We start from the raw sequence: 50551 nt of genomic DNA, 5'->3' as shown, positions 1-50551 counted from the left end.
AAGCGCGAGGAGCGCATCGGCAATCCGCTCTCGCCGTATGCGGTGACGAAGCTCGTCAACGAACTCTATGCGAGCGTCTATTCGCGCACCTACGGTTTTCATTCGATCGGCCTGCGCTACTTCAACGCGTTCGGCCCGCGTCAGGACCCGGACGGCGCGTATGCCGCGGTGATCCCCAAATGGATCGCGGCGATGCTGGCGGGCGACGACGTGCAGATCAACGGAGACGGCGAAACGAGCCGCGACTTCTGCTACGTGGGCAACGTCGTGCAGGCCAACCTGCGCGCCGCGCTGAAGGAAGACCTCGCCGCGAGCGACGTGTACAACGTCGCGGTGGGCGGCCGCACCACGCTCAACGACCTGTTCTCGATCATCCAGGCCGGGCTCGCCACGCACGGCGTGCACTACGCGAAGCAGCCGGTCTACCAGTCGTTCCGCGCGGGCGACGTGCGCCATTCGCAGGCCGACATCGCGAAGGCGGTACGGGAGCTGGGCTTCTCCGGGCTGTTCGATCTGAGGCGCGGCATGACGGAAGCGCTCTCCTGGTACCTCGCATTCATCGCGGGCGAGCGGTCGCCGGCTTGAGTCGGCTCAAGCCGGTTTGAACCGGCCCGATGCGGCAGGTCGCGTCAATCGATAACACACACTCAGGCATGGGCGTGAAAGCACGCCCCAACACGAGAAAAGGAAACAGTCATGTGCGGCATTGTTGGTGCGGTTGCGCGAGAGAATATTGTTCCGGTGCTGGTCGAAGGTCTCCGGCGCCTCGAATATCGCGGCTACGATTCGTGCGGCGTCGCCGTGAATTCGAAGCGGGGTCTTGAACGGATGCGCAGTATCGAGCGCGTATCGCACCTCGATTCGCGGCTGCGCCGCGCGGGGCTCGAAAGCGCGAGCGGCATTGCTCATACGCGTTGGGCGACACACGGGGCACCGGAAATCCGCAATGCGCATCCGATGCTGTCCCGCGATGCGTTGGCGGTGGTCCACAACGGCATCATCGAAAACTACGAATCGCTGCGCGACGAACTCGCCGGCCGCGGCTACGAGTTCGTGTCGCAGACCGATACGGAAGTCATCGCCCATCTGATCCACAGCGTCTATGACGGCGACCTGTTCGCGGCGGTGCGCGAGGCCGTGCAACGGTTGCACGGTGCCTACGCGATCGCGGTGGTGCACGAGGACCGGCCGGACCTTATCGTCGGCGCGCGCGAGGGCTCGCCGCTGCTGATCGGCGCCGGCGAGGCGGGCAATTTTCTCGCCTCCGACGCGCTCGCGCTGACGGGCCAGGCCGAGCGCTTCATGTTTCTCGACGACGGCGACGTCTGCGAACTGACGCGCGAATCGATCCGCATCGTGGCGCGCGACGGCAAGCCGGTCGTGCGCGAGTCCCAGCAGGTGAGCGTCGCGAACGCGGCGGTGGAGCTCGGAAGCTACCGGCACTACATGCAGAAGGAAATCTTCGAGCAGCCCGCCGTGGTGGCCGCGACCACGCGCGGTGTCGAAGCGTTCAAGGCCGAACTGTTCGGCGAGGCCGCGCCCGCGACGTTCGACGGCATCGACAGCATCCAGATACTCGCCTGCGGCACGAGCTACTACGCGGGTCTCGTCGCGAAGTACTGGCTCGAATCGATCGCCAAGATCAGGACCGATGTCGAGATCGCGAGCGAGTACCGCTATCGCGAACCGGTGGCGAGCCCGCGCGCGCTCGTCGTGACGATCTCGCAGTCGGGCGAGACCGCCGATACGCTGGCCGCGCTCAAGTACGCGCAGTCGCTCGACCAGACCCGCACGCTCACGATCTGCAACGTGCCGTCGAGCGCGATGGTGCAGCTGTGCGGCACGCGCTTTCTGACCCAGGCGGGGCAGGAGGTCGGCGTCGCCTCGACGAAGGCGTTTACCGCGCAACTGGTGGCGCTTTTCATGCTGGCCGTGACGCTCGGACGCCAGCGCGGTCACGTCACGGCGCTGCGCGAGTCGCAGTATCTGCAACAGTTGCATGGGTTGCCGCAGATGCTGACGGCGGCGCTCGCGCTCGAACCGCAGATCGCCGCATGGGCGAAGCAGCTGGCCACCAGCGAGCATGCGCTGTTCCTCGGGCGCGGGCTGCAATATCCGATCGCGCTCGAAGGCGCGCTCAAGCTCAAGGAGATTTCCTATATTCACGCCGAGGCCTATCCGGCCGGCGAACTCAAGCATGGCCCGCTCGCGCTCGTGACGGCGGCCATGCCCGTGATCGCAATCGTGCCGGACGACGAGATGCAGGAGAAGATGAAGTCGAACATTCAGGAGGTGCGGGCGCGCGGCGGCGAGGTCTACGTGCTTGCCGACAAGGACACGCGCATCGCCGGGCTTCATGTCGTTCGCCTGCCGGCGCATTACGGGGTGCTGTCGCCGGTTCTGTACACGGTGCCGTTGCAGTTGCTCGCCTATCACACCGCGTGCGCGCGTGGCGCCGATGTCGACAAGCCGCGGAACCTCGCGAAGTCGGTCACGGTCGAGTAAGTTGGACTCCCCATCAAGGCAAGGTTCATGAGGATCGACTCAAGCATCATAAGAAGGTGGCGGCCGTGGCTGCTCGTTTGCCTTGCACTGGTCGCGACGCCGCGTGCGGCGTTCGCGGATTCCGGCGGCAGTTGCGCGAGCGCAAACGCGGCGTGCCCGTTCGTCGCCGATCTGCTCGCGCAGCGCGAGGGTTACGGGCGCGGGGCGACGGGCGGCGAGGGCGGCGAGGTCGTGACCGTAACGTCGGGGGCGGACGCGGGACCGGGCACGCTGCGCGACGCGCTCGCTCACGCCGGCGGGCGGCGCTGGATCCGCTTCGCGTCGGACATGACCATCGCGTTGCGCTCGCAACTGCGCGTGCCGGGCAACGTCACGATCGACGGCCGCGGCCATCGCGTGACGCTGCTCGACTACGGGCTCGGCATTTACGGCAGCAGCAACGTGATCGTCACGCATCTGACCATCGACGGGCGGTTGCGGACGTTCTCGCAGGCCATCAACGTAGCCAATTATTCGCACGATGTCTGGATCGACCATCTCGATCTTTCGCGCTTCGCCGATCGCCTGCTCAACGTAAAAAACGGCTCGACGGACGTGACGGTGTCGTGGGTCAAGTTTCATGACGACGACAAGGTCATGCTGCTGAACAACATCACGTCGAAGAACCTGTTCGCCAATTACGGGCGCGACAAGGTGGCGCGCGTGACGGTCCATCACTGCTACTTCCTGAATACCGTGCAGCGCAATCCGCGTGCGCAGTTCGGCACGTTTCATCTCTTCAACAACCTGCTCGAGAACTGGGATTTTTACGGCATGAGCTTTAGCCTGCAGGCACGGGCGCTGGTGGAGGGGAACATCTTCAGCAACACGTCGGATCGCCGTTGCGTGGAGCCGGAGTTCTTCCCGACAGTGGAGGGCGTAAAGGCGCGTTATTGCGACTACATCGCCGGGGCGCCGGCGAGAAGCGCATTGCCGAACGGCGGATCGGACCAGAAGCATTTCGAGCAGACGGCCCAGCTTTACGCGAGCGGGAGCGACTATCGCGCGTCTCTGCTGGTCAGGGACAATCTCTATCTGCGCGATGCCAGGGCGGTTTTGCAGAGCTATCAGCCGGAGAAGGTGCCAGCCGTGCCTTACTGCTACAAGTACGACAAACCGACGCTGGGACTCGCGGACGAAATCCGCCAGTTCGCCGGCAATACCGATGGACAGACGCTGCGCGTGCCTTGTCACTGACGATGCGGCGCTCTCCCCCGTCTCCTTTCACTCACCACACTCGCAAACGGTCATCCTCGTGAATATCGTGATTCTCGCGGCCGGCATGGGCAAACGCATGCACTCCGCGCTGCCGAAAGTGCTTCATCCGCTCGCCGGCAAGCCGCTTCTCTCGCACGTTATCGATACGGCCCGCGCGCTCTCGCCGACCCGCCTCGTCGTCGTGACAGGTCATGGCGGCGAGGCCGTGCGCGAAGCGGTCGGCGCGCCCGACGTGCGGTTCGCGCTGCAGGCCCAGCAACTCGGCACGGGCCACGCGCTCGCACAGGCCCTGCCGCTGCTCGATGCGGACGTGCCCACGCTCGTGCTGTACGGCGATGTGCCGCTGACGCGCGCGTTGACGCTCGAACGCCTCGTCGAGGCTGCGGGCCGAAACCGCTACGGCATCCTGACCGTTACGCTCGACGACCCGAGCGGCTACGGGCGCATCGTGCGCGACGCGGCGGGCAAGGTCGCGCGCATCGTCGAACAGAAGGATGCGAGCGAAGCGGAACGCAAGATCGCCGAGATCAACACGGGCATTATCGTGACGCCGACCGCGCCGCTCGCGGGCTGGCTCGCCACGCTGAAGAACGACAACGCCCAGCGCGAGTATTACCTGACCGACGTCGTGGAAGCGGCGATTGCCGCCGGCTATCCGGCCGTGACCGCGCAGCCCGACCACGCATGGGAAACGCTCGGCGTGAACAGCAAGCAGCAGCTCGCCGAACTGGAGCGCGTGCATCAACGCAACGTGGCGGAGGCACTGCTGGTCGCGGGCGTTACGCTGGCCGATCCGGCGCGGATCGACGTACGCGGTTCGCTGACGTGCGGGCGCGATGTGTTTATCGACGTCAACTGCGTGTTCGAGGGCGAGGTGACGCTGGCGGACAACGTCACCGTGGGGCCGAACTGCGTGATCCGTAGCGCGTCGATTGGCGCGGGAACGCGTATCGACGCTTATACGCACATCGACAATGCAGAGGTCGGCGCGCATGCTGTGCTTGGACCGTATGCGCGTTTGCGCCCCGGCGCGCAGCTTGCCGACGAGGTTCACGTGGGCAATTTCGTCGAGGTGAAGAATGCGCGCGTCGGTGCCGGCTCGAAGGCGAACCACCTGAGCTACCTCGGCGACGCCGACGTGGGCGCGGGCGTGAACATCGGCGCGGGCACCATCACCTGCAACTACGACGGTGTGAACAAGCATCGCACGATTATCGAGGACAACGTGTTCGTGGGTTCGGATACGCAGTTCGTCGCGCCGGTGCGCGTGGGACGAGGCGCGACCATTGCGGCGGGGACGACGGTGCGGAAGGATGTGGCTGAGGGGGTGCTTGTGCTCGACAGGAAGATGCAGGTTGAGAGGGGAGGGTATGTTCGGGCGGTGAGGAGGAAGAGTTGAGGGGGCAGCGCTTGACATGCCGCTATCAGAACATCTTGGCTGCATATCGTTCGTTGACCGTTGATTTCGCCGGTTGCTCGGCATTGCCACCAGGTATATCGGTCTGATAGACAACGCCTGCGTACCGCCGAGCGACGTCGATACCGGTGTGGCCGACGAAAGAGGTTACTCGCTCGAAGACAAAGGCGGGTTCCAGTCCATGGGCCCGTCCGTCGTAATTTGAAGTCGTTCACGTAGCTTCGGATTGGAAAATCCTTGCATTAACATGAGCATGCCGCCGAGTTTGCGGGCGTCTTATGGGGGCCCTCAAGAAACGGACTTTTCGTACGCTAATACTGACGTATCCCCAAACCTACCGTGTTCCTCAAGCGCAGCACCCAAACAATATCGGAAACCTCTGGCGAAGCTGTTGTTCGATGACATAGAAAACACACTCGCTCAGCGGATCAGTCATGACAAGTCGCTTTCAATTTCCGCTCCCTGTGCGCCACTTATGCCGCATTCGCATTCAACTCGCCGACCAGCCTCTGCGCATCCTGATACTCGTCACCTGTAACGAACACCCTCGGGTGTCCAGGCAAGGCTTCTCTCTGTGCAAGAAGCGGCTCACATGTGCGCAGAAACCCCTCGAATGCCGACCGCACCAGCGCTTGGGTTTGTGGCGACGTCTCACGAGTTGCTGCAATTGTTGCATCGAAACGTGCTTTCCAGTCGCCGTGGTTTAAGACAAAGGTGGGAAACTGAGCGATCAGCGTTTGCAGGATGGGGTCGCGTTGCGTGTCGTCGATTGCTTCGAGATGTGCCAGTACCTTGTTCAGATTGCCAGCGGCGTACTGCAGCGAGTCGGGGCTTGCCGGTTGCGGCAACTTGAAAATATTGGCGCTAAGGCTCATCAGCGTCGGCGACCGGTTCTCCGGCGGATATGTTCCGACTAACTTCTCAAGTTGGTCGAACGCGGTTTGCTGCAATTTGCTCGGCTGCACGCGCGACAGCAAACTTGCAACTGCCCCTGTCGCAACGCCGCGCATCTCTTCCGGCCGCATGTTGCCTACCGTGACGATGCTGTCGTGCAGATCTTGCGCCTGAAGCTTGCCGGGATCCGCATTCAGCAGCTTCAGCAGGGGTGTGGCGGTCCGATTGAAAACTTCTTCGTGGCGTACCGGGGCTAGCTGGGCGATGCTCGTCTGCTGCATGTTCGACTGGCTGAGCCCGCGCGTGCCCATCAGTTGCAGTAGATTGTCCAGATCCAACGAGCCAGCCTTATTGGCCCACAAGTGAGCGTCGTTCAAAGGCTTTAACGCTTTGAATGGGCGGAGGCGGCTTTGCGCTAGCGCGGCGACATCTTGCAGCGGCAGGTGATCGCTTATCTCCCGATATATGTCGTCGGGAAGCGTCGCGAGCGTTGGCCGATTCGCCTGGCTGTCAGTCCTTCGTTGAAAGGAAGGCAGGTCCAGAAAACGAGCGTCGGGCGACGCGCTAGATGTTTTTATTGGCGCCGGTCTGGACGGCGTTGCCTCTGCATTGCTGTCATGACCGACAGCAGATGGGATGCTGGTGAGTGTCCGGGTAATCGATGAGGTCATTGAGGCTGGTCTCAATTAGCGGTTCAAACCGGCGTTACCCTCAAAACAACGAATCAGCCACTTTACCGGCAGTGGGCCATCGATTTTGCGTGTAACGCCGGAGCAGCATTCAAGTTGAGTTATTAACACTAACACGCCGCGTTTTCCCGTTTGTGGCTGAAGGCGAATTCAAGACCGAGGATGCGAAGTTCTGCGGGTGTGGCCACCGTCTCAACTTGATCGAGCCATTGTGACAGGCTGAGGTATACCAACCTGATGTCAGGCAAGCCTGTCAGAATCGTCAAGATAGGGTCATCCTGGCAATGAGTTGACGCGAACGCTCCGAGATCTCGGTCACCGGAACAGAGGGTCCAATGTTCCGCCGTCGGTCTCGTGGACCTCGATCGAGTCACACTCAATCGCGAGTTCGGCGCCCAGAGTGGCGTAGACGAAAGCAAGCAAGGCGGCTTTCCTGTCCGTAAGCCGCTCACCTGCTTCGAGCACTGCACTGGCCCGCGCGTGCTTCTCGTCGTCGGGGGCAACGATGTGAATGCCGTAGACGATATTCAGTAAGCCAAGGTGCTCAACTGAAACACACGTTACACCATTGAACGTGACCGCCGCGCGCCTGTTGGCGAGGTACAGACCAAGCGTCAGCGTGCGGGGCTCGGTATTCGAGCCAATGACTACGCTGTCCAGATACCAATCGTGAAAATAGTTCCGCGTCTTCAATATTTCATCTGTCATATTGATTTACCAATGGGGCATGGAGATGGGCACGCCTTCGTCGTCATCGTTAAATCCCGCGGCGCTCCGTGCGCGATGACGGATGAGGCACTCGAAGAAGCTGGATAGACACATCGACAGGTTGCTTAGCGATACTCGTCAATCTCCACCGTGCCGCCCAGCGCTTGCATCGTCGCCCGAATGTCGTCAGGCACATCGGGCACTCGGTTTCCACTCGCATTGTCTCAATAGCAAAAAGCGCATCTGCGCGCTCGTGCGCTTGAGCAACTCAAAGAGGTCAACCCGAGGCAATGCCAGGCGTTCGACCAGATAACGAAGATGAGGTGTCAGCGCGTCACTCTGTACGGTTTTCTTACTGCTGATACTCCAGAGGCCGACGCGCAGCGCACCGGCACTCATGCGCCCTGATGGCGTGATGAAACGTTCGCCCTTTATGCCCGGGGTATTCGGCACGACAGCGAAATAGCTTGTCCAGAATTCACGCGGCTCAACGTCCTGATAGATATTGAACGAAGCGTGGGCGAGTTGGTGCTGTGGTTTCATTTGGTGTCCCGTTCACGACGTGTAGGTGTGAATGTTGTCCAACCATTTGCCATTGGGAGGCTTCGTCATATTGGTCGTTTTCCGATCATGCAGCCGTAACTGCCATAGGCGAAACCGGCTTGATTTCGAACGAGTCGAATTCAACCAGTAGATCGGCACCCAGTGTGGCCGAAAAAGCGGCTATCGGCTTGGGTTGATAGTATGCTTTTCCAAAATAGGATTTCTCTAGCGATTCGAGTGCTTGCTTGTATTCGGTGGAATCATAGTCACGGAGAATCTTCGCATCGTAGACGATGTTCTGAATCAGAAAGTCATTGACGAGGCAACGCGATGCACCTTGAAAGATCACGCGCGCTTGCTGTGCTATGTCGTCGAGCATCAATAGCAGTTCCACGATCCTGGCGTCCATGTCTGCCGAGATACCGATCAAATACCAGTCGTGGAAGAATTCGTATTGCTTGAGTGTGTCCATAGATCAATTAATTCCGATGCGGCACATCTCCAGATCGGTCTGAAGCGAGTACTCGTTCTTTGCTGTCGATCGCATCTTAGGTAAATGATTCTGGCGCAATCCTGCAGCCTTCAATGACAAGGTGCGGCCCGCTCACGCCCGGCGCAAAAAAACGCCAGTCCTCATCGTCTTCGCCACCATCTGGTGTAACGATGAGCCGAAAGTCCCGAGACAGGAAAAGTACGATGCTAGCCGCCTCGTCCACGGACACCGCCTCGACGATCACCGGGCCGTGATCAACCAGACTTCCTCGAAGGCAATCAGCGCTGGCGTGCGCCTTTTCGTCCGGCCCACGCAGATCATCTTCCGTCGCGACAACCCGGCCACCTTCTTCCAGTCGCCATGAGCATTGGACGTGCAGCGCAAATGCACCACCTTCCAGGACAGTCCCTCTCGACGTTGTGTACTGCCGCTGCGGCCCAAACTGCATCGTCAACATATCCGCAGCGTGGCTGACCCAGCTAACGTTAAGGCCAACCAACGCCGTCAGGCGTCGCGTGATTTCCTCTTTCGTGTCCATAGAACAATTCCGTTGAGGACTCCGATTGTGGGCGTGCGATTTCGGCCGCTATGCACATACGCGAACGCCTGAGCATTGCCGAGCGGCGTCGATATCGACGTGGCCACAATGTCAGGTGTTACTCGCTCGAAGGTAAGGGCGCGTTCCAGTCCATAGGCTCGTCCGTTGTAATTTGAAGTCGTTCACGTAGTTCCGGATTGGAAAATCCTTGCATTAACATGAGCATGCCGCCGAGTTTTCGGGCATCTTCGTCTGTCAATGGCTTTTCCGAGTGCTCCGGTACATCGGGCGGGATGGTAAGCGCCGTCGACCGGTCAATGGCCGCTTGAACGCGTGAGCGCAATACCGTACACATCTTGAGTTGTTGTGTGTCCTCATCATAAAAAACGATGCTTGCTCGTGGAGGTTTCGTCATATCAGTGTCCTCTGCATTGCTGGTATTTTCCGAATGCCCGCTGCGCGCAAAGCGAGTAAGTACGGGGGTCTCTGTACATCGCGATCGCAACCTGACACTGCTCCATATCCAGCTCGTAGTCAGCGTAGCATTCGGCCTCGTCTGCTTCGCTTACGCCACGCGCGGCTAGATCACGCACGTCACCAAGTGGCGCATTCTCTCTGAACTTAAACGCCTGCGCATCACCACGCGGCGTCGATACCGGCATGGCGATCGTTCCATCCGGCAGCACGTCTCCAGGTCGGGAGAACCAGATCGCGAGGTCATCATCGGATGATAGCCGTGGCAATCTGGGGCGCTCAAGCGAGCGAGCAGTGCGCGCCACGCGTTGCTTGGGCCGGAATAGTTGCGACGGCGAGAAGGTCTCATGGTACGGCCGGGGCGGCTGTTCGATACGCACACTACGTCCACTTGCAATCCGCAGTTCCATTGCAACCGCAATCACATCGCCGCCCTCGACGGCGGTTCGTAGTTTCCGGGCGAGTTGATTCGGCGCGGCGCTGCTCACGTATGCACAGCCCGGCGCATGGCGCATGAACTCGACAAGTCGCGCCAGTTGGCGCGTGTCATGGGTGAGATCCCGTGCGCTTGCCGAAGTAATGAGCTGGCGGCCGGCGCGTGATTTATCGCTAAAGGTATCGCCGTGGTATTCCCGCCGCGTGAAGAGCGTGCAATTCCGATGCCCCCCGACCTTGAAGTCAATCGCCATCTGTCTGCAATCTAAACAACATGTGTCTCCCGATTGATCTGAAATCCGAAGCCCGTATACGTAACACGCGGCAAAGAATGGCGCTATAGAACAGACACAGTCGATAACATTGATTCGCGAATCGACCCGCCACGCGGCACCGCGCACGCACCCGCACCACGCCTCGGCCAGAACGCACCGGCACCAGAGCACCTATCCTTTCGACCGGGACAACAACGCGCCCGTCACTCTCCGTAACGTTTCATGCGATTGCCTTCGTTAAAGCGTCTTTATCTCGAATTGATTGCGTTGACCTGAGGGTTCCTGAATGGTTTGCTAGTGAGCTTTGCAAACCGTTCGGGCGTTTGGGGAACAGATTCACGCGGCCGGCCCCGCGCAGGGATCGCTCGATTTCCCTACCCGTGTGGTTGCGTGTTTCCTCATCACTCTCAGGAGCGCAATGGTGAAAGACACAAGCGGAAAGGACATGATCCGCTCCGGCGAGATAGCCAGACACGGAGCCAAACACGGTGGCTATATCGCCGGAGCGGCAACCGCTCTTGCACGCACGCGGCATTGGATCGCTCATTGCGAAGAGCCTATCTATCCACCGCGACGTGGCCGTTGCGCACGTGGGCGACGCGAGCACGCACGCCGCCATGCATATCGATGCCTGAGGCGCGCATGAAATGGGATGTCCAGACGCGCGACATCGAGTTCACCTGTCCCGCGCTTCCCGAAATGGTCGGACGCGGGCCAGGCGGCAAGGCGTTCAGCGAGCCGATGCTGATCGCGCGCAGTATCAGGGGACGCGAGGCGGTGGGCGAACTGTTCGAATACGTCGTCGTCGCCGAGAGCCAGCTTGGCTTTCTGCAAAATCCGGCCGACGCCGCGCAGATCGATCTGGAGCCGATCATCGGACTCCACGGCACCGTCGCGATTCAGCTTGCCGGCATCGGTACGTCTTTCATGGGCGAGCAAGGCGAGATCGGGCGCGCCAATGTCGGCGCCGATACGCGTTACATCAGCGGCGAGATTGTCTCGGCGCGCATCCGGTGTGTGGAAGATCGCGCGGCCGTCTATGAATTCGTGTTGCGCCCCTTCGTATGGCAAGCGACGCAGAACTGCGATTCGCGCATTTTCAGCGGTTCGGTGACGGACGTGCTGCGGGACGTTCTCGCAAAGTACGTGGGCACGATCGAATGGCGTATCGGCGGTCCGTGGGGCGGCAAGGCTTACTATCCGCCGCGCGACATGGTCCGGCAGGCATGGGAGTCGGACTGGACGTTCGCACTTCGTCTGATGGAGGAGTGGGGTCTGGTGTTCTGGTTCGAGCACCGGAAGGATTTTCACAGCCTCGTAATCTCCGACACGTCGGGCGGATTCGAGCGGCATGGCGTCGCCTATGAAACGTTGCGCTATCACACGGGCAGCCGGATCGACGAGGAGCACATCGGCGAACTGGCCGTGACGTACACCGCGACGGCGGGCAGGGCGACCGTCAACGATCACAACTACATGCGGCCTCGCCTCGGGAAGGGGCGGGTGGCGAGCCGCGAGGCGCACGAGGACACGAGCGGCACGGCTAATGGCGAGATCGAAATCTATGCGCCCGCCGAATTCGCGCAGCCCGAAACGCGTTCCACGACTGAGCAGCACGACATGCACGAGGAGGGCCGGCATCTGGCGCGCGTGAAGTTGCAGGCGGCGCGTTGCAAGGGGCTGCGCGCGAAGGGCAAGGGGCATCTGCGCGGGCTCGAGCCGGGCCGCACCTTCACGCTGGCGAACTATCCGCAGGCAGCCGCGAATCGCGAATATGTCGTGCTGGCCTGCGAACTGGATATGACCGAAGTCGGCACGTCGACTGTCGGTACGTCAGCGGATGCACGACGCACCTATGCGGTCAATGCGGAATTCGAACTGCATCCCGTCGGCGAGCCATATCGATTGCCGCAGATAACGCCGAAACCGCGCGTCGAGGGTTATGAATATGCAGTTATCGTGGCTCCGCAGGACCACGAAATGTGGACCGACTATCGCAACCGTTTGTTGATCCAGTTCGACTGGGACCGCGAGGCCAGGTTCGATGGCGCCCGGTCGATCTGGGTACGTGTCGTGACGCAAGCGCAGGGGCGCGAGATGGGCGTGGTCACGCCGGGGCGTGCCGGCCAGATGGTGGTCGTCTCGCATGTTCACGGCGATCCCGACCGGCCTGTCGTCGCGGGATTCGTAGTGGACAGCGACAATCTTCCGCCTTGGCAACTGCCCGCGAACGCGGCCTTGAGTGGCATGCGCAGCAGGCGTCTCGAACACGGTGCGGAGTCGAATCATCTGGCGCTGGACGATACACCCGGCAAACAGCAGGCGCAGCTTGCGAGCGATCATGCGAAGTCGAGCCTGAGTCTGGGCTTCATCACGCGGATCGACGGCAACAAGGGGCGGCAGGATGCGCGTGGCGAAGGCTTCGAATTGCGTACTGATCGTTGGGGCGTGCTGCGAGCAGCACGAGGACTTCTCGCGACGACGTTCTCGCGGCCCAACGCGGCTGGCCAGGCAAAGGACGTGTCGGAGACGCATGCGCGCCTGACCGAGGCGCGCGGCATTCACGAGGACATGGCGCAACTCGCCCAGCGCCACGGCGCGCAGAGCGCGGCGGATAACCAGGGCGACGTATCGAAGGCGCTCAAGGATGCCAACGCGGCGCTACGAGGCCAAGCCGCAGCGAATTCCGACGACTTCCCCGAACTTGCAAATCCCGATATCGCGATTTCGAGCGCGGCCAACGTTCACTTGAGCGCAACGGCCAGCATGCACATTGCGAGCCGCGAACACACGGCGTTGACCTCCGGCGGGAGTGTCGCGATTGCGGCGCTGAAGTCGCTTTACGCGTCGATCGGTGGGCGGATAGCGCTGTTTGCGTCGAAGGCGATCACGATCCTGACGCCGGGGCGCGTGCGTGTCGAATCGCAGACCGATGAGATCGAGCTGATTGCGCGGAAGGTCATCAATATCCTGAGTCAGGAGAAGGAAATCCGGCTGACGGCGCAGCGTATCTTGATGAGGGCCGGCGACACGCTATTCGAGCTTGGACCCAACGGAATTTTTGGGCACACCAAGGGCGCGTTGCTCTTTCGTGCCGCATCTCGCGCAATGCACGGCCCGCTGAATGTGCCGGTAAGGGCTCCCATGACGGATCTCGCCCTCGCGAAGGTCGCCGAACATTTCGTGCTGGTCGACAACCGCTCGGGGTTGCGGATAGCGGAGCAGCCTTACAGGGTGACGCTGACCGATGGCCAGGTCATCACGGGAACCACGAGCGCGATTGGCGAGACTGCGCTGGTACTCGCCCAAACCATGCAGATGACAACCGTCGAGATTTTGCATAACGACGGTAGCGGCAATGCCGCGGCGATCTTGCAGCCGATGATGACGCAGTCGGCGGAGCGTGTTGGTCACTCAGAGGGCAGTCCCGAGATGGCTTTTGAAAAGCGTGCGGTTCAGAGCCATCGAATCGGTTCGAGTACTTTGCAAGCCAATGGCGATCAGCCGTCGACCTCGGGATTCGATATTCACTATGCGCTGTGCAGTCCGTATAACTGGGGGATGCGTTATTCGAAGGCGAATGAGAATCGGCCAGGGCAGCTGGAATTTCCGGAGGCGAGGAAATTCGCGGTGGCTATTCGGGAGGTGTTGCTCGATGAGGTGTTGTGGGGGGATAACTATTATGGAGGGCAGGGGAAGAGGCCGTCGCTTCAATTGACGTTGCCGCTAGAGACCGATTCATGCAAAAAACTCGCCGGGCTCCTGCTCTCCGTTATCAAATCGGCGCTTACCGATCCTTCATCGGGTTCTTTCGCCATTCCGGAGACGTGCGCACCTAATGTGATAGTAAGTGCTAAACCATTGCCGAACAATGACGCAGGCACATTTGATCCTGCGTCATGGACATTGAGCGTGAGTGGTCCCGCGATGCTACTGCTCTTTGAAACTCGGTCAAAAGAAACTCTCGAAGCCGGGGTGACGGATGCTGTAGCGAAGCTCACAGATTTCGTTAACACAATCTATCACGAGACACGTCATTGCCAGCAATGGTTCTGGATGTTCGCAATGATGCAGCAACAAGCGGCAAACTTCAGTGGTACGCCTGATATAGCTCGGTTGCCTGCGGAAGTAGCAAAAAATGGAACAGCGCCGGATGTTGTCAACATAGCCTCAAGCCAGAAAATTCCAGACGACAACTTGGCGTTGACCGGTATCAAGCGCATGACTGCAGGAGCTTATCTATTCGTGCTTTACAAGTATTACCGCGAGAATATCCGTCCGAGCTACATATCAGACAGCATTTCTTTTAGCAGTGAATATACGAGTGCGCGCCAGCAAGCAAAGGAGCTATTGAGCGATGCAGGAGCCGGAGGGACGCCAATCGACGTGGACAGGATGCTTGCAGATGGCATTGGACAAGGCTATCTGAGTAGGCCGTGGGAGGACGATGCCTTTTTCTGTGGAGAACTAGCTGGAATTTATTGGACGGGAAATGAACCTCAAAACATTGCTGATAATCAGTGCAGCCGCAAGTATGCACTCGCCTATAACGCAAGCCGCCTCGCCTCAATTGCTGGGCAGCAGTCAACCCCTCACGATGAGAAAAAGTGAGATGCCAATGATGCCACCCGAACAAGACATGACGAGTGAACAACAGGCACAAATGCTTCAGGCTATGAAAACAGGTCTGCGGTGGGTTGCTGGAGAAATTACTTTCGAAGACGTGCAGTGGATTCTCGGGAAATATCAGGACGGTCCCTACGATACCGGTTCCGGTCTTTCCTATGTCTACTACCCAGGCAACAGGATGTCGATTGAATTTGCATTCGATAAGACGAGGCAGACTGACCGCAAGCCCACTGTCAAATATTTTCAGCTGCAGGTGAGCGATCATCTCAGACCCCACCTCGCAAAGGAAAATTACGAAACCTACCTCGGACTCCATCGGCTTGTATACGGCGAGCTGATTGACGGCGTACGAAAAGAACAGGGCCGTTTCTTTAATCCCGGAATGGGCGACTTTCTCGGCGACCGCAACCATGTCGGACTTTCATATCGTTTGCCTTTGCCAGCCGACTCACCGTTCGACGTCTACGCGGACTTCTATTTTGAAGGCCGGAACGACCCGTCTGACTACGCCAGCCTGAAAACAGCCGACAATCTGCGTTCGGTGACGATCACCCGCATCTACCTGACACCGGAAGAACTGGACCAGCACCACACCGCAAAGAGTCAAAACCCGAAATAACCGACCTTACAAATACAAAAACACCCCACAGAAAACCGAACGCACATTTCGCAATATTTCATACGACGGCCACCCACAAATCAGCAAGCACTCCCTTAACTGCGCCCAATTCTAATTAAAAAACGTTTGCGTGCCCTTAAATCCGCGGCAACCTTCCACCCACGCCGCACCCCCGCAAAACATCCAATCACCTTACATCCACCTTCCTGACAATTTAGCCATTTTGGTGTCATGCAGGTGTTGGTCCTACCGATCTAGCATAAGCGGGATTTCGCTCTCCCTTCCACCTGCATTCTCTCTGGCCCGTTTCAATGTGGATCGTCAACGTAGCACTTAAGCGGCCATACACGTTCATCGTGATGGCGATTCTGATCGTGCTGGCGACGCCCTTCGTGCTGTTCACCACGCCCGTCGACGTGCTGCCGGAAATCAACATTCCGGTGGTCAGCATCATCTGGACGTACACCGGTCTGTCGGCCGAAGACATGGCCAACCGGATGACGTCGGTCAACGAGCGCAGTCTGACCACCACCGTCAACGACATCGAGCACATCGAATCGCAGTCGCTGCAAGGCATCTCGATCATCAAGGTGTTTCTCCAGCCGAACGCGAACATCCAGACCGCGATCGCGCAGACCGTGGCCGTCGAGCAGTCGCAGTTGAAGCAGATGCCGCCCGGCGCGACGCCGCCGGTCGTCATCAGTTACTCGGCGTCGGCCATTCCGGTGATCCAGCTCGGCCTGTCGAGCCCGAAGCTCTCCGAGCAGGCGCTCAACGACACCGCGCTGAACTTCCTGCGCCCGCAGCTCGTGACGATTCCGGGCGCGGCCGTGCCGTATCCGTACGGCGGCAAGTCGCGGTTGATCTCGGTCGACCTCAACACGCGGGCGCTGCTCGCCAAGGGGCTGACGCCGATCGACGTGGTCAACGCGTTCAACGCGCAGAACCTGATCCTGCCGACCGGCACGGCCAAGATCGGGCCGAAGGAATACACGGTCAACATGAACGGCTCGCCGCCGACGCTGGAAGGGCTCAACGACATTCCGGTGCGCACGGTCAACGGCGCGACCACCTATCTGCGTGAAGTCGCGCACGTGCGCGACGGTTATTCGCCGCAGACCAACATCGTGCGGCAGAACGGCAGTCGCGGCGTGCTGATGTCGGTGCTGAAGAACGGCGACGCCTCGACGCTGACGATCGTCAACCGGCTGAAAGCGCTGTTGCCGGGGGCGCGTGCGGTGCTGCCGTCCGATCTGCAGATCACCGCGCTGTTCGATCAGTCGGTGTTCGTGAAGGCGGCCGTGCAGGGCGTGGTGCGCGAGGCGCTGGTGGCCGCCGCGCTGACCGCCGCGATGATCCTGCTGTTTCTCGGCAACTGGCGCAGCACCTGCATCATCGCGATCTCGATTCCGCTGTCGATCCTCTCGTCGCTGATCGTGCTGCACGCGCTCGGGCAGACCATCAACATCATGACGCTCGGCGGGCTCGCGCTGGCGGTCGGGATTCTGGTCGACGACGCGACCGTGACGATCGAGAACATCGAGCGGCATCTGCACATGGGCTCCAATTTGCACGATGCGATTCTCGACGGCGCGGGCGAAATCGCGATTCCGGCGCTCGTCTCGACGCTGTGTATCTGTATCGTGTTCGTGCCGATGTTCTTCCTCGCCGGCGTCGCGCGCTATCTGTTCGTGCCGCTCGCGGAAGCGGTCGTGTTCGCGATGCTCGCCTCGTACATCCTCTCGCGCACGCTCGTGCCGACGCTCGCGATGCTGCTGATGGGGCACGCGCACAAGCCGAAGGCCGGCGCGAAGCCGAACCTGTTCATGCGCGTCTATCATCGTTTCGACGCGGGCTTCGAGCGCATGCGCGCGGCCTACATCGTGATCCTGAGCAGCCTGCTCGTGCGCCGCAAGATGTTCGGCACGCTGTTCCTCGGGTTCTGCGTGCTGTCGATGGGGCTCTTCTTCGTGCTCGGCGAAGACTTCTTCCCGAGCGTCGACGCGGGCGACATCCGTCTGCACCTGCGCGCGCCGACCGGCACGCGCATCGAGGAAACCGCGCGGCTCGCCGACGAGGTGGAGAAAGTGATTCGCGAAGTCGTGCCGCCGAAGGAGCTCGGCACGATTCTCGACAACCTCGGCCTGCCGTATAGCGGCATCAACATGTCGTACAGCAACTCGGGCACGATCGGCACGCTCGACGGCGAAATCCAGATCGCGCTCAACGAAGGCCACAAGCCGTCGCAGATGTATATGGACAAGCTGCGCACGATCCTGCCGCAGCGTTTCCCGGGCGTCGAGTTCTTCTTCCAGCCGGCCGACATCGTCACGCAGATCCTGAACTTCGGGCTGCCCGCCGCGGTGGACGTGCAGATTTCCGGGGCGAACCAGAAGGGCAACTTCGACATCGCGAGCAAGCTGCTCAAGCAGGTGCGGCTGATTCCCGGCACGGTCGACACGCATATCCAGCAGAAGCTCGACGAGCCGGTGATCGATCTGCACATGGACCGCACGCGTCTGCAACAGTTGAACCTGAGCGCGAACGACGTGGCGCAGAACGTGCTCATTTCGCTCTCGGGCAGCTCGCAGACTTCGCCGGGCTTCTGGATCAACAACCGGAACGGCGTCGAATACAAGGTCGCGGTGCAAACGCCGCAGTACCAGGTATCGTCGATCGACGAACTGCTCCGCACGCCGGTGTCGACCTCGGCCTTCGGCCCGACGCAGCTGCTCGGCAACCTCGTGAAGGTGTCGCCGCAGCAGCAGTTCGCGGAAATCACGCACTACAACATCCGCCCGGTGATCGACCTGTACGTGAGCGTCGAGAAGCGCGATCTCGGTAGCGTCGCGAATCAGGTCGACAAGCTCGTCGACCAGGTGCGCGCGTCGCTGCCGCGCGGCAGTACCATCACGGTGCGCGGCCAGGTGCAGACGATGCGCAGCTCGTTCCTCGGGCTCGGGCTCGGCGTGGCGATGGCGATCGTGCTCGTGTATCTGCTGATCGTCGTGAACTTCCAGTCGTGGGTCGATCCGCTCATCATCGTCAGCGCGTTGCCGGCGGCGCTCGCGGGCATCGTATGGATGCTGTTCCTCACGGGCACGCATCTGAGCGTGCCCGCGCTGACCGGCGCGATCATGACGATGGGCGTTGCGACCGCCAACAGTATTCTGATGGTCGCGTTCGCGCGCCAGCGGCTCGCGGCCGGCGCGCCGCCGCTCACGGCCGCGCTCGAGGCCGGCGCGAGCCGGATCCGCCCGGTGCTGATGACCGCGTTCGCGATGATTATCGGCATGATCCCGATGGCGCTCGGTCTCGGCGAAGGCGCCGAGCAGAACGCGCCGCTCGGCCGTGCGGTGATCGGCGGCCTGCTGTTCGCGACGGTATCCACGCTGTTCTTCGTGCCGCTCGTGTTCGCGGGCATTCATGGCCGTCTCGCGCGCCGCAAGAAAGAGGGCGGCGACCACGACGGCGGCAATGACGGCAATGACGACAGCAATGGCAACGGCGGCGGCAGCCCGGCGCCCGAGCATAGCGGCGCGGCGACGCCCGCGTAAAAGTTAAACGATGGTTGACTGAGATGACCGAAAAAAACCATGCATCGCTAGCGATTCCCCCGCGGGAAACCGAAGAAGGGGAGCACATGCTGCCACCGCGTCACCGCGAATGGAAACGCGCGAAGATCGCGGTCTGCATCGTGCTCGTGCTGCTCGCGCTCGGCGCGCTGCGCACCGTGATCGCCAACGTGCTGCAAAGCCGCGAGGTCGAGGCGACCACGCAGCAGAACGCCGTGCAGTACGTGAACGTCGTCATGCCGAAAGAGACCGACAGCGGCGGCAGCACGCTGCTGCCGGGCACGTTGCGCGGCTACGTTGAATCGCCGATCTACGCGCGCTCGACCGGTTATCTGCTGCACTGGTACGCCGATATCGGCGCGCACGTGAAGCAGGGCCAGCTGCTCGCCGAACTCGACACGCCGGAAATCGACCAGGAACTCGCGCAGGCGCTGGCGCAGCGTCAGCAGACCAGTTCGAGCCTCGGCCTCGCGAAAAGCTCGCTCGAACGCTGGCAGCAATTGCGGCAACGCGATGCGGTCTCGCAGCAGGAACTCGACGAACGGCAAAGCACGTATACGCAGGACGTCGCCAATCTCGCCGCCGCGGATGCCAACGTCAAGCGTCTGCAGCAGCTCGAATCGTTCAAGCGGATCGTCGCGCCGTTCACGGGCGTGGTCACGCAGCGCAACGTCGACGTCGGCGATCTGATCGACGCGGGCAGCGGCACGAGCCGCGCGCTGTTCGCGCTCGCGCAGTCGGACCCGCTGCGCGTCTACGTGCAGTTGCCGCAGGCCTACGCGCAGAACGTCGCGGTCGGGCAGAAGGTGGTGGTCACGCAGGCCGAATTGCCGGGGCAGCAGTTCGACGGCAAGATCACGCACATGTCGGGCGCGATCGACGTGCCTACGCGCTCGCTGCAAATCGAAGTGACGCTGCCGAATCCCGACGACAAGCTGCGGCCCGGCGCCTACGTGCAGGTCGCGGTGCCCGCGGCCGCCCAGGCGCGGCTCACGGTGCCGAGCAATGCGCTGCTGTTTCGCGCCGAAGGTCCGCGCGTCGCGGTCGTCGATGCGAAGGGCAACGTGAGCCTGCGCAAAGTCGTGATCGCGCAGGACCTCGGGCAGACGCTCGAAATCGACAGCGGCGTCGCGCTGACCGATCACATCATCATCAACCCGAGCGATTCGATTGCCGACGGCGATCACGTGCAGATCGAGCCGACCGGGAAAAACGGCAAGGAGGCGTCGTGATGTTCGCGGCCTCATGCCGGGAGCGGGCGCGGGAACCTGCGCGCAAGCGGGCACGCGGCGGCGCGCTCACCGTGCTGAGCGCGCTCGCCGGCGCGGCGCTGCTCGCCGCCTGCACGGTCGGCCCGGACTATCAGCGCCCGCAGGCCGAGGTGCCGCCGGACTGGCACACCGATTCGTTCTGGCGCGTCGCCGCGCCCTCGCATGCGCCGATCGCGCCCGACTGGTGGACGAGCTTCGCCGATCCGACGCTCACCTCGCTCGAAACCGAGGCGCTCGCGCAGAACCAGACGCTCGTCGCGGCGAGCGCGCACTACGAGCAGGCGCGCGCGACGCTTGCGAACCTGAGCGCGCAGCGCGTGCCCGAAATCGATCTCGGCGCAAGCGGTTCGCGCTTCCGGATCTCGCACGACCGGCCGCTCACGAACTACGCGACGCCGACGCAATCGACGGTGCAGAACAACATCCAGCTCGGGCCGACGATCAGCTACGACACCGATCTGTTCGGGCGCATCCGCCGCGAGGTCGAGGGCGCGAAGGCGTCGGCGGAACAGTCTGCCGACGATCTCGCGAATGCGCGCCTCGTGCTGACGACCGATCTGGCCAGCGACTATTTCTCGCTGCGCGAGCTCGACGCCGAGATCGACGTGCTGAACCAGTCGGTCAAGCTGCAACAGAAAGCGCTCGACTACGTGAGCTCCGAACACGATCTCGGCGCGGTGTCGGGGCTCGACGTGCTGCAGCAGAAATCGCAGCTCGATGCGACGCGCGTGCAGGCGCAACTGCTGCTCAACCAGCGCGCGCAGTACGAGCATGCGATCGCCGCGCTGGTCGGCGTGCCGGCTCCGCAGTTCGCGATCGAGCCGAAGGTGGTCGACATCAAGGCGCCGGCCATTCCGCTCGGCGTGCCAAGCGACGTGCTGCAACGGCGGCCCGACGTGGCTTCGGCCGAACGCGCGATGGCCGCGGCCAACGCGCAGATCGGCGTGGCCAAGGCCGCGTTTTTCCCGAGTCTGACGCTCACGCCCGGCATCGGCTGGGAAAGCACCGAGTTCGCCAATCTGCTCACCGCGCCGACGCTGATGTGGACGCTCGGCGCGACGGTTGGCCAGGTGCTGTTCGACGGCGGACGGCGCGCGGCCAACGTCAAATACGCGAGCGCGGGCTACAAGGCCACCGAGGCGAACTATCGGCAGACGGTGCTGAGCGCGTTCCAGCAGGTGCAGGACGGCATTACCGGACTGTCCGTGCTCGACGGCGCGGCGAAGCAGTCGAGCGAGGCGGTCGAGGATGCGCAGCGGCTGCTGTCGCTCGCGAACGACCGCTATTCGGGCGGCCTCGTCGCGTATCTGAACGTGATCGATGCGCAACAGTCGCTGCTCACGAGCGAGCGCCAGGACGTGCAGATTCATGGCCAGCAGTTGACGGTGTCGGTCGCGCTCGTGAAGGCGCTCGGCGGCGGCTGGGATGCAGGCGGTACAGGTGCCGCAGGCGGGACGGATGGCGCCGGCAGCAGCGGCGCGAATGGCAACGGTAACGGCGGCAGTCATGATGGCCGTAGCGGCGGCGCACAGGCCGCGAATGCGACGAACGCAGCGAACGTCACGAACGTAGCCAACCTGCCGGCTAGCGCGCAACCGCAGCGGACACCGGCGCCCGCGCGCTGACCTGCTATCTCGCGAAGCCTGCCGCTCGGGATGCGGGGCCGGGCCGAGGCAGAGCCAAGCACCGCCTAAATCAAGGCCGAGGTCTGCGCCCAAGCCTGCATTCAGGCCGGCGCCGCTGGCAGCAAGAATCAAGGGTCGTTTCGTATAATGCAAGGTCGGGCAGCGACGTTGCAAGGGACCGTAGCCGATGCTGAAGCACTGGCCACGGCCGACAGGGGACACGCATGAAATTGCTGATTGTTGAAGACGAGCACAAGGTCGTGGACTACTTGCGCTCCGGTTTGACAGAGCAGGGCTGGGTCGTCGACGTCGCGCTCGACGGCGAGGAAGGCATGCATCTGGCAACCGAATTCGATTACGACGTGATCGTCCTCGACGTGATGCTGCCCAAGCGCGACGGCTTCAGCGTGCTGAAGGCGCTACGCATGCGCAAGTCGACGCCGGTCATCATGCTGACCGCGCGCGATCACGTGAACGACCGCGTGCGCGGTCTGCGCGAAGGCGCCGACGACTATCTGACCAAACCGTTTTCGTTTCTCGAACTCGTCGAGCGTCTGCATGCGCTCGCGCGCCGCACGCGTTCGCAGGAATCCACGCTGATTTCGGTCGGCGATCTGTTCGTCGATCTGATCGGCCGCCGTGCGACGCGCGACGGCGTGCGGCTCGATCTGACCGCGAAAGAGTTCCAGCTGTTGAGCGTGCTCGCGCGCCGCCAGGGCGATATTCTCTCGAAGACTGCGATTACCGAACTCGTGTGGGACGTCAATTTCGACAGCCACACCAACGTCGTCGAAACCGCGATCAAGCGGCTGCGCGCGAAGCTCGACGGCCCGTTCCCCTCGAAGCTGCTGCACACCGTGCGCGGCATGGGCTACGTGCTCGAAGTGCGCGAAGAGGCCGAGCCGTCATGAACCGCTCGATCGCCCGGCGTCTCGCGCTGATGTTCGCGTTCGTCGCGCTGTTCGTGTTCACGCTCGTGGGCACCGGGCTCTTTCTCGTGCTGCGCACGCAGCTCGAACACCATCTGCGCGAATCGCTCGACGATCGCACGCAGATCGCGCGCATCATCGTCTATCACGCGAGCACGGCCGACAAATGGCGCATCGCCCGCGAAAAACTCACCGACATGACGCCGCACGACAGCAGCACCGTGTACGCGGTGTCGAGCGAGGACCCGAATTTCCGCTTCGGCACGCCGGTGCAGGGCACGGTCATGAAAAGCTGGCCCGATGGCTACGCGCGCATCACGCCGGCGGACGGCGGTCCCGACATGCTGACGTTCACGATGACGCTGGCGGCCAATGCCTCGCGGCCACCCGTGCAGTTGCAGGTCGCGTCGAGCTATTCGCCGAATCTGCGCACGATGCGCGTGTTCGGCTCGACGCTTGCCGCGCTTTCCGCGCTCGGCAGTCTCGCCGTGCTGCTGCTCAGCTATTCGGTCACGCGCATCGGGCTCGCGCCGCTCACGCGTCTCACGCGCGACGCCTCGGCGGTGAGTCCGAACAATCGCTCGCAACGGCTCAACACGGCGTCGCTGCCGCTCGAACTCAACGACCTCGCGAACTCGTTCAACGGCGCGCTCGAACGGCTCGACGGCGCCTATGGCCGCCTCGAATCGTTCAACGCGGACGTCGCGCACGAACTGCGCACGCCGGTGACGATCCTGATCGGCCAGACCGAAGTCGCGCTCACGCGCAACCGCTCGGTCGACGATCTGCGCCATACGCTGCAATCGAACCTCGAGGAATTCGAGCGCATGCGCGCGATCATCAACGACATGCTGTTTCTCGCGCGCGCCGATCAGGGCGAACGCGCGACCGGGCTCGTCGAGGTATCGCTCGCGGCGGAAGTCGCGCATACGCTGGAGTTTCTCGAGATTCCGCTCGAAGAGGCGCGCGTGCATGCGCAACTGCATGGCGATGCGCTCGCGCGCGTGAACCGCTCGCTGTTCGGCCGCGCCTGCACGAATCTGCTGATGAACGCGATCCAGCATTGCGAGCCGGGCGCGTCGATCAGCGTGACGATCGCGCGCGGGGAAGGCCGCATGAGCGGCCAGTGGTGCGTGGCCGTCGCGAATCCGGGCGCGCCGATCGCGCCGGACGTGTTCGAGCATCTGTTCGACCGCTTCTATCGCGCCGAAGCCTCGCGCACCAACAGCCGCGAAAACCACGGGCTCGGGCTCGCGATCGTAAAGGCGATCGCGGAGATGCATCGCGGCACCGTGTCCGCGCAGAGCGCGAACGGCGTCAACACGTTTGCGTTTTCGGTGGCGGCGACAGCGGTGCCGGGCGAGATGCCGCCCGAGGCGCCCGCACGCCCGGTTGCGAATGCGGTGGGTGTGCCGACCGATACGGCCGATACGACCTATGGGTCGCTCGCGAAGGGCAAGTCGGCCTGAACCGGCAAACGCGGCTTGAGCGCCGCTTCGCTCGCCGGCATCAACGCGCTGATGCGCACGCCCAGCAAGCGCAGCTTGCGGTTCAACTCCACCCGCCGTAGACATTCGGTGGCCGCGCGGCGAATCTCGGCGGCGTCGGCGGTCGGGTCGTCGAGCGTCAGATCGCGCGTGACCGTGCGGAAATCGTCGTAACGCAGCTTGATGCCGACCGTGCGGCCCACGTAGCCCTTGCGCGCGAGATCGTCGGCGACGCGCACGCACAGCCCCGTAAACGCGCTCGATAGCGCCGGGCGGTCATGACGCGGATGCAGATCGCGCTCGAAGGTGGTCTCGCGGCTGATCGATTTCGGCTCCGATTCGACCACCACCGGACGCTCGTCGTGGCCCTGCGCGACCTGCATGAGCCAGGCCGAATAGCTGCGCCCGAAATGGTCCTGCAACAGCCCCGCGTCGGCGGCGGCGAGATCGCCGACCGTCGCGATGCCGAGCGCGGTCAGTTTCTGCGCGGCCTTCGGGCCGATGCCGTTGACCTTGCGCACCGGCAGCGGCCACACGCGCAGCGGGATGTCGGCCGGCGCGAGGAGCGTGAGGCCGTCGGGCTTGTCGAGTTCGGAGCCGATTTTCGCGAGCAGCTTGTTCGGCGCGACGCAGATCGAGCACGTGAGGCCGGTCGCCTGTCTGACGGCCTGCTTGATGCGCATGCCGAGGTCGCGCGGCTCGCCGGGCAGCTCGGTGAGGTCGATATAGATTTCGTCGATGCCGCGATCCTCGATGCGGTCCGTGAACGTCCTGACCGCGGCCTTGAACAGGCGCGAGTAGTGGCGGTACGAGTCGAAGTCGGTCGGCAGCAGGATCGCGTCGGGCGCGAGCGCGGCGGCCTTCATCATCCCCATTGCCGAAAACACGCCGAGCGCGCGTGCTTCGTAGGTGGACGTGGTAACGACGCCGCGGCCCGCGTAATCGCGCAGTTTCGCGAAGCGCTTGCTGCCGTCTTCGAGCACCTGCGGTGCGCTGTTGCGGCCGCCGCCGATCACGACCGCGCGCCCGCGCAGCTCGGGATAGCGCAGCAGCTCGACGGACGCGTAGAACGCGTCCATGTCGAGATGCGCGATGCGGCGGGGCGGAGAATTCATGAAGCGGTGGACGCGCGGGTAATGACGGTTGGACGATCGGACGATCGATGCCGGCGCCGCGCTGTGTCTGTCGCGGTCTGCCAAACCGTCATGGTACCTTGCCGGCGCTCATTGTCCGAGCGCCGCCGCGGCCCACCGAAAACGACATCGCGGGCGCCCGACGGCGCGCCCGCGATGGGTCTGCTACATACCTGCTACATGCCCGTTACGTCGGGCCTGCCTTACTGCTTGATACCTTCAGCCTGGATATGCAGCGTCGTCTTCATGTTGAAGCCGTACGCCTTGCCGAAGTCGACCCCGAAGTCGTCGCGGTTGAACGTCGCGGTCGATTCCGTGCCGCACACTTCGCGCTTGAGCATCGGGTGCTGAATGCACTTGAACGATTCGATCTTCAGATTGACCGGCTTCGTGACGCCATGCATCGTCAGCGTGCCGATCACTTCGACGGGCTTGTCGCCGTCGAAGCGGATCTGCGTGCCCTTGTAGGTCGCGGTCGGGAACTTCGCGGTGTCGAAGAACTTCTCGCCGACGAGTTCCTCGTTGAGCTTGTCGTTGCCGATGTCGACCGAGGTCATGTCGATCGTCACATCGACGGTGCCGGTTTTCGCCGCGCGATCGAGCACCACGGTGCCGCTGCTCTTCTTGAACTTGCCGCGCCAGATCGAGACGCCGCCCATGTGATCGGCCTCGAAGCTCGGGGACGTGTGGGTCGGATCGAGCACGTAGGTGTCGGCGGCCATCGCGTTGAACGACAGCGCAGCGGCGAGCGCGCCCGCGGCGAGCAGGAAGGATTTTTTCAAGGTGGACTCCAGATTTCAGAAAGTGTCGTGGTACGGCGGTCGTGTGACATGCCGTCGTGCTTCGGTGCTGCGTATCCGGTACTGCGTATTGCGATGCTGCGTTCCGCGTTATTTCTTCGTGGAAACGAGGTGGAATTTGATGACGACTTCATCGGCGACGACCGAGGTGTCCTTCCACTCGCCGGTGCCGACGTCGAACTGCGTGCGCTTGATCGGCAGCGAGCCGTCGAAGGTTTGCGTCGCGCCCTGGCTCGCGATCACGACCGGCACCACGACGGTTTGCGACTTGCCCTTGATCGTGAGCTTGCCGGTCACCTTGTACTGGTTGCCGCCGGCCGGCGCGATCGCGCTCGATACGAAGGTCGCGTTCGGGAAGGCCGCGCTGTCGAACCATTCCTTGCCTTGCGCCTGCTTGTTGTAGTCGTCGGCGCCGAGGTCGTAGCTCGCGGTGTCGATCGACACGTTGGCGCTGCCCGCCGTCGGTTTGGCCGGATCGAAGTTCAGTTGCGCCGAGAACTTTTTGAACTTGCCGTCGACGGGCACGTTCATCTGTTTCGTCGTGGCAACGACGCTGCTTTTGGCGAGATCGACGTCGGCGTGCGCGAGGCCCGCGCCGAACAGGGAAAACGCGGCGAGGCCGGCGAGCGCGGCGCGCTGGGCGGCGTGATGGAAGTGGTGAAGGGTCGCTTTCATGGTGGTACGCATCCTATCCGAGTCGCGCGCGTTCATTGCATACCGCGCGGAATTAGATTGCCAACGGGTCGTAGTCAATCGGGTGCCGGCGGGCTGGCCGAAGCCTGCGCGTCGCTGCTTCGTGTCGCTTCGTGCGGTCATGCGCGCGTCTTCAGAAACGGCACCATGCGGGCGAGCAGGCCGTCTCGATCGATGAACTGATGCTTGAGCGCGGCGAGCACGTGCATGGCGACGAGCGCGAGCAGCGTGTAATTGAGCAGCACGTGGACCGTGCGCAGCGTCGCCTTCAGCGCCTGGTCGGGGCCGATGAAGGTCGGCAGCGGCACGAGGCCGAGATACACGACCGGAATGCCGGCCGCCGAGGTATAGAAGTAGCCGGACAGCGGAATCGCCAGCATCAGCAGATACAGCACGCCGTGCACGAGATGCGCGGCGGCCTTCTGCCAGCCGGGCGTCGCGTCGTCGAGCGCGGGCGCGCGGTGCGTAGCGCGCCAGAGCACGCGGAGCACCGCGAGCGCGAAGACGGTCACGCCGATCCACTTGTGCCACGAGAAGTACTTGAGCTTCGTGGGCGTAAAGCCGGGGATATCGGTCATGATCCAGCCGATATAGAAACCGCAGATGATCAGCGCCGCGATCAGCCAGTGCAGCGCGATGGCCGCGCCGTTGTAGCGGACGGCATCGGAAGGTCGAGTGGGCATCGTGTCGTGTCGGTTGCGCGCGAGGGATCGCGCATCAGTGCGGATAGTAGGGACACCCATGGAAACTGAATAGACGGGTGAGCGAAAACAGATTGTTGTCGCCGTGACGCTAATGGCTTTGAAAGACAGCTTTGAAAGCCTGGCGCGCCGGGCGAGGCGCTGTGGTAATTTGTGACCCCAACAAGCGGGTTGTATCAGGCAAAGCACAATCCGCGCAACCCTTCAGCCGGGCCGACTTCGTGAATTCCGTGTTTCTTTCGTGGGGTATTGCTGCGCTTGCCACCGCCGGTGTCATCGCGCGGCCGTTCAAATGGCCCGAGGCCGTGTGGGCCGTCGCCGGTGCGCTGCTGCTCGTGTCGCTCGGCCTGTTGCCCGTGTCGCTCGCCGTCGAGGCGATCGGCAAGGGCAGCGACGTCTATCTGTTCCTGTTCGGCATGATGCTGCTTTCGGAAGTCGGCCGCCGCGAGGGGCTGTTCGACTGGGTCGCGGTGCTCGCGGTCAACCATGCGCGCGGCTCGCCGCGCAAGCTGTTCGTGCTCGTGTACCTGGTCGGCGTCGTGATTACCGCGTTTCTTTCCAACGATGCGACCGCGGTCGTGCTCACGCCGGCCGTGTTCGCGGCCGCGAAGAAAGCGAAAACGCCGCCGTTGCCGCTGCTGTTCGTCTGCGCGTTCGTCGCCAATGCGGCGAGCTTCGTGCTGCCGATCTCGAATCCGGCCAATATCGTGCTCTACGGCAATCACACGCCGCCGCTCGGGCCGTGGATGCTGCGCTTCACGCTGCCGTCGCTGCTGTCGATCGGCGCGACCTTCGTGATGCTGCGCTGGACCCAGCGCGAGGCGCTGACCGGCGTCTGCGAGGCGAATCTCGAGGCGGTGATGCTGTCGGCGAGCGGGCGCGTCGCGCTCGCGGGCATCGCGGTAACGGCGGCCGCGTTGCTGACGGTCTCCGCGTACGACATCCCGCTCGGCATGCCGACCGCGATCCTCGGCACGCTGACCGCGCTCGTCGTGCTTATCAAGGAGCGCAAATCGCCGCTGCCGATGATCCGCGAAATCTCGTGGAGCGTGCTGCCGCTCGTCGCCGCACTGTTCGTGCTCGTCGAGATGCTCGATCACACGGGCGTGATTGCGACGCTCGCGGCCGCGTTGCGGCGCGCGACCGAACACAACGAAATGGCCGCGGCGGGCTGGGCCGGCGCAATCGTCGCGTTCGGCAGCAACCTGATGAACAACCTGCCCGCCGGCCTGATCGCGAGTTCGACGGTGTTGCAGGCGCACAGCCCCGAGCGCGTGATCGATGCGCTGCTGATCGGCGTCGACCTCGGGCCGAACCTGTCGATTACCGGTTCGCTCGCCACGATCCTCTGGCTCAACGCGATTCGCCGCGAAGGCGAAGACGTGAGCTTCGCGAAGTTCCTCAAGGCCGGCGTGTTCGTGATGGTGCCGGCACTCGTGCTGGCGCTCGGCGCGCGGATTCTAACGGCTTAAGCGTCGGGGACGAGCGTGTTTGGAGGTTCATAGCCGAGGCCGCGAGGCCGCCGCGTTTTGGCGCCGGCCAGGTTCCGTGTCGCGCCGACCGAGCGCAGCGTCGCTTCGAGTTGCGCGAGACGTTGGCGTTGCGTCGGCAGCATCGTCGACGAACGGGTCAGCGCATGCAGCCGTTGATGCCAGTACGACAGCGGAAAACGGTCGCGCGTGGAAATCAGGCTGAAGACGATTTCGAGGTGAGCGATTTCTTTATCGATATCCTGGTAACTCATCTGAGGGTTCCGGAAGAAATGGGTGGTTAGCCCCGCGCGAACCGGCGTTACGTAGCAAACTTCGTTCCTGCCCGCGCGCAGGGCTTCCCGCCCATTGCGGCAACGGCAAGCGCGCCCGGCAGCAGGTGTCGGCGCGGCAGGCGTGACGGTAGAAAGTGCAAAGCGCTGCAAGCTTTACGTGTAGCGCTGAATACATCGTGCGAACCGTCCTGCTGGCGCTGTCTTCCCTGCGTTCGGACAGCGGGAATTCACGAGGCGTGGGCGCCTGACGCATGTCCTATGCTGGTTCAACGGCGCCGGTTGCGGCCGGGGCGGGGTCGCCGAGGTCGCAGCGGTCGCGCAGGGCGCGAGCCGGCGCCCGCTACGAGGAGCTTGCGCATGGAACGCCCCGCCAGAATCATCGTGCTCGACGACGAAGCCGAACTGCGCAACATGCTGCTGCGCTTTCTGCGCGGCCACGGCTTCGACGTGCGCGCCGCCGAAGACAGCAAGCGGCTGTACCGCTATCTCGAACGCGAGCCGTTCGATCTGCTCGTACTCGATCTGATGATCGGCGAAGAGGACGGCCTCGAAATCTGCGCGAAGCTGCGCGCGCAAGGCGAGACGCTGCCGATCCTGATGCTGACCGCGAAGGGCGATCCGCTCGACCGCGTGACCGGCCTCGAAACCGGCGCCGACGATTACCTCGCGAAACCGTTCTTGCCGCGCGAACTGGTCGCGCGCATCAACGCGCTGCTGCGGCGCCAGAAGATGGCCGCGGGCGATGTTACCGTGACCTCGCAGCGTGTGCGTTTCGGCGACTTCACGCTCGACGTCGGCAAGCAGGAACTGCGGCGCGCGGGCGAACCGCTCGAGATTCATTCGGCGCAGATGCTGCTGCTCGTCGCGCTCGCGTCGTCGCCGAATCGTGCCGTGAGCCGCGACAATCTGCTCGCGCGCGCCCGCGGGCGCGACCATGACGCGCTCGATCGCAGCATCGACGTGCAGGTGCTGCGGCTGCGGCAGATCGTCGAGGACGATCCGGCCAAGCCGCGTTTCATCCGCACCGTGTGGGGCGTCGGCTACATGCTCGCCGCCGACGTCGAACCATGACGCGCGCGCTCTGGCAGCGGGCGCTGCCGAGGACGCTGCTCGCGCGCAACATCGCCTTGCTGATCGCACTCGTGATGCTGAGCCAGGTTTGCTCGATCGGCGTGCTGCTGCATTACGTGCAGCGGCCGCGCGTCGAGCGCGCGGCGGCCGTGTTCGCCACCTACGTGACGACGCTCGACAGCCTGCTCGCGGCCACGCCGCCGGCCGCGCGCGCCGTGCTGAGCGCGCGCCTCGACGCGCGCGAGCAGTTGCCGCCCGAGGCCGACGCCGCGCCGCGGCCGAGTCTCATGCGCGCGTATCGCAACTATCAGCGCGGCGTGTTTCTCGACAGTCTGCGCAAGCATCTGCCCGCCGACATGCCTGCGCGCTGGCAGACCGAGGGCGCGCAGCGCTTGTGGATTCGCATGCATGCACCGGTGGGCGGGGCGGGCGGTTCTTCTTTGGCCGATGCTGCGGGCCATGTTTCGGGCCATACCTCGGGTGATGCTTCGAGCCATGCATCGGACCATGTTTCCGGCAGGATGCCGGCCGCCCCGTACTGGATCGCGTTGCCGATTCCCGAGGACGCGCAGGGCAGCGGGCTCGAAGCGGCGATCCTGCTGTCGCTCGGCCTCGGCGTGCTGGCGGCGCTGGCCGGCTATGCGATCCAGCTGCATCTGAACGAGCCGTTGCGCGAACTGACGCGGGCCGCGCGCCGCGTCAGCGCCGGTGAAACGCCCGCGCCGTTGCCGACCGACGGCCCCAGCGAAATCGCCGCAGTGGGCAGCGCTTTCAATCAGATGACGCGGGCGTTACAGGAAGCCGAGGCGACCCGCGCGCTGATGCTCGCGGGCATCTCGCACGACATTCGCACGCCGCTCACGAAGCTGCGTCTTTCGATGGCCATGGCGATGCCGCAAGGCGGCGACAGCAGCTTCGTGATCGCGGCCGAGTCGTATCTGGACCAGATCGAGACGATCCTGCAGCAGTTCATGGACTACGCGGGCAGCGGCGAGCGCGAGGAAGCGCAAGCCGGCGATCTGAACGCGCTGATCGAGCGGCTCGCCGGCGATTTCGCCGGGCTCGGGCACGCGTTCGAGTTGTCGCTCGGGACGCTGCCGCCCATCGTCTATCGTCCGATCGGCATGATGCGGCTCCTGATGAACCTGATGCAGAACGCCATCGTCTACGGCGGCTCGGGGCTCGCGGTGCGCACGTGGGCGACCCGGGATGCGCTGACGGTCGCGGTCGGCGATCGGGGCAAGGGTTTGTCGGCGGCGGAACTGGAGAAGCTCAAGGCGCCGTTCCAGCGCGGCCGCAATGCGCGTGCGCACAGCGGCGGTACGGGGCTGGGGCTGTCGATTGTCGAGCGGATCGCGCGGCTGCATGGCGGCAGTCTGCAGTTTCATGCGCGCGAAGGCGGCGGGCTCGAAGTATGGGTCGTGTTGCCGGTGGCGCGTGCGTGACGCAGCGGCCGTGCCGTCACGTCACGCTGCTACGCCGCGCCGAGAGGGGCGATGATTGTCGCGCGGCTGGCCGGAGCCGCGCGGCTCACTTGCGGTCGAGCCACGCGTCGATGCCGACGCGAAACGCGACACCGGCGATGACCGGCACGGTCAGCATCAGGATGATGCCGAAGTTCGGAATCTCGTCGCCGTACATGATCGGGTTGTAGAGCACGACACCCGACACGATCGCGAACGTTACCAGGCCGATGGCGACCATCAGGAGATTGCGCGCGGTCAGGGACAGCGGCTTGTGCTTCGCCTCGTTCGGCGGGGTGCTCGAGCCGGAAGCTTTGTCGTGTTGGGCAGACATGATGGTTCTCGCGACGAAAAATGCGGCTTAAGGAGCGGTCACGGCGGTCACGGCGATCACGACGCTGGCGCGTCGCCGCTGCGTGGCGTCCTGGGCCGGAGCGGGACGCGTTCGGCATCATACCCGCGCGCGCGTTGCCGATACAGATCGCGCCGTACCGGCAGGGCAAAGCGCGAGTGCTCCTGACATCAATATAAGCCGCATTGCCGCCGGCGGTACGAGGAAAAGCGCGTGAACGCGGTGCGCCGCGCAGCAAGGCTGCGTGCGGATCGATCAGCCGCGATCAGCCGCGCTGCGTTTCGCTTCGTTTTGCAGCCGCGCAGACTTTATGCGTCGGCTGCCGACGCTTCCGGTGCTTCCGACAGGGCGACCTGCCCGGTCAATTCGAGCTCGTCGAGAAGCCGCGCGATGAGGCCCGAGCGCCGCCATTGCAGCCATTTGAGGTAGCAGGTCTGCGACGGCGGAAACGTCGCCGGCAAACGGTGCCATTTTTCGTTGCGCGTCATGATCCACAGGATCGCGTTCACGATTTCGCGCGGCGGGCGCGACGGTCGTCCGGAACGCTTCTTCGGCTCCTGCTGGAACAGGTGGCTGATACGCGCCCACGCGTCATCGGAAAGAGGAAGATCTAGCATGCCGTCCAACGTTCAACTGACAGGTCGTCTCGATCTTACGGTTTGGCGCGGTGCGTCCAGTGCCGGATTTGGCTGCGGTTTTACCCGTTGAACGGCGAATTGCTTTGCCGCCGATGATGGTAGCGTTGCCGCATGCGGGTCATGGCCCTTTGCATGGGGTGATTCATGGCGCTTCAATTGCATCGCTTCAAGGGTGTGTTTGACCGCGCACTTAACCGCGCGTCAATCGCACGTCAATTGCACGAATGCATGCCGCTAACCCAGATGCATTGATGCCGGGACCAGTGGCTTTCGTCGCTGAGACCGGCTGCGGAGGGCATGCCGAGTCCCTGCTGGACGGGCCTGAAATGCAGGACCATTCTGCCGACCCGATGATCGGCCGGCGCGGGATGCAGCGCCGGCGTCGCCCCGATCGAGCGATCGACTGCGTGGTCCCATGCGGCGTTGCCGCTGCTGCCGAGCCGCTGGATCGCGCTGATCTCGCCGTTCGGGGCCACCCGCACTTCGACGAGCGCTTCGGGGTTGTCGCGCACCTGATCGCTCGGGGCATGCAGATTGGCGCCGATGGCGCAGCCGACATAGCGCGACCACTGCGACTCGTTGAGACTGTCCGGCGCGGGGGGCGGCATGCCGGCCGGCGCGAGTATCGCGAGACAATGATCGAGCACCTGCTGCGCGGGGCGGACGGGGAGGTTGTCCGCCGCGCTCGGCGGGTCGTTCGCGCAGCCCGCGAGCAGCGCGCACGCCAGGAAGCAAGCGATCAATCGTTCGTTGTTTTTCATGGTCGAATCCCCGGCGCCAGAACGCCACGATTCTAGCGGGTCCGGGAATTCGCGCAATGCGTGCCGGATGCCCGGGGCGCGCCCCGGGTTGCAACCCGGGCCATGACTCAGGACGTGACCCAGGTCGTGATCCAGGTCGCAAACCCGGCCGGCGCCTGCCGCGGGTCGACGCGTCGTTCGCTCTTCGTGCGTTCTTCGCCCGCTCCTGGCCTATACCCGCAGCCCCCGGGTCTTCAACCGGTAGACGAGCTGCGGACGCGTAATCCCGAGCGTGCGCGCGGCCGCCGACAGATTGCCCTGCGCGCGCTGCACCGCGCTTTTCAGCAGCGCGGTTTCGATATCGTCGAGCGAAGTCGGCTCGATCTCGCCGCTCGCGCCCATCAGCAGGTCATTCACTTTTCTGACGACGCGTTCGACCTCGCCATCGGCGGCCGCTTTCTGATCGAGCAACGAGTCCGAGGGCATCAACGAGCCGTTGATGCCGAGGCCGAACATCTGCGCGTCGATCGTTTCGCCGCTCGTGAACAGATGGCCGATATCGATCGCGCCGCCGTCGGGCGCAAGAATCACGCCGCGCTCGACGAGGTTCTCCATCTCGCGGATATTGCCGGGCCAGCCATAGCTCAGCAGCGCGTCGAGCGCGCGGCCCGTGAAGCCGGTCACGTCGCGCGCATGACGTTCGCGATACTTGTGCAGCATGTGATTGAGCAGCACCGGCAGATCCTCGCGCCGCTCGCGCAGCGACGGCACGCGAATCGGAAACACGTTGAGGCGGAAATACAGGTCTTCCCGGAAGCGGCCCGCGCGAATCTCGTCCTTCAGATCGAGGTTCGTGGCCGCGATCACGCGCACGTTGACGCGGCGCGTCTGCGTATCGCCAACCCGTTCGATCTCGCCTTCCTGCAGCGCGCGCAGCAGCTTGCCCTGCGCGGTCAGGCTCAGAATGCCGATCTCGTCGAGAAACAGCGTGCCGCCGTCGGCGCGCTCGAAGCGGCCGGGCCGGCTTTGCGTCGCATCGGTGAAGCCGCCGCGCTCGACGCCGAACAGTTCCGACTCGACCAGCGCTTCCGGAATCGCCGCGCAGTTGACCGCGACGAACGGGCCGTTGCCGCAGCCGCTGATCCGATGCAGCGTGCGCGCGCACACTTCCTTGCCGACGCCGCTCTCGCCGAGAAACAGCACGGTCGCGCGCGTGTTCGCGACGCGCCGGATCATATGGCAGACCGCGTTGAAGCCGGGCGATGCGCCGACCATGTTGTCGTCGTCGAACGCGGTGGGCGTGGGTGGGCGCGTGTCGCCGAACATGGCGAGGTTCGCATTGCCCTTCGCTTCGCGCCGCGCGTCATGTTGCGTGTCGTGCGGCATGTCGCGTTGTATGTCACGTTTCGCCGCGCCCGCCGACAGCCCCTGCGTGAACGACTGCGCCTGCATGAAACGCAGATCGTCCGCGGCTTCGTCGCCCCATTCCTCGACCGGCTTGCCGACGATCCGGCATTGCGGTTGTCCGAGCGCGCGGCACTCGACCTCGCGATAGACGATCGGACGCCCCATGAATACGCTCGTATAGCCGGACGCATAACCGATCTGCGTCCAGCAGACCGGCTCCGCACCGATGCCGTAGGTGCGGATATGCTCCTCGTCTTCCGCGCAGTTCTTCCAGACGAATTCGCCGTAGTACTGACCTTTTTCGACATCGAGTTCGAGCCGCACCGGCTCGACCACGGTCACGCCTTCGAGCATATGCAGTTGCGGGCCGACCGCGAACATCTCGGTGATCGAGCTGTCGGGGCGCGCCTTGCGCGCGAGTTCCGCGTCGCGCGCGCCCGAGTTGTAGCCCATGCGCGTGAGCAGGCCGCGCGCCGCGTCGAGGCCGAGACTGTCGATCAGCTCGCGCCGCATCGCGCCGACCGAGCCCGCATGCACGAGCAGCATGCGCTGATCGCCGAGCCAGATGCGCCCGTCGCCAGGCGAGAAGTGCAGGCGCGACATGAGATCCGCGATGTCGGGATAGCGCAGGCTGTCCACGCAGGCGCCTTTCGGCGAGACCATCGACATGTGCGGATGCTCCGCGGACTTGATTCGGGTGACCATCGCAATTCTTCTCCAACGACTGCATGAGTTTTTCGCCGGCAGGTGCCGGCCGTCAGTATGCAATGCCGCGCGCATGGCTGCATCGAGAATCGCAGGTCGGCACGCCCCGGGTGTTCCCGTATGCCGATTTGATCGGCTTTATCACGCTCGCAACGGGGCGATTTCGATCATTTGATCTAACGCCACGCGGCGCACGGCGCTTGCCGCCTTCGTCCCGGAAATTTTTTTCGCGCGTTTTTCCCTTGATTCATAAGGGATTGTGCGCCTTTCGCCGCGCGCCGGGCGGCTTTCCAGCACGCGTTGGCATGGCCATTGCATGAATAGGCGCGCTGCTATGCATTTTGACGAAAGCGTGCAGTGAAGCACAACGCAGAACCATGAGGAGAGAGCGATGCCCCTGCATCACCCCCCGGCCGAACCCGTGCCGCGAGATTTCGACGTGACGCGGCGCTATGTCCGCGTCCGGGAACGTCGCGACGACGGTTTCGTCGAGTTCGATTTTTCGATCGGCGATCCGGGCCTGAGCGTCGAACTCGTGATGAGCGCACCGGACTACGAGTCCTTTTGCGCGACCCATCGCGTGTTCCATCTGAGCGACGACGAAGCCGAGGCGCTGGACCTCGAACAGCTCAAGTGGCGCTACGGACAGCCGGGTCTTGCCGAATGACGCGCGGGCAAGGGCCCGCGCGTTGCAACAGACAATGAACAAAGGAGATTGCTCCATGCAGATCGACATCAAAACATCCTCGGTCCAGCAGATCCGACAGACCTTCTCGCATGTCGCGAGACGGCTCGGCGCGGACAAGCCGGCTTCGCGCTACCAGGAAGCGACGCTGGAATTGCAGCCCGAAACCAACTTTCACTACCGGCCGCTGTGGGAACCCGGCCTTGCGCTCTACGACAAGGGCCGCACCGCGATCGTGATGAACGACTGGTACGCGTTCAAGGACCCGCGTCAGTACTACTACGGCGCCTATACGATCGCGCGGGCGCGGCAGCAGGACACGATGGAAAAGAACATCGAGTTCGTGACGCGCCGCCGGCTTTTCAGCGATCTGCCCGACGACGCGAAAGCGCGTATCGCCGCCTTGATGGTGCCGCTGCGCCACGTCGAATGGGCCGCCAATACGAATAACTGCTTCGTGACCGGCTACGGCTGGGGCACGGCGATCACGCAGGCGACGATGTTCCATTCGATGGACCGGCTCGGTATCGCGCAGTACCTCTCGCGTATCGGTCTGCTGCTCGACGGCAATGCGGGCACCTCGCTTGTCGAGGGCAAACAGCGGTGGCTCGACGATCCGATGTGGCAAGGCCTGCGCCGCGTGGCCGAGGACACGATGGTCGTGAAGGACTGGTTCGAGACCTATGTCGCGCAGAACGTCGTGCTCGACGGCTTGCTGTATCCGCTCGTGTATCGCCATATCGACGCGCGTCTGTCGCGCGAATACGGCGCGGCGCTCGGCATGCTGAACGAGTTCGCGAGCGCATGGTTCGACGAGACGAGCCGCTGGGTCGATGCGACGGTGAAGACCGCGGCGTCGGAGTCCGCGGAAAACGCCGCGCTGCTCGGCCAGTGGGTCGCGAAGTGGCAAGCGCGTGTGCTCGATGCCTTGCGGCCGCTCGCGCTCGAAGCACTGGGCCGCGAAGCCGCCGATGCCGCCTTGCGCGAGATCGCCGAGGCATTCGATGCGCGCGTGCGCAAGCAGGGCGTGCCGCTCGCGGCGCAACAACCGGCCCAGGAGACCCAGCATGGCTGATTCCGTCTTTATCGCGTTTCAGACCAACGACGATTCGCGTCCGATCATCGAGGCGATCGAAGCGGACAACCCGCATGCGGTGGTCAACGCGTTTCCGGCGATGGTCAAGATCGACGCGGTCGGCCGGCTCGTAATCCGGCGCGAGTCGATCGAGGAGCGCATCGGCCGCGCATTCGATCTGCGCGAGTTGCAACTCAATCTGATCTCGCTCGGCGGCAATATCGACGAGACCGACGACGAATTCATTCTTGAATGGAAGGCCTGAACGGGCACGATGAATCGCATCGGAGTCAGCGCTGAAGCGCTGGCTCCGATCGATATGGGAGATACACGATGAGCACCACGAACGCAGCACCGAAAAAACTGAGCATCAAGGAAAACTACGCGATGCTGACGCGCGGCCTCGGCTGGGAGACCACCTATCAGCCGATGGATGAAATTTTTCCGTACGACCGCTTCGAAGGCATCAAGGTCCACGACTGGGACAAATGGGAAGACCCGTTCCGTCTGACCATGGACGCCTACTGGAAGTATCAGGGCGAAAAGGAACGCAAGCTCTACGCGATCATCGACGCGTTCCAGCAGAACAACGGCCAGTTCAACGTGACCGACCCGCGCTATATCAATGCGCTGAAGCTGTTTCTGACCGGCGTGAGTCCGCTCGAATATGCGGCGCACCGCGGCTTCGCGCTGGCCGGGCGCAATTTCCGCGGCGCCGGCGCGCGGATTGCCTGCCAGATGCAGGCCATTGACGAATTGCGCCACGCGCAGACGCAGGTCCACACGATCAGCCACTACAACAAGTTCTTCAACGGCTTCCACGACTTCAAGCACATGCACGACCGGGTCTGGTATCTGTCGGTGCCGAAGTCGTATTTCGAAGACGCGATGAGTGCCGGCCCATTCGAGTTCGTCACCGCGATCTCGTTCTCGTTCGAATACGTGCTGACCAATCTGCTGTTCATGCCGTTCATGTCGGGCGCCGCATTCAACGGCGACATGGCGACGGTCACGTTCGGCTTTTCCGCGCAATCGGACGAGTCGCGCCATATGACGCTCGGCCTCGAAGTCGTGAAGTTCCTGCTCGAACAGGACCCGGGCAACGTGCCGATCATCCAGAAGTGGGTCGACAAATGGTTCTGGCGCGGCTACCGCCTGCTCACGCTCGTCGCGATGATGATGGACTACATGCTGCCCAAGCGCATCATGTCGTGGCAGGAAGCGTGGGAAACCTACTTCGAGAAGAACGGCGGCGCGCTGTTCCATGATCTCGAACGCTACGGCATTCGCATGCCGAAGTATCACGAGGTCGCGGCCAAGGAAAAGGACCGCATTTCGCACGAGGCGTGGGGCATTTTCTACAACTACACGCATGCGGCGGCGATGCATACGTGGATTCCGTCCGACGACGAAATGGCGTGGCTCGCCGAAAAATATCCGGCCACCTTCGACAAACTCTACCGGCCGCGTTTCGAGTACTGGCGCGAGCAGCAGAAACAGGGCAAGCGCTTCTACAACAACACGCTGCCGATGCTGTGCCAGATCTGCCAGATTCCGATGGCCTTCACCGAGCCCGACGATCCGACCAAGATCTGCTACCGCGAAAGCGACTATCTCGGCAACAAGTACCACTTCTGCTCGGACGGCTGCAAGGACATCTTCGACAACGAGCCGGAGAAATACGTGCAGGCGTGGTTGCCCGTGCATCAGATCTACCAGGGCAACTGTTTCGAGCCGGACGCGGACCCGAGCGCGGCCGACTTCAATCCGCTTGCCGAAGTACTGCGCTACTACCACATCAACGTCGGCGAGGACGGCCACGAGTTCGAGGATTCGCCCGACCGGAAGAACTGGCTGCGCTGGACCGGCAAGCCGAGTCACGGCGGCGAGGAAACCGCGGAAAGCGCCGCGGCGAATGCGCAGGACACAGCGGCCGCGCAGGCCGCGTGACGCTGGCCCGCGCCGATTGAATCAGAAGGAGATACACCATGTCAGTTATTGCGCTCAATGAAGGCTACCAGGGCGAAGTGAAAGACCGTGAGGAAAACTTTCACGGCAACCGGCTGCTGTTTATCGGCTGGGAAGATCATTTGATGTTCTGTGCACCGCATTGCATTCCGGTGTCGCCGTCGATGACGTTCGCGACGCTCGCGAACGACGTGCTGCCGGGCATCTACTCGGCGCATCCCGACTGGGAGAAGGTCAAGCTCGACGAAATCGAATGGTTCAGCTCGAACCAGCGTTTCACGCCGGCGTTCGATCGCACGCTCGAAGAAAACGGCCTGCGGCACAAGTCGGTGATCCGCTTTCGCACGCCGGGCCTGACCGGTATTCACGGCTCGTGCAGCTAGGCCGAGGATTCCTGTAACGATGAAAGGGAGATGCTGACATGAGTTATCAGCTAACCATCGAGCCAATCGGTCACAGCATCGAGATTCGCGAAGACCAGACCATTCTCGACGCCTGCCTGCGCGCCGGGGTGTGGCTGCCGCATGCGTGCTGCCACGGTTTGTGCGCGACGTGCAAGGTGCAGGTTGTCGATGGCGAGATCGAGCACGGCAACGCGTCGCCGTTCGCGCTGATGGATTTCGAGCGCGACGAACGCAAGTGCCTCGCATGCTGCGCGACCGCGCAATCGGATCTGACGATCGAAGCCGATATCGACGAAGACCCGGACGCGCGCCACTATCCGGTGCAGGACTTTGCGGGCCGCGTGAAGGACAGCGTCGATCTGACGCCGACGATCAAAGGCATCTTCGTCGAACTGGACGGCGAGGGCATCGAGTTCCAGGCCGGGCAGTACGTGAACGTGCAGATTCCGGGGGAGGACATGCCGCGTGCGTTTTCGCTGGCCGGCAAGCCGGGATCGTCGACGCTGATCGAGTTGAACGTGCGGCGCGTGCCCGGCGGCAAGGGCACCGGCTATCTGCACGAAGCACTGAAGCCCGGCGACGAGCTGCGTTTTAGCGGACCGTTCGGGCGCTTCTTCGTACGCGCCTCGGACCCGCAACCGGTGATTCTGATTGCCGGCGGCTCGGGCTTGTCGAGCCCGCGCTCGATGCTGCTCGATCTGCTGGAGCAGGGCGATACGCGGCCGATCACGCTCGTGTACGGCGCACGCGATCGCTTGGAGTTGTACTACCACGACGAGTTTCTCGATCTCGCCAAGCGCCACGCGAATTTCACTTACGTGCCGGCGCTCTCGAACGAGGCAGCCGACAGCGCATGGGACGGCTATCGCGGCTTTGTCCACGAGGCGGCCAAGGCGCATTTCGCCGGCGATTTTCGCGGCCACAAGGCGTATCTGTGCGGGCCGCCCGTCATGATCGAAGCGTCGATCCGAGCCTTGATGCAAGGGCAACTGTTCGAACGCGACATCTATACGGAGAAGTTCCTCAGCAATGCGGACGGCGCGGAAGCGCTCGCGAAAAGCCCGCTGTTCAGATCGATATAAGCGCGTCGATCCGCGCAGGCTGGCGGCACGGCCATCCAGGATGGCCGTGCCTGTCCGGCAAGACAGAGGATGTTTACGCTCTCGCCGCGTGCGTCGGGCACAAGGAGGCATCAAAAAGATCAGTATGACGTAGCAAAAATAAAAACTTCTGGAAAACCAGATAACTTGGAGACATTGGAGATCGAATGAAAAAGTCTATCTGTATGCTGGCGCTGGCGTCGGTCGCCACGGGCGCTTCCGCGCAAAGCAGCGTGAACCTGTTCGGCCTGATCGACGCAGGCGTCACCTACGTGAGCAACGAAGGAGGCAGCAAGAACTTCAAGTTCGACGACGGGATTTTCACGCCGAACCTGTTCGGCCTGCAGGGTAGCGAAGACCTCGGCGGCGGCAATCACGCGATATTCCGCCTCGTCAATCAGTTCTCGCTCGGCAGCGGGGCGATGATCGGCGGTGGAATTTTTGCCCGCGAAGCCTATGTGGGACTGCAGAACGACAGGTTCGGCAGCATCAAGCTCGGCAATCAGTACGATTTCATGGTGGACTCGCTATTCGGCAGCGTCGATACGGCGATGGACCTGGCCGGTCTCTATGGCGCTCGCAACGGTCCGTTCCAGAAGCTGGCGATTCCGGACAATCCCACCGGTGCATTCGACTGGGACAGGGTCGCGGGCAGCAATCGCGTGGCTAACTCGGTGAAGTATACGAGCGCGAATCTGGGCGGATTCACCGGTGGAGCGATGTATGGATTCGGCAACATTGCCGGCTCTATCGGCGCCAACAACACGGTCAGCGCGGGACTGAACTATGCCCATGGACCGTTCGCGATCGGCGCCGCGTACACCAACGAGAAGTACGGGCCCGTAGGCGGCGTGGCCGGAACGAGTGTGCGGAACTGGGGCGTCGGGACTCGCTATGTCTTCGGCGCTTTCACGACCAAGGTGCTGTTCACGACCGTGCGCAATTCCATCAACGGCGGCGGCATCTGGATGGGGCAGGCGGGTGGCGTGTACCAGATCACGCCTGCGTTATCGCTCGGCGCAAGCTATGCCTATATGAAGGGTAATGCGGAGCTTGACGACAATCATGCTCATCAGGTGTCCGCGGCGCTGCAATATTCGCTTTCCAAACGCACGCTCGTTTACGTCGCCGGGGTTTATCAGCGCGCCAATAGCGGCGCGAACGCACAGATCAACGGCGTGCTCGATCCGAACGGCGCTTCCAGCGGCGCCACGCAGGCGCTGGCCCGGATCGGCATCAACACCAAGTTCTGAGCCCGTGAGCGTGAGCGGCCGGGTTCAATCCCGACCGCTCACCCTGGCGCACATCCCTCAACGCCATCAATTCGACAGCGACAGATACTGCGACGTGAGCGGCGTCGGCGGGAACGGCTGCAAGCCCGTCTGCTTGCTGAAGCTGTAGCGCACGTAGACGGCCGCAAGCCACTCGCGATATTCATAAGCATTACCGAGCGAAGCGGTGGCTCCGAACGCGAGCTGTGGCGCGAGTTGATATTCGCCCACCGCGCTGATCGAATACGACACGCCGGTCTTGCTCTGGCCCGGGTAGACCGCGTTGCTGTCGAGGTTGCCGAGCGAGTTCGCGAACGCGGCCGCCGTGGCCTGGCGGGTCGGGTCGGTCGGGAAGTAGTTCGACGCGTCCTGGCGATAGTGCTGCACGCCGATCGAGCCCTTCACGTCGTAGGTGAACAATCCTTCGCGGCCGGTCCATTCGACCGGCAGATTCAGGATCACGTACTGCTGCGGACTGAAGTAGCCGCCCTGGCCGTACGTGAAGTACGACAGGTTGCGGTTGTAGCCCATCAGCGTCGTGTTCACGCCGACCGTGAGCGTCTGGTCCGCGTCCTTCAGCAGGCGGGTATATACGCCGCCGCCGCCCTTGATCGCGTTGTTGCTCGGCACGTTGTTGCCGCTGTAGTACTGGTAGCCCGCGTTCACGTAGAGGCCGCTCGTGCCGTCGTCCCAGGCGAGGGCGGCGCGCCCGCCGGTCGAGGTGACGCCGCCCCATTCGAGGCCCGCGCCCGAATCGCGCGCGCCCGCGTAGGACAGCAGGCTGTCGGTCACCGCGCGCCGCGCGACGGCGAGCGAGTACGAGACCTTGTCGGTGATGCCGCCGTTGTACTGCGCGCCGCCGACGATGTTGGTCTCGCGGAAGCCGATCGGCGTCACGCCGATATCGCCGCTGATGCTGCGGCTCTCGTAGCCGACCGAGAGGCCCACGCCGCTCGCGGTCTGACTGCCGTAGGTGTTGTTGCCGGCGACCGCGTTGGTCGCGCCGCCCGGCGTGGACAGCCCCGAGCCGAAGCGCGCGAGCGTCGAGGTGCTGGTCGAGGCGGTGCCCGCGTCGAGCGTGACGGGCGTCGCCGTGACGACGACGTGACCGTTGCCGGCCTTGATGCGCCCCTGGATCGGCGCCTCGATGTCGGTGACCGAAGACAGCCCGTCCTCGCCCGAGCGATTGCGGAACACGAGGCCGCCCGACACGGTGCTGGCCTGCTCGCGGTTGACCTGCGCGAGCTCTTCGGCAACGCCGAGCGTCTGCGCGTTCGCGACGTTCGGCTGCGGGTTGGCGGGTTGCGTGCCGGGCGGATAGTACGGTTGCGCGTAGCCGGTCGGCGGCTGCGGAATATAGGGCTGCTGCGCGTAATAGCCTTGGTTCGGATACTGCTGCGGGTAGGGTTGATACGGCTGCTGTCCGTACGGCTGTTGCGGATAAGGCTGGTACGGCTGATAGGGCTGCGGCGCGTAACCCTGCTGTTGCTGCGCATACACCGGCGCATTGCGGCGCGCTTGCGCCGGGCTCTTTTTCGCGCTGCCGCGCGCCGGGTTCGCGGCCGTGCGTGCCGGTGCATAAGGCTGCATCGATCCGGCATTGGCCTGCGCTTCGCGTGCCGCCGGCGACATCGGCCACGGCGTCGCCGCGTAGTAGCCGTCCTGCGCGCCGTAAGGCTGTTGTCCGTAAGGTTGCTGCTGTTGCGGATAGGGTTGCTGCGGATAAGGCTGTGGCTGCTGCGCATAGCCCGCGTTGTACGGCTGCTGCGGCAACGGCGGCATCGCACCCTGAGCCTGTCCCTGGCCCGGATAAGGCTGCAACGGCGCGCCCGACTGGCTCGATCCATAAGCTTCCTGCCCATAGCCGCCGAGTTCGGCGTCCGAGCGGGGCGCGCTGTACGGCGCGGGATTCGGATAAGCCTGCGCGGGCGCCGCATAGGGCGCGGCAGGTGCGCTATAAGGCGCGTTATAAGGCGCAACGTACGGTGCAACATACGGCGCGGGCTGAGGAGGCGGCAGATAGTTCGGCACGGTCTGCGTCGGCAAGGAAGACTGCGTGTTGGAGAACGGAGGCGCGGCTTGCGCGGCGTCGGCGGCATCGGTCGAGCCGGCGAGCGCCGTTTTGCCTTCGAACGGATTGGTGCCCGGCAGCGGCGTCGCGCCGATCTGGCGCATCGCCGCTTCCCAGCCGCGCGGCACGTTGCCGGCCGCGCCGTTGCGGGGCGCGCTTGCCGCAAGCGGCGTATTGGCCGCGACGAGCGAGCGTTGCAGATAGGTCGACGCGAGCGACAGCTTGCCCTCGGCGCGATACATGCGGCCGACCGTGGCGAGTACGCCCGGATCGTTGGGCGCGGCGGCGAGCACCTGCTTCGCGAGCCCCTCGGCGTAGCCGAACTGCTTCGCGCCGGAGGCGGCCGAGATCGCCGCCTGCACGAGGTTCAGGTCGTCGGGGCGGCGCTGCAGCGCGACGCGGTAGCTCGCGAGCGCGTTGCGGTCGTCGCCGGCGCTCGCGTACATGCGGCCGAGCGCGGCCTGCAGATCGGGGTTGTCGGGCATCGCGGCGAGCCACGGCGCGATCACTTCGTAGGCGCTTGCGAGGTCGCCGCGCTGGCGCACCGCATCGGCCTGGCGCACGACGATGCCGACATTGAGATTGCCGAAGTCGACGCGCTGCTGCGGCGTCAATTGCAGCGTTTGCAGACGGCGCATCACCATGCCGAGTTCGGCCTGCTGCCCGGTTGCCGACAGAATGCCGGCGTATTGCAGCAGCAGATCGGTGTTCCCGGGCGCCGCGTTCATCGCGCCGCGCACGAGGCCGAGCGCGCGGGCCGGATCGCCGGCCTGCTGGTCCGCGCCGGCGATCACGCCGATCAGCTCGGGGCTGTTGCCGGCCAGCGGCTCGGCCGCGCGCAGCGTCGCGATGGCCTGCTGCGTCTGACCGCTGCGCGCCATGCGCGCCGCCAGTTCGGCCTGCTGATGCACCCACAGCCGATGCTGCAAGGCCGTCATCGCGGCGGTGCGCTGCGCGGCCGGCACGCGCTCGAGCTGCGCGAGACCGGTCGACCAGTCCTGCGTTTCGGCGCAGAGCAGCGCGCTCGCGTAGAGCGCGTCGGTCATCTCGGGATGCGCGGCGACGAGGCCGTCCATCATGCTGCGCGCGTTCGCGACCGCCCCCTCGCGCACGTAGATGCGCGCGAGGTCGAGCCGCAGCCACGGGTCGTCGGGCTTGTTGAGCAGCGCGTCCTCGAACAGGCTGCGCGCGCTGCCGAGATCGCCGCGCGCTTCGGCCGCGCGCGCCTGCGCCGCTTGCGCTTCGCCGCGCAGACGGTCGACGCCGCCGACCTTCGACTGCTGTTCCGCGTTCAACTGATTGGCGAACTGCAAGGCTTCGTCGCCGCGGCCCTGCGCGGCCAGCGCGCCGACGAGCCCGCGAATCGCATCGGGGTTGTCGGCCTGGCGGCGCAGCGCCATCCGGTAGGCCTGCTCGGCGCCGGCCGGGTCGCCGTTCGCGAGCAGCATTTCGCCGAGCTGCACCTGGGCGGTGACGTCGGCGGGATTCAGGGCGATCGCGCGCTCGAACAGCGACTTCGCCTTCGCGAACTCGCCGTTGCTGCGCGCGCCGATCGCGTCGCTCGTGTAGGTCCAGTAGGTCGCGCTGTCGAGCGCGGTTTTCCAGCGCGCCGGATTGCCGTTGCGCGAGGCGCGTTCGAGATCGGTGCGTGCCTCGGCGAAACGCTCCTGCTTGAGCGCGGCGATGCCCATGCCGCCGAGCGCGTCGGTGTCGTTCGGGTTCGTCGCCAGCACCGACGAAAACTTCGCGCGCGCGGTCGCGACGTCGTTGCGGTCGAGCGCCGCGAAGCCGTCGGCGATCACGCGGCCGCGCGCGTCGACGGCGGCGTTTTCCTGGGCGCGGGCGCGCGCCGCGCTGTCCTGCTGCACCATCGAATCGAAGCGCGCCTTGACGGCGGCGTCGTCGCCGGCGGTTTGCAGATACGACTGATAGAGCGCCGCGTCGGAGGGCCGCGCGTCGAGCCACAGGAGCGCCTGGCGCCAGCTCTTTCTGGCGGCCGCGCCGACCGAGGTGTCGCCCGCGAGCTTCTGCAGGCGCGCGATGCCGTCGCGCCGCGTGACGTCGCGATAGGTCAGATGCTGCGCGAACGCGAGCGCGTAACGCGGGTCGCTGGGGTTGTCGCGCGCGAGCTGTTCGAGCCCGCGGCGCGCTTCGTCCCAGCCCTGCGGCGTGGCCGAGAGCGCCTGGTCGTACTCGAGCTGCAACTCGGGCGTGGCCGGCTTGCCGGCGAGCGCGCGCTGATATTCGCGCACCGCGTTGGCATTCTGGCCGCTTTGCGCGAGCCGGCGCGCGTCGTTGATGGTCTGGTCGCGCGGGCTGGTTTCGCCGAGCCGGCGGCCCAGTTCGTCGAGATTCGGATAGTTCGGCGCGACCGCCTTCAGGCGCGCCAGATACTGCTGCGCGCCGGCGCCGTCCTTGCGGTCGGCGAGCACGATGCCCATGCCGAAGAGCGCGTCGGGCTGCTTCGGATCGATGCTGAGCACCTTCTGCCACGCCTGCTCGGCGAGGTCGCCGCGCTGATGCGACTGCCAGTACTTGCCCTGATCGATCAGTACGGCGAGAGGATCTTTGGACGCCTGCGCGAGCGCATCCGGCGCGGCGGCGGCCACACAACACACTGCGCCGGCGACGAGCGCGGCGCGCAATGACAGGGCGAGCGCGTTCAGTCGCATGCGTGTCTCCAGGCGGGCACGAGACGGCCGGCTTCGTCGAAGCGATAGCGGCCGTCGATGAATCCCGTGCCGAACAGCCCCAGCACACGATCGTAGTAAACCGGCTCGCGGCCCGGCACGCTCGCGTCGAGCGCGGCGAGCCGCGTGCGCGCGAGGCCGAGGCCGTGCTCGTCGCCCAGCGCCTTGAAGTACGGCGCGAGTGCGCCCCAGTAGCTGAGCGGGCCTTCGCCGCTTGCCGCGCCGGTGGTGGACGAGATCTTCTCGGGCGGGAAGCCGTTCTGCGCGACCTTGGCGCGCATGCCGCCGAGCGCCGCGAGCCACGGCTTCGCGAGCGGATCGGCAGGCGCGGCGAGGCCGGCCCACAGATAGACGCGGATCGCGTCGTAGCTGCCGACGTCGCCGTTTTTCGGATCGACGGCGAACTGACCGCTCTGCCAGGCCGCCCAGTCGGGCGCGAAGCCTTGCGGCGAGACGGTTTTGACGAACCGCCAGGCGTTCTCGGCGAGCTTGCCCCACGGGCCGTCCGGCATGTCGCGCGCGAGCGCGCGCAGCACCGGCAGCGGCAGATAGCTCGGATTCAGGCGCGTGACGTTGCCGTCCCTGAAGCCCTGCGGCCCCGGCAGCAGCATCGGCCCGAGGCCGGGCAGGCTCGCCACTTCGTCATGCGCGATGCGCGCGGCGAGCGCCTCGCCGAGCTGCGTATAGCCGGTGTCGTGCCACAGGCGCCCCGCCTGCAGCAGGTCGTAGGCGATCCACAGGTCGGAGTCCGAGGCCGAATTCGGGTCGAGCACGCCGTACGAGCCGTCCGGCTTTTTGCCCCATTGCCAGGCGGGCAGCCGCACGTTGCGCGCGTCGAACTGGTCGCCGGCGAGATTCGCGCGCGTCCACGCGAGCAGTTTGTCGAAGGTTGCGCGGTCGTTCGCGACGAGCGCGAAGAACATTGCATACGACTGGCCTTCCGAGGTGGTCTGCTGGGCCGGCGTCGAGTAGTCGATCACCCGGCCGTCGGCCTGCATGAAGCGCTCGATGAAGCCGCGATACGCGCTCCAGTCGCCGCACGCGGCGGCGCCGGCGCCGGCACCGCTCTGGGCGGCCGCGGCGTTACCCGCCAGCGCCGCGCAGGTTGCCGCCGCCGCGAGGCCGAGCGCCATGGCAAAACAGGTTTTCCGCTTGATCCGAACCCGCATACGAGTCATATCCGTTCCATCAATCCTTCAGCCGGCGCGCGGCGACCGCGCGCAGTGTCCGATAGCACAGGCCCGCGATGATCAGCGCGGCGATCACGCCGCCCAGCAACAGCAGGATCGGATGCGAGGAGAGCGCCCAGCGCAGATACTCCTGCGGCGACAGATGGCCGACGAAGTACTCGGTGCCGTTCGATGTGATCGTCACCTCGGGGCCGTGGATCACGGCCATCGCGCCTTGAATCTTCGGCAGCACGTCGGCGTCGAGCAGCGCCGCCGACAGGTCGGCGTCCGACTGGCCGGCCGCGCTGACCAGCGCGACCGCGCTGCGGCCTTTGCGCAACGGCGATTCGAAGCCGGTCAACAGCGCCGCGCCGTTCGAGCTGACCATCGTCAGATCGGCGCGCGCCGGCGCGCGTTCGACGCCGCGCTCGCCGTGCCACCAGTCCTGCAGCTTGAACACGAGGTCGGTGAGCTGGAACGTGTGCGCGTCGCCGCTGCTCGAGAACGGCATCGACTTCGCCCAGCGTTGCAGCAGCGGCTGCTTGCCCGGCGCGCCGAACACGAGCAGGTCCTTGTCCGCGTACTGGTCGACGTCCCCGGCTTGGGTGGCGGTCACGCCCGCGACCGGATAGCCGGTCGATTCGCCCATCCGGCCCATGGTCAGCAGATAGAGGCTGTAGTCGCTCGAATCGGCGTCGTTCGGCAGCACGACCGCGGTTTCGGAGAGGTCCGCCATGCGCGTGAACGGAAAGCCGCTATTGGCGAACGCGGCCAGATCGGGCAGCGCCATGTAGTGCGGGAACGACGACAGGTCGATGGTCGAGTTCGGATCGATCGCGCCGACCACGTTCTGCAGCAGGCGGCCCGTGCATTCGCCGGTGTTCGGAATGTCGTAGTAGAAATGCAGGCGCAGTTGCGTGCGCGGCGTCAGCAGCAGCGGCGGAATGCGCACCTGGCGGCGCGCGTCGGCGGTGCCGTCGGGCATCACGAGCGAGAGGTAGCGGCTCAGATCGAATATCGAGGCGGCGCGCGCCGGAATCGGCAGCGCCTGCACGAAGCCGTTGTTCACGCTCACGTTCAGCGAGGAGCGGTCGCGCGCCGGGCGCACCGTGTAGCGGTAGCGCAGGTCGATCGGCGCGCCGCGCGTGTGCCACATGAACAGGTCGGGCGGCACGCGCATGTTGATGCGCACCGCGTCGGCGTCGTAGCCGAACACGGTCAGGTCTTTCGGATCGGCAAGCTCGCCGAAGCGCACCGCGCGGTGGGTCGGCAGCCAGTTCGGCGCGTCGTACGGCACGCGCGGCGCGAGCTCGCTCAGCGACGTGATCGTCGCGCTCGCGCCCGACAGCGTGCTGTGGCCGATGCCGAGCGACTTCGCGGCGGTTTTCAGTTCGGCCTCGTTGCGCCCGAGCACGAGCAGCAGCTTGCCGTGCGCGGACGCGTCGCGGTCGACCACGGCAATGGTCGGGCCGCTGATCTCGGGAATCGTCACGCCGGCCGGGTGCTCGTCGCTGGTGGCGAACACGACGGCGTTGCCCGTCAGCGGCGCGTTGTCGAGTTGCGCCGGGAACAGCGCGCCGCGATAGCCGGCGAGCGAGCCGAACCACGACGCGACGATGCCGGCCGCTTCGAGCGTCGCGTTGCCGGGCTTCTGCGCAAACACGAACGGCAGTTCGAGGCGGCGCACGTCGCGGCGGTCGAAGAACGGCGCCGGCAGCGCGGCCAGTTCCGGCTTGGTGGCGAGCGACGCATAGGTCAGATCGAGCGAACTGGCGTTGCTGACCGTCGCCCAGAGCGCCGAGTTGGCCGGGTCTTCGCAGCGCGTCGTGTAATGGCCGATCAGCTGCAGGTTCAGGTGGTTGAAGTCGGTGATGAAGCGCGGATCGATCGAGATATCGCGCGCGACCAGCATGCCGGCCTGCTCGTGCGGCAGCGGCAGCGTCGCGGCGACTTCGCCGTTCACGAGCACCTTGAGTTGCGACAGATTCGCGAGCAGCGCGGGCGAGTAGCTGTAGACCAGATGCAGCGTCGCGCCGGTCACGACCTCGTCGTTGCGCACCGAAAAGGCGATGCCGTTCTGGCCGTCGACGCCGCGCAATTGCAGCGGATCGAGCGCGCCGAAGTCGGCGAACGTGAGCGTCTGGCGGCGGCCGCCCGTCACGAGCGTGCCGGGCTCGGCGGTGGTCGGCGTGCGCATGCCGAGCGCTTTCACCGACGCGGCCGTGAGCGCGGGCGTCGGCGTGGCGAGCGGCGCCTGGGCGAGCGCGTTCGGATCGAACGGCACGGC

General features: G+C 64.2%; 40 protein-coding genes. 21 read left to right on the top strand and 19 right to left on the bottom strand.

Going from position 1 to position 50551, the window contains the following annotated elements:
* From G3N58_RS23595 to glmU, 4 genes are all read left to right on the top strand, one after another.
* The coding region (locus G3N58_RS23595; RefSeq protein WP_206000344.1) for an NAD-dependent epimerase/dehydratase family protein at positions 1-585 on the top strand (585 nt) is incomplete at its 5' end.
* 111 nt (positions 586-696) lie between these two features.
* A complete protein-coding gene (glmS, locus tag G3N58_RS23590; RefSeq protein WP_206000343.1) occupies positions 697-2505 on the top strand; it encodes a glutamine--fructose-6-phosphate transaminase (isomerizing) in 1809 nt (602 codons plus the stop codon).
* Between the two features lie 27 nt (positions 2506-2532).
* Positions 2533-3741, top strand: coding sequence for a polysaccharide lyase family 1 protein (locus tag G3N58_RS23585; RefSeq protein ID WP_206000342.1), 1209 nt, complete (start codon positions 2533-2535; stop codon positions 3739-3741).
* Positions 3742-3799: 58 nt separating this feature from the next.
* The gene (glmU, locus tag G3N58_RS23580; protein ID WP_167043851.1) at positions 3800-5161 is read left to right on the top strand and encodes a bifunctional UDP-N-acetylglucosamine diphosphorylase/glucosamine-1-phosphate N-acetyltransferase GlmU; all 1362 of its coding nucleotides are present in this window, start codon (positions 3800-3802) and stop codon (positions 5159-5161) included.
* Positions 5162-5652: 491 nt separating this feature from the next.
* Here glmU and G3N58_RS23575 read toward each other — a convergent pair whose 3' ends face one another.
* The 7 genes from G3N58_RS23575 to G3N58_RS23545 all read right to left on the bottom strand — a co-directional run bounded on the left by G3N58_RS23575 (position 5653) and on the right by G3N58_RS23545 (position 10207).
* Positions 5653-6744, bottom strand: a complete 1092-nt coding sequence (locus tag G3N58_RS23575; RefSeq protein WP_206000341.1) for a hypothetical protein — start codon at positions 6742-6744, stop codon at positions 5653-5655.
* A gap of 333 nt (positions 6745-7077) precedes the next feature.
* Positions 7078-7470: a hypothetical protein gene (locus G3N58_RS23570; RefSeq protein ID WP_241017217.1), complete on the bottom strand. Its 393-nt coding sequence runs from the start codon at positions 7468-7470 to the stop codon at positions 7078-7080.
* Positions 7471-7656: 186 nt separating this feature from the next.
* Positions 7657-8013 carry a hypothetical protein gene (locus G3N58_RS23565; RefSeq protein ID WP_346778289.1) on the bottom strand — a complete coding sequence of 119 codons (357 nt, stop codon included), beginning with the start codon at positions 8011-8013 and terminating at the stop codon, positions 7657-7659.
* Positions 8014-8098: 85 nt separating this feature from the next.
* The gene (locus G3N58_RS23560; protein ID WP_206000340.1) at positions 8099-8485 is read right to left on the bottom strand and encodes a hypothetical protein; all 387 of its coding nucleotides are present in this window, start codon (positions 8483-8485) and stop codon (positions 8099-8101) included.
* A gap of 76 nt (positions 8486-8561) precedes the next feature.
* Complete coding sequence (locus G3N58_RS23555) at positions 8562-9044, bottom strand: hypothetical protein (protein WP_206000339.1); 483 nt, start codon at positions 9042-9044, stop codon at positions 8562-8564.
* 118 nt (positions 9045-9162) lie between these two features.
* Positions 9163-9459 (bottom strand): hypothetical protein, encoded by a 297-nt coding sequence (locus G3N58_RS23550; RefSeq protein WP_167043863.1) that lies wholly within the window; start codon positions 9457-9459, stop codon positions 9163-9165.
* 1 nt (position 9460) lies between these two features.
* Positions 9461-10207, bottom strand: a complete 747-nt coding sequence (locus tag G3N58_RS23545) for a hypothetical protein (protein ID WP_167284822.1) — start codon at positions 10205-10207, stop codon at positions 9461-9463.
* Between the two features lie 663 nt (positions 10208-10870).
* On the opposite strand from G3N58_RS23545, the gene tssI reads away from it, so the two are divergent.
* From tssI to G3N58_RS23510, 7 genes are all read left to right on the top strand, one after another.
* A complete protein-coding gene (tssI, locus tag G3N58_RS23540) occupies positions 10871-14839 on the top strand; it encodes a type VI secretion system Vgr family protein (RefSeq protein WP_206000338.1) in 3969 nt (1322 codons plus the stop codon).
* Between the two features lie 7 nt (positions 14840-14846).
* Positions 14847-15476, top strand: coding sequence for a hypothetical protein (locus G3N58_RS23535; protein ID WP_206000337.1), 630 nt, complete (start codon positions 14847-14849; stop codon positions 15474-15476).
* Between the two features lie 311 nt (positions 15477-15787).
* The gene (locus G3N58_RS23530; protein ID WP_167043875.1) at positions 15788-19033 is read left to right on the top strand and encodes an efflux RND transporter permease subunit; all 3246 of its coding nucleotides are present in this window, start codon (positions 15788-15790) and stop codon (positions 19031-19033) included.
* A gap of 23 nt (positions 19034-19056) precedes the next feature.
* Complete coding sequence (locus G3N58_RS23525; RefSeq protein ID WP_205990250.1) at positions 19057-20283, top strand: efflux RND transporter periplasmic adaptor subunit; 1227 nt, start codon at positions 19057-19059, stop codon at positions 20281-20283.
* Positions 20283-21947 (top strand): efflux transporter outer membrane subunit, encoded by a 1665-nt coding sequence (locus G3N58_RS23520; protein ID WP_241017216.1) that lies wholly within the window; start codon positions 20283-20285, stop codon positions 21945-21947. Before G3N58_RS23525 ends, G3N58_RS23520 begins: the two co-directional genes overlap by 1 nt.
* 224 nt (positions 21948-22171) lie before the next feature.
* Entirely contained in the window at positions 22172-22858 is a 687-nt protein-coding gene (locus G3N58_RS23515; protein ID WP_013591770.1) for a heavy metal response regulator transcription factor, read from the top strand.
* Positions 22855-24345 (top strand): heavy metal sensor histidine kinase, encoded by a 1491-nt coding sequence (locus tag G3N58_RS23510; RefSeq protein WP_205990249.1) that lies wholly within the window; start codon positions 22855-22857, stop codon positions 24343-24345. Before G3N58_RS23515 ends, G3N58_RS23510 begins: the two co-directional genes overlap by 4 nt.
* Here G3N58_RS23510 and dinB read toward each other — a convergent pair.
* The 4 genes from dinB to G3N58_RS23490 all read right to left on the bottom strand — a co-directional run bounded on the left by dinB (position 24312) and on the right by G3N58_RS23490 (position 27672).
* Positions 24312-25478: a DNA polymerase IV gene (gene dinB, locus G3N58_RS23505; protein WP_167043885.1), complete on the bottom strand. Its 1167-nt coding sequence runs from the start codon at positions 25476-25478 to the stop codon at positions 24312-24314. The genes G3N58_RS23510 and dinB overlap by 34 nt on opposite strands.
* A gap of 221 nt (positions 25479-25699) precedes the next feature.
* Positions 25700-26278 (bottom strand): YceI family protein, encoded by a 579-nt coding sequence (locus tag G3N58_RS23500; RefSeq protein ID WP_167043888.1) that lies wholly within the window; start codon positions 26276-26278, stop codon positions 25700-25702.
* A gap of 108 nt (positions 26279-26386) precedes the next feature.
* Positions 26387-26971: a YceI family protein gene (locus G3N58_RS23495; protein WP_167284832.1), complete on the bottom strand. Its 585-nt coding sequence runs from the start codon at positions 26969-26971 to the stop codon at positions 26387-26389.
* A 137-nt stretch (positions 26972-27108) separates the two neighbouring features.
* On the bottom strand, positions 27109-27672 hold the full coding sequence (locus G3N58_RS23490; RefSeq protein ID WP_167043895.1) for a cytochrome b: 564 nt from the start codon (positions 27670-27672) through the stop codon (positions 27109-27111).
* A 239-nt stretch (positions 27673-27911) separates the two neighbouring features.
* Here G3N58_RS23490 and G3N58_RS23485 point away from each other — a divergent pair, with 239 nt between their 5' ends.
* Positions 27912-29162 carry an arsenic transporter gene (locus tag G3N58_RS23485; protein ID WP_206000336.1) on the top strand — a complete coding sequence of 417 codons (1251 nt, stop codon included), beginning with the start codon at positions 27912-27914 and terminating at the stop codon, positions 29160-29162.
* Here G3N58_RS23485 and G3N58_RS23480 read toward each other — a convergent pair.
* Positions 29159-29434 carry a hypothetical protein gene (locus G3N58_RS23480; protein ID WP_167043901.1) on the bottom strand — a complete coding sequence of 92 codons (276 nt, stop codon included), beginning with the start codon at positions 29432-29434 and terminating at the stop codon, positions 29159-29161. The two genes, G3N58_RS23485 and G3N58_RS23480, sit on opposite strands and share 4 nt — an antisense overlap.
* 378 nt (positions 29435-29812) lie before the next feature.
* Here G3N58_RS23480 and G3N58_RS23475 point away from each other — a divergent pair, with 378 nt between their 5' ends.
* Together G3N58_RS23475 and G3N58_RS23470 are read left to right on the top strand one after the other, a co-directional pair.
* Positions 29813-30526, top strand: coding sequence for a response regulator (locus G3N58_RS23475; RefSeq protein ID WP_167043904.1), 714 nt, complete (start codon positions 29813-29815; stop codon positions 30524-30526).
* A complete protein-coding gene (locus tag G3N58_RS23470; RefSeq protein ID WP_206000335.1) occupies positions 30523-31971 on the top strand; it encodes an ATP-binding protein in 1449 nt (482 codons plus the stop codon). Before G3N58_RS23475 ends, G3N58_RS23470 begins: the two co-directional genes overlap by 4 nt.
* Before the next feature lie 85 nt (positions 31972-32056).
* On the opposite strand, the gene G3N58_RS23465 is transcribed toward G3N58_RS23470, so the two are convergent.
* The 4 genes from G3N58_RS23465 to G3N58_RS23450 all read right to left on the bottom strand — a co-directional run bounded on the left by G3N58_RS23465 (position 32057) and on the right by G3N58_RS23450 (position 35831).
* Positions 32057-32323: a hypothetical protein gene (locus G3N58_RS23465; protein ID WP_167043911.1), complete on the bottom strand. Its 267-nt coding sequence runs from the start codon at positions 32321-32323 to the stop codon at positions 32057-32059.
* Positions 32324-32649: 326 nt separating this feature from the next.
* Positions 32650-32958 (bottom strand): transposase, encoded by a 309-nt coding sequence (locus G3N58_RS23460; RefSeq protein WP_167043914.1) that lies wholly within the window; start codon positions 32956-32958, stop codon positions 32650-32652.
* Positions 32959-33191: 233 nt separating this feature from the next.
* Positions 33192-33740, bottom strand: coding sequence for an energy transducer TonB (locus G3N58_RS23455; RefSeq protein WP_206000334.1), 549 nt, complete (start codon positions 33738-33740; stop codon positions 33192-33194).
* Positions 33741-33950: 210 nt separating this feature from the next.
* Positions 33951-35831: a sigma-54-dependent Fis family transcriptional regulator gene (locus G3N58_RS23450; RefSeq protein WP_240159050.1), complete on the bottom strand. Its 1881-nt coding sequence runs from the start codon at positions 35829-35831 to the stop codon at positions 33951-33953.
* A gap of 391 nt (positions 35832-36222) precedes the next feature.
* Between G3N58_RS23450 and G3N58_RS23445 the strand changes: the two genes are divergently transcribed.
* From G3N58_RS23445 to G3N58_RS23415, 7 genes are all read left to right on the top strand, one after another.
* A complete protein-coding gene (locus G3N58_RS23445) occupies positions 36223-36498 on the top strand; it encodes a phenol hydroxylase subunit (RefSeq protein ID WP_167043920.1) in 276 nt (91 codons plus the stop codon).
* A 55-nt stretch (positions 36499-36553) separates the two neighbouring features.
* Positions 36554-37591 (top strand): aromatic/alkene monooxygenase hydroxylase subunit beta, encoded by a 1038-nt coding sequence (locus G3N58_RS23440; RefSeq protein ID WP_206000333.1) that lies wholly within the window; start codon positions 36554-36556, stop codon positions 37589-37591.
* On the top strand, positions 37584-37856 hold the full coding sequence (locus G3N58_RS23435) for an MmoB/DmpM family protein (RefSeq protein WP_167043926.1): 273 nt from the start codon (positions 37584-37586) through the stop codon (positions 37854-37856). Before G3N58_RS23440 ends, G3N58_RS23435 begins: the two co-directional genes overlap by 8 nt.
* A gap of 68 nt (positions 37857-37924) precedes the next feature.
* A complete protein-coding gene (locus G3N58_RS23430; RefSeq protein ID WP_167284842.1) occupies positions 37925-39541 on the top strand; it encodes an aromatic/alkene/methane monooxygenase hydroxylase/oxygenase subunit alpha in 1617 nt (538 codons plus the stop codon).
* Between the two features lie 38 nt (positions 39542-39579).
* Positions 39580-39942, top strand: coding sequence for a phenol hydroxylase subunit P4 (locus G3N58_RS23425; RefSeq protein ID WP_167043932.1), 363 nt, complete (start codon positions 39580-39582; stop codon positions 39940-39942).
* Between the two features lie 38 nt (positions 39943-39980).
* The gene (locus G3N58_RS23420) at positions 39981-41045 is read left to right on the top strand and encodes a phenol 2-monooxygenase domain-containing protein (protein ID WP_167043935.1); all 1065 of its coding nucleotides are present in this window, start codon (positions 39981-39983) and stop codon (positions 41043-41045) included.
* A gap of 185 nt (positions 41046-41230) precedes the next feature.
* On the top strand, positions 41231-42316 hold the full coding sequence (locus G3N58_RS23415) for a porin (RefSeq protein WP_167284845.1): 1086 nt from the start codon (positions 41231-41233) through the stop codon (positions 42314-42316).
* A gap of 66 nt (positions 42317-42382) precedes the next feature.
* Here the strand turns inward: G3N58_RS23415 and G3N58_RS23410 are convergent, their stop codons facing one another.
* The 3 genes from G3N58_RS23410 to bcsB all read right to left on the bottom strand — a co-directional run.
* Complete coding sequence (locus tag G3N58_RS23410; RefSeq protein WP_206000332.1) at positions 42383-47077, bottom strand: cellulose synthase subunit BcsC-related outer membrane protein; 4695 nt, start codon at positions 47075-47077, stop codon at positions 42383-42385.
* Entirely contained in the window at positions 47068-48264 is a 1197-nt protein-coding gene (gene bcsZ / locus G3N58_RS23405; RefSeq protein WP_206000331.1) for a cellulose synthase complex periplasmic endoglucanase BcsZ, read from the bottom strand. The genes G3N58_RS23410 and bcsZ overlap by 10 nt, the downstream gene beginning before the upstream one ends.
* Before the next feature lie 19 nt (positions 48265-48283).
* On the bottom strand, positions 48284-50551 hold a 2268-nt coding region (gene bcsB / locus G3N58_RS23400; protein ID WP_206000330.1), incomplete at its 5' end, for a cellulose biosynthesis cyclic di-GMP-binding regulatory protein BcsB.

Origin of the sequence: Paraburkholderia sp. Ac-20342, from assembly GCF_017104985.1 — a bacterium.
Classification (GTDB): domain Bacteria; phylum Pseudomonadota; class Gammaproteobacteria; order Burkholderiales; family Burkholderiaceae; genus Paraburkholderia.
The sequence above is the reverse complement of the archived record's forward strand: the minus strand, read 5'-3'. Positions and strand labels throughout refer to the sequence as shown.

Coding starts and splice junctions, on each gene's coding strand:
- G3N58_RS23585 (WP_206000342.1), top strand. CDS start 2,533: ATGAGGATCGACTCAAGCATCATAAGAAGGTGGCGGCCGTGGCTGCTC.
- G3N58_RS23570 (WP_241017217.1), bottom strand. CDS start 7,470: ATGACAGATGAAATATTGAAGACGCGGAACTATTTTCACGATTGGTAT.
- G3N58_RS23445 (WP_167043920.1), top strand. CDS start 36,223: ATGCCCCTGCATCACCCCCCGGCCGAACCCGTGCCGCGAGATTTCGAC.
- G3N58_RS23535 (WP_206000337.1), top strand. CDS start 14,847: ATGATGCCACCCGAACAAGACATGACGAGTGAACAACAGGCACAAATG.
- G3N58_RS23545 (WP_167284822.1), bottom strand. CDS start 10,207: ATGGCGATTGACTTCAAGGTCGGGGGGCATCGGAATTGCACGCTCTTC.
- G3N58_RS23425 (WP_167043932.1), top strand. CDS start 39,580: ATGTCAGTTATTGCGCTCAATGAAGGCTACCAGGGCGAAGTGAAAGAC.
- G3N58_RS23410 (WP_206000332.1), bottom strand. CDS start 47,077: ATGCGACTGAACGCGCTCGCCCTGTCATTGCGCGCCGCGCTCGTCGCC.
- G3N58_RS23475 (WP_167043904.1), top strand. CDS start 29,813: ATGGAACGCCCCGCCAGAATCATCGTGCTCGACGACGAAGCCGAACTG.
- G3N58_RS23440 (WP_206000333.1), top strand. CDS start 36,554: ATGCAGATCGACATCAAAACATCCTCGGTCCAGCAGATCCGACAGACC.
- G3N58_RS23420 (WP_167043935.1), top strand. CDS start 39,981: ATGAGTTATCAGCTAACCATCGAGCCAATCGGTCACAGCATCGAGATT.
- dinB (WP_167043885.1), bottom strand. CDS start 25,478: ATGAATTCTCCGCCCCGCCGCATCGCGCATCTCGACATGGACGCGTTC.
- G3N58_RS23530 (WP_167043875.1), top strand. CDS start 15,788: ATGTGGATCGTCAACGTAGCACTTAAGCGGCCATACACGTTCATCGTG.
- G3N58_RS23575 (WP_206000341.1), bottom strand. CDS start 6,744: ATGACCTCATCGATTACCCGGACACTCACCAGCATCCCATCTGCTGTC.
- G3N58_RS23525 (WP_205990250.1), top strand. CDS start 19,057: ATGACCGAAAAAAACCATGCATCGCTAGCGATTCCCCCGCGGGAAACC.
- G3N58_RS23565 (WP_346778289.1), bottom strand. CDS start 8,013: ATGAAACCACAGCACCAACTCGCCCACGCTTCGTTCAATATCTATCAG.
- bcsZ (WP_206000331.1), bottom strand. CDS start 48,264: ATGCGGGTTCGGATCAAGCGGAAAACCTGTTTTGCCATGGCGCTCGGC.
- G3N58_RS23480 (WP_167043901.1), bottom strand. CDS start 29,434: ATGAGTTACCAGGATATCGATAAAGAAATCGCTCACCTCGAAATCGTC.
- G3N58_RS23450 (WP_240159050.1), bottom strand. CDS start 35,831: ATGGTCACCCGAATCAAGTCCGCGGAGCATCCGCACATGTCGATGGTC.
- G3N58_RS23430 (WP_167284842.1), top strand. CDS start 37,925: ATGAGCACCACGAACGCAGCACCGAAAAAACTGAGCATCAAGGAAAAC.
- G3N58_RS23560 (WP_206000340.1), bottom strand. CDS start 8,485: ATGGACACACTCAAGCAATACGAATTCTTCCACGACTGGTATTTGATC.
- G3N58_RS23490 (WP_167043895.1), bottom strand. CDS start 27,672: ATGCCCACTCGACCTTCCGATGCCGTCCGCTACAACGGCGCGGCCATC.
- G3N58_RS23470 (WP_206000335.1), top strand. CDS start 30,523: ATGACGCGCGCGCTCTGGCAGCGGGCGCTGCCGAGGACGCTGCTCGCG.
- G3N58_RS23520 (WP_241017216.1), top strand. CDS start 20,283: ATGTTCGCGGCCTCATGCCGGGAGCGGGCGCGGGAACCTGCGCGCAAG.
- G3N58_RS23465 (WP_167043911.1), bottom strand. CDS start 32,323: ATGTCTGCCCAACACGACAAAGCTTCCGGCTCGAGCACCCCGCCGAAC.
- G3N58_RS23495 (WP_167284832.1), bottom strand. CDS start 26,971: ATGAAAGCGACCCTTCACCACTTCCATCACGCCGCCCAGCGCGCCGCG.
- G3N58_RS23435 (WP_167043926.1), top strand. CDS start 37,584: ATGGCTGATTCCGTCTTTATCGCGTTTCAGACCAACGACGATTCGCGT.
- G3N58_RS23415 (WP_167284845.1), top strand. CDS start 41,231: ATGAAAAAGTCTATCTGTATGCTGGCGCTGGCGTCGGTCGCCACGGGC.
- G3N58_RS23510 (WP_205990249.1), top strand. CDS start 22,855: ATGAACCGCTCGATCGCCCGGCGTCTCGCGCTGATGTTCGCGTTCGTC.
- glmS (WP_206000343.1), top strand. CDS start 697: ATGTGCGGCATTGTTGGTGCGGTTGCGCGAGAGAATATTGTTCCGGTG.
- G3N58_RS23555 (WP_206000339.1), bottom strand. CDS start 9,044: ATGGACACGAAAGAGGAAATCACGCGACGCCTGACGGCGTTGGTTGGC.
- tssI (WP_206000338.1), top strand. CDS start 10,871: ATGAAATGGGATGTCCAGACGCGCGACATCGAGTTCACCTGTCCCGCG.
- G3N58_RS23455 (WP_206000334.1), bottom strand. CDS start 33,740: ATGAAAAACAACGAACGATTGATCGCTTGCTTCCTGGCGTGCGCGCTG.
- G3N58_RS23515 (WP_013591770.1), top strand. CDS start 22,172: ATGAAATTGCTGATTGTTGAAGACGAGCACAAGGTCGTGGACTACTTG.
- G3N58_RS23460 (WP_167043914.1), bottom strand. CDS start 32,958: ATGCTAGATCTTCCTCTTTCCGATGACGCGTGGGCGCGTATCAGCCAC.
- G3N58_RS23550 (WP_167043863.1), bottom strand. CDS start 9,459: ATGACGAAACCTCCACGAGCAAGCATCGTTTTTTATGATGAGGACACA.